The sequence below is a fragment of the Stenotrophomonas sp. TWI602 genome (genome assembly GCF_039674045.1).
In the GTDB taxonomy this organism is placed as follows: domain Bacteria; phylum Pseudomonadota; class Gammaproteobacteria; order Xanthomonadales; family Xanthomonadaceae; genus Stenotrophomonas.
The window spans coordinates 57,672-106,922 of sequence record NZ_JBDJMT010000012.1 but is presented as its reverse complement, the minus strand read 5'-3'; the positions used below and the strand labels follow the sequence as shown (position 1 = coordinate 106,922).

Genomic DNA, 49,251 nt, shown 5'->3' with positions numbered 1-49,251 from the left:
CGGATCTGGCGGCCGACCCGATGGCGACGGAGAAGCTGGCCAGCGGCATCGATGCGTTCGCCAAGGATCTGGACGCGTTGCGGCAGACGATCCGCGAGCGGCTGTAAGCGCTGGCGGTTGGCTGGCTGTACGACAAAAGGCCCCGCTCATGCGGGGCCTTTTGTTTTTGGCGCGTACGGCAACGGCAACGGCAACGGCTCACTTTCGTTGGGGTTGGCGCGGTGTGGGTGCGTTGGGAAGAGCACGGGCAAGGAGCGTCGAGCAATGGTGCGAAACGCAGGTGACGAATCTGGTAGAGCCGACCGTTGGTCGGCTTCCTCCGCTATCAGGCGTCCACGCCGATGGGGCAGCTGACGCCGGTGCCGCCGATGCCGCAGTAGCCGTTGGGGTTCTTGGCGAGGTACTGCTGGTGGTAGTCCTCGGCGTAGTAGTACGCGGGCGCGGGGAAGACGAGCTCGGTGGTGATGGCACCGTAGCCGCTGTCGTTGAGGCGCTGCTGATAGGCGTCGCGGCTGGCCAGGGCAGCGTCGTGCTGGGCCTGGGTGGTGGCGTGGATCGCGGAGCGGTACTGGGTGCCGGTGTCGTTGCCCTGGCGCATGCCCTGGGTGGGGTCGTGACTTTCCCAGAAGACCTGGAGGAGGCGCTCAAGCGGGACGATGGCGGGGTCGTAGACGACCTCGACGATTTCGGTGTGCCCGGTGAGGCCGGAGCAGACTTCTTCGTAGGTGGGGTTCGGGGTGACGCCGCCGGCGTAACCGACCGAGGTCGAGTAGACGCCGGGGATGGTCCAGAATTTGCGCTCCGCGCCCCAGAAACAACCCATGGCGAAGCGGATGCGCGCCAGGCCGGTGAAGCTGTCTTTCAGCGGGTGGCTGTTGACGTAATGCTGGTTGTGCAGCAGCGGCAGGGGCTGGTCGCGGCCCGGCAACGCTTCTTCCGGGCGCGGCAGGCGCTGCTTGAAGGCGCCGATGCCCAACAGACCGTTTCCAATACCCAACATGGCGTTCTCCTAGGCCGGCAACAGGCCGGCGCTTTCGTCTCCGTCGAATATGGGGTCGTCCGGGGCCGCGCCCAAGTCCAGTTGGGCAACGATGTCTTCCGCTTCGGGACGGGCCAGATCGGGGACGCACACGCGCAGGACGCCGAACAGCGGGAGCTCGCCCATGCCCCCCAGCAGCGATTCACCGAAGACGAAGGCGGGGATGCCGGCGTCCTCCAGGGCGTGTTTGACCAGATGGGCGTCGAACAGGTTGTCGGCCTGGTAGATCACGTGCATGGGTGGGCTCCGGAGGGCATGGGCCCAGCATACGCCCGGGGGCTGAAGGCGTCCCGACCCGCGGCGGTCATCTTCCAGGCGCCGGCGGATCCGGTCGTGCCGGCCGCTGGCCGGCTCCCGATATCGCCGGCACTGTGCAGCGCCGGCCAGCGGCCGGCACGACCGAATCTTTGCCAGGCCATGAGGAGCCGGCCAGCGGCCGGCACTACCGAATGCGTCTGGAGGGGAGCCCCCTGAGTCAGGGGGCGGCGCCGAAGGCGCGGGGGTCTGGGTGATGGTGAGAAGGGGCCCGCGGTTTGCGCAGCAAAACGTGGGGCGACAGCGCGAATGCGGTGGCGCGTCCCCCGACAGGCTAAACTGTTGGTCTTTCTGCCTTTTAACTGCGACCGCGCATCATGTCCGAGTCTACCGCCGCCTCCACCGACGCCCTTCCGGAAACCCAGGAAAAACGGGATTTCATCCGTCAGATCGTCCGCGAGGACCTGGCCGCCGGCAAGCATGCCGCGATCAAGACGCGCTTCCCGCCCGAGCCCAACGGCTACCTGCATATCGGCCACGCCAAGTCGATCTGCCTGAACTTCGGCATCGCCGGTGAGTTCAACGGCGTGTGCAACCTGCGCTTCGACGACACCAACCCGGCCAAGGAAGATCCGGAGTACGTGGCCGCGATCCAGGACGATGTGCGCTGGCTGGGCTTTGAGTGGAACGAGCTGCGCCATGCCTCGGATTACTTCGATGCCTATTACCTGGCCGCGCAGAAGCTGATCACCGATGGCAAGGCCTATGTGTGCGACCTGTCGGCCGAGGAAGTGCGCGCCTACCGCGGCACCCTGACCGAGCCGGGCCGCCCGTCGCCGTTCCGCGAGCGCAGCGTCGAAGAAAACCTGGATCTGTTCCGCCGCATGCGCGCGGGCGAGTTCCCGGATGGTGCACGTACCCTGCGCGCCAAGATCGACATGGCCAGCGGCAACATCAACCTGCGCGACCCGGCGCTGTACCGGATCAAGCACGTCGAACACCAGAACACCGGCACTGCGTGGCCGATCTACCCGATGTACGACTTCGCGCATGCGCTGGGCGATTCCATCGAAGGCATCACCCATTCGCTGTGCACGCTGGAGTTCGAAGACCACCGCCCGCTGTACGACTGGTGCGTGGACAACGTCGATTTCGCCCACCACGATGCGCTGACCCAGCCGCTGGTCGATCGCGGCCTGCCGCGTGAAGCCGCCAAGCCGCGCCAGATCGAATTCTCGCGGTTGAACATCAACTACACGGTGATGAGCAAGCGCAAGCTGATGGCGCTGGTCACCGAGCAGCTGGTGGATGGCTGGGAAGATCCGCGCATGCCGACCTTGCAGGGCCTGCGTCGTCGTGGCTATACCCCGGCCGCGATGCGCCTGTTCGCCGAGCGCGTGGGCATCAGCAAGCAGAACTCGCTGATCGATTTCAGCGTGCTCGAAGGCGCGCTGCGCGAAGACCTCGACAGTGCCGCCGCGCGCCGCATGGCGGTGGTGGATCCGGTCAAGCTGGTGCTGACCAACCTGCCCGACGGTCACGAAGAAACCCTGACTTTCTCCAATCACCCCAAGGACGAGGCGTTCGGGACCCGCGAGGTGCCGTTCGCACGCGAACTGTGGATCGAACGCGAGGACTTCGCCGAGATCCCGCCCAAGGGCTGGAAGCGCCTGGTGCCGGGCGGCGAAGTGCGCCTGCGCGGGGCCGGCATCATCCGCTGCGATGAGGTCATCAAGGACGCCGAGGGCACCATCACCGAGCTGCGTGGCTGGCTGGACCCGGAATCGCGCCCGGGCATGGAAGGCGCCAACCGCAAGGTCAAGGGCACCATCCATTGGGTCAGCGCCGTGCACGCGGTACCGGCCGAGATCCGCCTGTACGACCGCCTGTTCTCGGTGGCCAACCCGGACGATGAGTCCGAGGGCAAGACCTACCGCGATTACCTCAACCCGGACTCGCGCCGCACCGTAACCGGCTATGTCGAACCGGCCGCGGCCACCGCTGCGCCGGAACAGTCGTTCCAGTTCGAGCGGACCGGCTATTTCGTCGCCGATCGCCGCGATCACACCGCAGCCACGCCGGTGTTCAACCGCAGCGTGACCCTGCGCGATACCTGGTCGGCGTAAGCTGGCTGTGGCCGGTGCCGGGCACCGGCCGCCTGATGTCACCTGCGCGACCCTGCCATGGCAGGGCCTGCGCTCCAGCTCCCCTGCGACCGGCGCAGCCCTGCGCCGGCGTGCGCGTGGCCGCGTTCAGCGCGGGCACGGCGTCCCTACGCGCGGCCCGATACACTGCCGCTGCTCCATCTTTGAAGAGGTTCATGCCCCGATGCTGTACGCGCAAGTCCATCTCACCCTGCCCGCCTGGATCCACGACCAGATCGATCTGGGCCGTGTCTATCCCGAGGATGCCGACAAGGTCGCGCTGGCGATCGAACTGTCGCGCCTGAATGTCGAGGCGCAGACCGGTGGCCCCTTCGGCGCCGTGGTGTTTGGGCCGGACCATCGTGTGATCGCCGCCGGCGTGAACCGCGTGGTCCCGCATACGACCTCGCTGGCGCATGCCGAGAACATGGCCTACATGCTGGCCCAGCAGCGCCTGCAGACCCCGCGCCTGAACGATGTGCTGTCGCCGATCACCCTGGCGACCTCCTCCCAGCCGTGCTGCCAGTGCTACGGCGCCACCATCTGGGCCGGTATCGATCGGCTGCTGATCGGTGCCAGCGCACAGGACGTGGAAGAACTCACCCCGTTCGACGAGGGTCCGCTGCCGGCGGACTGGATCGGCGAACTCAACAAACGTGGCATCGAGGTCGTGCGCGACATCGAGCGCGACGCCGCGCGCGCGGTCCTGCGCCAGTACGGAGAGATCAACGGTGCCCATTACTGATATCCGCGCTTCAGGCGCGATGCGATGAGCGGCCTGCTGTGTCTGTGCCGCCAGGGCTTTGAACCGGAACTGGCCGCCGAGCTCTCCGAGCGGGCGGCGTATGCCAACGTGGCCGGCTATGCGCGCACCCAGCGCAATGACGGCTACGTGGTGTTCGTCACCGAGGAGGGCGCGGCGCTGTCCAAGGCCTTGTCCTGGCGTTCGCTGATCTTCGCCCGGCAGAAACTGCAGGTGCTGGCCGAGCTGCCGCAGCTCGATGCCGCCGACCGCATCACCCCGATCATTGCCGCGCTTCAGGGGCAGCAACGCTTCGGCGACATGTGGGTCGAGCATCCGGACTCGGACGAAGGCAAGCCGCTGGCTGGGCTGGCCCGCGCGTTCGGCAACGCACTGCGCCCGGCGCTGCGCAAGGCCGGCCTGCTGACCGACAAGCCGAACACCGGCCTGCCGCGCCTGCACATCGTGTTCGTCGATGGTCGTCATGCGTTTGTGTGCGTGGCCGATACCCGCGACAGCGCGCCGTGGCCGCTGGGCATCCCGCGCCTGAAGCTGCTGCCCGATGCGCCTTCGCGCTCGGCGCTGAAGCTGGATGAAGCCCTGCTCACCCTGATGACGCCGGACGAGCGCGAGCTGCTGGTCAAGCCGGGCATGCGCGCGGCCGATCTGGGCGCTGCACCGGGTGGCTGGACGTGGGTGTTGACCCGCCAGCACGTGAAGGTGATCAGCGTGGACAACGGCCCGTTGCGCGAGCACGTGCTGGAGACCGGCCTGGTGGAGCACCTGCGCGCCGACGGCTTCCACTGGCAGCCGGAGACCCCGCTGGACTGGATGGTCTGCGACATGGTCGAACAGCCGCGCCGCGTGGCCGAGCGCATGGCCACCTGGTTCCGCGAGGGCTGGTGCAAGCACGCGATCTTCAACCTCAAGCTGCCGATGAAAAAGCGCTGGGATGAAACCCGCCTGTGTCTGGAGCTGTTCCAGGAACAGGCCGGCAAACCGCTGCACCTGCGCGCCAAGCAGCTGTATCACGACCGCGAAGAAATCACGGTGCTGGCTTCGCCGCTGCGCTGACCCAGGCGCATCACCGGTAGCGCCGGGCCATGCCCGGCTGGCCGCGCAACGCGCGACAATGATCGAAGCACGCGTCGGGTACCCGGCGCCCCACGTCATGTACGGAGTTTCCATGCGACGCCGATCCCGCCTCACCCTGCTGCTGTCCCTGGTGTCCCTGCTGCCCACGCTCGCGCTGGCCCAGGTCCACACCCCATCGCCAGCCGTCAGCGAACCGCTGCGCGAGGTGCCGGCCAGCGTGCGCGCGCAGCCGCTCTCGCAGGGTGAGGTGACCCATCAGGTGACGCTGGCCGCACCGGCCGGCGAAGCCGCGGTGACGGTGCGTTCGGTGCAGCCGGTGAGCGTGGTGGGACAGTACCGCATCGCGTTCGCGGCGCTGGATGTCGACGGCGACGGCTTCATCAGCCGCGCCGAGGCGCAGGCCAACCCGACGCTGGCCGATGAATTCAACGCGCTGGACGTGAAGCGGCGCGGCACGCTGGACCGCGCCGATCTGGCCGGCTGGCTGATCGACTGAGCGCGCCGCTCACCCCCCCGCCGCGCGCTTCCAGAACATCGATACCAGCGGCGGCAGCTTGCCGGCGCAGCCCAGCGCGCGACCGCGCGCCAGGGTCAGGTGCATCTCATCATTGGAGAACACCGTGTTGATCGCATCGAAGCTGTACGCAGCGACGGTGTTCTCACTGCGGCGTTCGCGTGCCCAGCGCTGCAGGCGGTGCGGTGACATCCACTCCTGGCGGCGCTGCTGTGCCGCCAGCACCATCGTCCGCAGCGCGGCGACATCGCGCAGGCCGAGATTGACACCCTGCCCGGCCAACGGATGCACCACATGCGCCGCATCACCGAGCGCGAGCACGCGGCCGGCGACGTAGCCGGTCGCCAACTGGCGGCGCAGCGGGAAGGCCGCGCGCTTGGAGGCCAGGGTCATCGCCCCCAGCCGCCCGGCAAAGGCATGGGTGAGCTCACGGCCGAAGGCGGCCTCGTCGAGTGCCAGCACGCGCCCGGCCTCGGCCTCGGGCAGCGTCCACACGATCGAACTGCGCTGCGCGCTGATCGGCAGGACCGCCAGCGGGCCGGTCACCAGGAAGCGCTGCCACGCGGTGGCTTCATTGTTCTTTTCGGTATCCACGTAGGCAACCACGCCACGCTGGCCGTAATCCTGGCGGGTCACCTCCAGCCCGGCCAGACGGCGCAGGGTGGATTCGGCCCCGTCGGCGGCGACCGCGAGCGAGGCGTCGAGCCGACGGCCGTCGTCCAGGCGCAGGCGCACCCCGTTGGCGTCCTGCTCGAGTGCTTCCACCCGCGCCGGGCAGCACAGCTGCACGCCGGCCCCCGGCAGCGCCGCCCACAGGCGGTCCACCAGCAGATCGTTCTCGACGATCCAGCCCAGTTGTTCGCGGCCGAGCGTATCGGCGTCGAAGCGCAGTTCGCCGCCGCCGGCCGCATCCCAGACCCGCATGCGGCGGTAGGCACAGGCACGCGCGGCGGTCACCGCCGGCCACACGCCGAGCGCGGCCAGCAGCTGGGCGTTGTCCGGCGCGAACGCATACACGCGCAGATCCGGTTGCTGCGGTTGCCAGGCGGCGGGCTCGCGGCCTTCCACCAACGTCACCGACAACCCGGCATCGGCCAAGGCCAAGGCACAGGCCGCGCCGACCACACCGCCACCGACCACCACCACGTCCTGCGGACGCCGGCTCACAGGCCCGCTCCGCGGCACAGCGCCGGCACCTGGCCGCGGAAGCCCATCGCGCCACCGACCAGCATCGACTGCATCGGCGTGGCCTGTGCCGCCAGCAACCCGAGCGAACGCAGCGGCCGCATCAGCGGTGCCGGGTTGCTGGTCAGGCGTGCCAGCCCGCCGGAGAAGGCGATGGTCTGCTCGCGGTCTTCCAGACGTCGTGCCACGTGTTCGCGCAGCAGTGCATCGCTGCCGGCATCGTCGGCCTCGGCGACCAGTTCGGCCAGGGTCAGCGCATCGCGCAGGCCCAGGTTGAAGCCCTGTGCGCCCAGCGGATGGATGGTCTGCGCGGCATTGCCAAGCAGGACGGCACGCTCGCCGACCAACGCGCGCGACAGCACCTGGATCAACGGATATGCGCTGCGCGGCCCGCTCTCCAGCAACCGGCCGGCACGCCAGCCGATCGCACCCTGCAGGCGGCTCACCCACGCCGCATCGTCCAGCGCCATCACCGCCTCGGCCTGCTCGCGGGCAACGCCGTGCACCGCACCGAAGTGACGGTCGCCACGCGGCAGCAACGCGGTCGGGCCGCTGTCGGTGAAGCGCTCGTACGCGGTGCCATCCGGCGCACGTGCGGCACGCACCCGCGACACGAACAGGGTCTGTTGGAAATCGTGTTCGTCCACGCCGATGCCCAGCGCGTCGCGCACGCCACTGCGGGTCCCATCGGCACCCACGACCAGGCGGGCCAACAGGCAGCGCTCACCTCGGTCATCGGCAATGAACACCTCGCGGTACCCGTCCACCGTGGCGCCCAGGCGCACGAACCGGGCCGGACGATAGCGGGTCAGGCGGGTCAGCGTCTCCAGCCGCGCCTCCAGCGCCTGGCCAAAATCGCGGGCCACGACCACCTGGCCGAACCACGGGCGCTGGTACTGCGCGGCCTCCATCTGCACCCGGCCGAAATCGCCGGCACGGCTGACATGGATACGGGTGATCGCGCCCGGCGCAGCGGCCAGCTTCTGCATCACGCCCAGCGCGGTCAGCGCGTTGACGGTGGCCGCAGCAAAGCTGAGGTTGCGCTGGTCGAAGACCGCCGGCAGCGTGCCCGGCGGCGACGCCTCGACCAGGCCGACATCGCGGCCGGCACGGTCCAGGGCGATGGCCAGGCTGGCACCGACCAGCCCGCCACCTACGATCACTACATCATGTCGTTCACTCATGCCCGCCATGATAAGGGTTCGTCCGTTCCGGCGGCGTGCGGCGGCCTGCCGCAGCAGGCGCTAGAATGAATGCCTGCCCTCACCCGTCACCGCCATGACCTCCACTGCCCAACGCGCCTTTGTCCTGTCCGTGCTCGTGCTGCTGATGGCGGCCACGCGGGTCAACCATTTCGCGGCGATTCCGGATGCCTCCTGGGCGGTGTTCTTCATCGGCGGCTTCTACCTGCGCCAGTGGACCCGCTGGGCGTTCCCGCTGCTGATGGCGCTGGCGGTAGTGGTCGACTGGATCGTGATCCGCCGCAGCGGCCTGGATTTCTGGCAGCACTACTGCGTCTCGCCGGGCTACTGGATGCTGCTGCCGGCGTACTTCGCGATGTGGGGCGGCGGCATGCTGCTGCGCGGCGGCTATCACGGCGCCCACTGGGCCGCGCTGGGCAAGGGCGCGCTGTTGCTGGTCGCGGCGGTGGCGGTCTGTCATCTGTTCGCGCAGGGCGGCTTCTACTGGACCAGTGACAGCGTGGCCGCCCCCACCCTCGGTGGCTGGGCGAAGAACTACAGCGACTGGTTCCTGCCCTACCTGCGCACCGCCGCGGTCTACGTCGGCCTGGCCGCCGCCCTGCAGCTGGCGACCGAACAGGTCGGCAAGCTGCTGCAGGCGCGCCGCGACGTGCTGCACTGAGCGCGGCCGGGCTCGCCGATGGGTAACCGCCTTTCCCGTATCTATACGCGCACCGGTGACGATGGCAGTACCGGGCTGGGCGATGGCAGCCGCGTGGCCAAGGACGACGCCCGCGTCGCCGCCTACGGCACCGTCGATGAGGCCAACTCGGCGCTCGGGGTGCTGCTCGCGGCACCGCTGCCCGACGACATCCGCGCGCTGCTGACGGTGATCCAGCACCAGCTGTTCGATCTGGGCGGCGAGCTGTGCATCCCCGGCCATGCCGCCATCCACGCCGCCGACATCGAGGCGCTGGAGCTGCAGTTGGACCACTACAACGCCGATCTGCCGGTGTTGAAGGAGTTCATCCTGCCGGCCGGTGGCGAAGCGGCGGCGCGCTGCCATCTGGCCCGCACCATCGTGCGCCGCGCCGAGCGCGAGACGGTCACGCTGGCGCGCCGCGAGACGGTCCGCCCGGAAGCACTGCACTACCTCAACCGCCTGTCGGACCTGCTGTTCGTGCTCGCGCGCGTGCTGGCCCGCGCCGACGGCCACGGCGAGGTGCTCTGGCGCCACGAGCGCCGCCACGCCTGAGCGGCCCTGCCGCCCCACCCGGATATCCTGCCCGCATGCTGGTTTTCACCCACCCCGCCTGTCTGCAACACGATCCCGGCCGCGGCCACCCCGAATGCCCGGCGCGCCTGCAGGGAGTGCTCGATGCGCTCAAGACGGCCTATCCGGACCAGCTGGACTGGCGGGAGGCGCCGCCGGCCAAGCTCGGCGAGCTGGCCCGGGTCCATGACAGCGAACTGATCGATCTGGTCCTCAAGCCGCAGACCGAGCCGCTGCGCCTGATCGACATGGACACCATGACCTCGCCCGGCTCGGCCAGTGCGGCCCTGCATGCGGCCGGTGCCGGCGTGGCGGCGGTCGATGCGGTGATGCTCGGCCAGGACCCGGTCGCGTTCTGCGCGGTGCGCCCGCCGGGCCACCATGCCAGCGCCAACACGGCGATGGGCTTCTGCCTGTTCAACAACATCGCCATCGCCGCGGCCTACGCCCGCGACCGCTATGGACTGGAGCGGATCGCCATCGTCGATTTCGACGTGCACCACGGCAACGGCACCCAGGACATCTTCATCGCCGATCCCGGGGTGGCCTACTACAGCACCCACCAGGCCGGTCTGTTCCCCAATTCCGGCCTCCGCCGCGACCGCGGGGCCGGCAATCTGATGAACATCCTGCTGCCCCCGGGCAGTGGCGGCTTCCGCTTCCGCAACACCTGGGCCGACGAAATGCTGCCGGCCATCGATGATTTCCGCCCGCAGCTGCTGCTGATCTCGGCCGGCTTCGATGCGCACATGCGCGACCCGCAGGCCGACCTGATGCTGGAAACCGAGGATTTCGCCTGGATCACCGCCGAGCTGCGCGGGCTCGCCCGCCGCCACGGCGCCGGGCGGATCGTGTCGATGCTCGAGGGCGGATACGACCTGCAGGCCTTGGCCGAGTGCAGCGTGGCCCACGTCGGCCAGCTGCGCTGAACCGCGCGGACCGGGCCTTGGAATGAACCCGGCCCCCTGCGTGGGCGGGACCTTCATTGCCCCTATGCAAGGGATGGGGCAAGCTACGATCCGTTTTCGCCCGAATCCGATACCGCGTGCGCCGAGCCCTCCGCCTGCTGCCCCTCCCCCTCAGTATCGCCATCTGCCTGCCGGCCCTGGCCGACGACAAGCCGGTGAACTGGGGCCTGTGCCCGGTGACCGACGTGCTGCCCGTGTTCGACGATGCGCCCAAGGCTGACAAAGCCGCGGCCGCGACGCGTGACCAGCAGCCGACGGACATCGAAGGCGACCAACTGACCGGTACCTCCGTGGTACCCAACTACCAGGGCAATGTCGCGCTCAAGCGCGGCGACCAGTTCCTGGGCACCGACAACCTGAGCTTCGACACCGAAAGCGGCAACTACATCGCCGAGGGCAACGTCCGCTATCAGGACTCCTCGATCCGGATGAAGGCCAAGCGCGCCGAAGGCAATCAGGAAAGCGACACCCACAAAATCTCCGACATCCAGTACCAACTGGTGTCCCGCCGGGGCAACGGTGGCGCCGAGTCGATCGATCTGCAGGGCGCGGTGGGCCAGATGCACCGCTCCACCTACACCACCTGCGATCCCTCGCAGCCGGTGTGGAAGCTCTCGGCACCGCAGATCGAGGTCGATAACGACGCCGGCTTCGGTACCGCGCGCAATGCCGTGCTGCGCATCGGCAAGGTTCCGGTGCTGTGGGCGCCGTACTTCAAGTTCCCGATCGATGACCGCCGCCAGACCGGCCTGCTTTACCCGCAGGTGGGGCTGTCCGGCCGCAACGGCTTCGACTACACCCAGCCGATCTATCTGAACCTGGCGCCGAACTTCGACGACACCCTGATGCCGCGCTACATGAGCAAGCGCGGTTTCATGCTCGACAACGAATTCCGCTATCTCTACGACGGCGGCCGCGGCGAGCTGCTGACCGCCTACCTGCCCAACGACAAGCTGCGCGACAAGGATCGCGGCCGCGTGGAGTTCAGCGGGTACCACAACATCAACGCCAACTGGCAGGCCCGTGCGAGCCTGGCCTGGGTCAGCGACGAGCGCTATCTGGAGGATTTCTCCAACCGGCTGCTCGGCGTGACCACCTCCAACCTGCAGAGCCAGATCGGCATCTACGGCACCGGTGAGAACTGGACCGGCGGGCTGATGGCCGACTATTGGCAGCTCACCGATTACACCCTGACCGAAGCGTCCCTGCCGTACGCGCGCCAGCCGCGCCTGTTCGTCAACTGGGACAAGCCGCTGCTGCCGTGGCTGGAAACCGGCGTGTATGCCGAAGCGGTGAACTTCACGCACCTGGACGTGCACGAGAAGTTCGGCGCGGACCAGGAATACGAGCGCACCGGTGTGTCACGCAGCATGGACGGCGGCTCGCGACTGGATGTGAAACCGTATGTCTCGATGCCGTTCAGCGGCGCGGCCTGGTACGTCACCCCGACCCTGGCCTACCGCTACACCGGGTACGATTTGGAACGCGGGTTGGCCGATGACATCCGTCGGCAGAATCTGATCGCCGCCGGCATCGACCCGGCTACCGCGACCCCCGACCAATTGCGCGGCAACACCTCGCCGAGCCGCAGCCTGCCGATCGGCACCATCGACGCGGGCCTGTTCTTCGATCGGGAAACCACCATCGGCGACACGCGCTTCCTGCACACGCTGGAACCGCGCCTGTTCTATCTGCGTACGCCCTACCGCGACCAGAGCGACCTGCCGGTGTTCGATACGCGTGACTTCACCTTCAGCTGGGGCCAGCTGTTCCGCGACTCGCGCTACTCCGGCGCCGATCGCCAGAACGACGCCAACCAGCTGACCATGGCGGTGAGCACCCGCTTCATCGACCAGGACACCGGCAAGGAGCGCTTCTCGGGCAGCATCGGCCAGATCCTGTACTTCGATGATTCCCGGGTCACGCTCAACAGCAGTGAAACGCCGGTCGAGCAGGGCAAGTCGGCCTGGATCGCCGATACGAACTACATGATCAACGACCGCTGGACCTTGGGTGCCACCTATCAGTGGGATCCCAAGTACAAGCGTGAGGATCTGGCCAGCGTACGCGCGCGCTACCTCATGTCCAACGACGGCATCGTCAACCTGACCTACCGCAGCCGCTTGAATCCACAGGCCTCGACCACGGCGACCCGCCGCGACCGGACGCTGCTGGAGCAGGCCGACCTGTCCTTCCTCTACCCGCTCAACGAGCGCTGGAGCCTGGTCGGACGCTATTACTACTCCATCCAGGACCGCGCCCCGCTGGAAATCATCGGTGGCGTGCAGTGGGACAGCTGCTGTCTGGCCGTTCGCGCCATCGCCCGCCGCTACGTGCGCAATCGCGAGGGTGAACTGAACAACTCCTTCCAGATCGAGTTCGTGCTCAAGGGCCTGAGCTCCATCGGCCAGAACACGGACCGCACCTTGCGCCGTGCTATTCTCGGGTACTACCGAGACGACCTCTATCTGGTGCCGCCCAGCAACACCGGTGCAGCCCGCGACGACTACGATCCGAATCAGATCCCATGACCAAGACCCTTCCCGTACTCCTCGCCTCCCTGCTGGCGGTCTCGTCCGCGACGGCCCCGTTGCAGGTGCTGGCCCAGCAGAGTCAGCCGCTGGACCGCATCGCGGCGATCGTCGATGAGGACGTCGTGCTGCAGAGCGAACTGGACCGCGCCGTCCAGAACATCAAGGCCCAGTACGCCGGTCGTGAAAACCAGCTGCCGCCTGATGACGTGCTCAGCCGCCAGGTGCTCGAGCGTCTGGTGCTGGTGAAGCTGCAGGTGGCGCGTGCCGAGAGCAGCGGCATCAAGGTCAGCGATCAGGAACTGAACCAGGCCATCAACGCCATCGCCCAGCAGAACGGTTCCACCCTGGATGCCCTGCGCCAGCGTCTGGCCAGCGATGGCCTGGATTTCAACGATTTCCGCAATTCGGTGCGTGACGAGATCACCGTCCAGCGCCTGCGCCAGAGCTTCGCGCAGAGCCGCATCACCGTCAGCGAAGGCGAAGTGGATGGCGCGCTCAAGCAGCAGGCCACCGTGGGCACCCAGTACCACCTGGCCCACATCCTGATCGGCCTGCCGGAAGGCGCCACCGCCGAGCAGATCACCACCGGCCAGAAGAAGGCCGATGGCGTCAAGGCGCTGCTGGACAAGGGCGAGCTCGACTTCAACGCGGCCGCCGTCCGTTATTCGGACAGTCCCAACGCGCTGGAAGGCGGCGACCTGGGCTGGCGTTCGCTGGATGAAATCCCGAATGCCTTCGCGCAGATGATGAAAGAGATGAAGTCCGGCGACGTGGTCGGCCCGCTGCGTGGCCCCAGTGGTTTCCAGCTGCTGAAGCTGGTCGAGGTGCGTGATGCCAGCGCGGCCGCTGACGGCGGTCACACCATCACCGAATACCACGCCCGTCATATCCTGGTCCGCATCACCGACCAGCAGGACAATGCCGCGGCCAAGGCCAAGATCGACACGCTGCGTGCCCGCATCGCCGGCGGCGCCGAGTTCGATGCAGTGGCCAAGGAGTCCTCGGAAGACAACAACAGCAAGGGCCAGGGCGGCGATCTGGGCTGGTTCCCGGCCGATGCCTTCGGCCCGGACTTCGGCAAGCAGGTTGAAGGCATCACCGACGGCGGCGTGAGCCAGCCGTTCCGTACCGATGCCGGCTGGCACATCGTCCAGCGCGTCGCCACGCGCCAGACCGATGCCACCACCGACAACCAGCGCGCCCAGATCCGTGAAACGATCGGCCGCCGCAAGCTGGAGGAAGAGTACAACCGCTTCCTGCAGGAATTGCGTGGCGAAGCCTACGTGGATATGCGCGGTTATGCCCCGGGTGCCGCGGCGACCACGCCGCCGCAGTCCTGATCCATGCTCCCGCAGCTCGCGCTGGTACCGGGCGAGCCGGCGGGGATCGGCCCGGAGCTCTGCCTCCGTCTGATCCAGCAGCCGCGCACCGATTGCCGGCTGCTGGCCTTCGCCGACCCGGACACGCTGCAGGCTGCCGCCGCTGCGCTGTCGCTGCCGCTGCAGCTCCTGCCTGAAGACACCATCGCCCGCCAGCCGGGCGATCTGCCGTTGCGCGCGGTGCCCAATGCGGTGCCCTCCCGTTTCGGCACGCCGGATCCAGCCAACGCCGGGGCGGTGATCGGCGCGCTGCGACAGGCCGGGCAGGCCTGCCTGACCGGTGAACTGGCCGGCGTGGTCACCGGCCCGGTGCACAAGGCGGTCATCAACGAGGGCGGCATCGCCTACAGCGGCACGACCGAACTGCTGGCCGACCAGGCCCGCACCCCGGTGGTGATGATGCTCGCCAATGACATTGTCCGGGTCGCCCTGGCCACCACCCACCTGCCCTTGCGCGCCGTGGCCGATGCGATCACCCCTGACGGGCTGGCGCTGACCCTGCAGATCGTCCACGACACCCTGCAGCGCGATTTCGGCCTGGCCTCGCCGCGCATCGCCGTGCTCGGGCTGAACCCGCACGCTGGCGAAGACGGCCACCTGGGCCGCGAAGAGCTCGACCTGATCATCCCCCTGCTGGAGCGCCTGCGCACCCGGGGCATGGACCTGGTCGGCCCGCTGCCGGCCGACACCGCCTTCCTGCCGGCCAAGCTGGCCGGGTTCGACACGGTGCTGGCCATGTACCACGACCAGGGCCTGCCGGTGCTCAAGTACAGCGGCTTCGAGCAGGCCGTCAACATCACCCTGGGCCTGCCCTACCCGCGCGTCGCGGTCGACCATGGCACCGCCCTGGATCTGGCCGGCCGCGGCGTGGCCGACCCTTCCAGCCTCCTCGCTGCCACCGCGCTGTGTGCCCGGCTGGCGCGCCAACGTACACTGGTGTCATGACTTCTTCGTATTCCTCCTCCGGCGCGCCCGGTTTCTCCGGCCCCGCCAAGAAGCAGCTCGGCCAGCACTTCCTCGCCGACCGCAGCTACATCGACAAGATCGTGCTGGCGGTCAGCCCGAAAGACGGCGACCGCCTGGTCGAGATCGGCCCGGGCCAGGGCGCGATCACCCTGCCGCTGCTGCGCCGCCACCCGAAGCTGACCGTGATCGAGTTCGATCGGGATCTGGTCGGCCCGCTGGCCGCCGCCGCCGAACCGCTGGGCGAGATGACCATCATCCACCGCGACGTGCTGCAGGTGGACTTCACCGAGCTGGCCGCAGGCAGCCCGATCCGCCTGGTCGGCAACCTCCCCTACAACATCTCCTCGCCGATCCTGTTCCATGCGCTGGACCACGCGGCGGTGATCACCGACATGCACTTCATGCTGCAGAAGGAAGTGGTCGACCGCATGGCCGCCGATCCGGGCAGCAAGGTGTATGGCCGGCTGAGCGTGATGCTGCAGGCGTTCTGCAAGGTCACCTCGCTGTTCGTGGTGCCACCGGGTGCGTTCCGTCCGCCGCCGAAGGTCGATTCGGCGGTGGTGCGGCTGGTCCCGCGGGATCCGGCCACGGTCGGCATCCTGGACCGCAAGCGCTTCGCCCACGTGGTCAAGGCCGCCTTCGGGCAGCGTCGCAAGACCCTGCGCAATGCCCTGCAGAACGTGTGCACGCCCGAGCAGTTCGAAGCGGCTGGCGTGCGCAGCGACGCCCGCGCCGAGCAGCTGGACGTGGCGCAGTTCATCGCGCTGGCCAACGTCCCGTACGAGGCTGACGCGCCGCAGGGTTGAGCGCGCCACCTCGTGGCCAGCACCGGCCGCGCGCACGTAGAACCGCCTGACATCCATGACGGGGGCGCTGCCAGCTTGGGCAGCACTCATCTCATCGTGCACAACATTCACTAAACTGCCTGCATGAACGACGCTGCAAACTACGCGATCTCCGTCGAGGTCGCCCCCCGATTCCTCGATGACCAGTCCACCCCGGAGGACGGCCGCTACGCGTTCGCCTATACGATCCGCATCCTCAACCGGGGCCGCGTCGCGGCACGGCTGGTGGCCCGCCACTGGCGGATCACCGATGCCAATGGCCGCATCGAGCATGTCGACGGCGATGGGGTGATCGGCGAGCAGCCGCGGCTGCGCCCCGGTGAAGACTTCCGTTACACCTCCGGTGTCATGCTGGAGACCGAGCACGGCACGATGCAGGGGCACTACGACATGGTGGCCGATGACGGCACCGAGTTCGCCGCCCCCATCGCGCCGTTCGTCCTGACCGTTCCGCGCACACTGCACTGATGGAGGCGCACGCATGAGTGTCTGGGCCATCGGCGACCTGCAGGGCTGCTACGACGTCACCCAGCGGTTGCTGGAAAAAATCAAGTTCGACCCCGCGGTCGACAAACTGTGGTTCTGCGGCGACCTGGTCAACCGCGGTGGGCAATCGCTGGAAACCCTGCGCCTGGTCCATTCGCTGCGCGAGAGCAGCGTGATCGTGCTGGGCAACCATGACCTGTCCCTGCTTGCCGTCGGTGCCCGCACCGAGGAAGAGCAGCGCAAGGTCAACCCGGACCTGCTGCGGATCGTGCAGGCCGAGGACCGCGACGAACTGCTGGAGTGGCTGCGCCTGCAGAAGCTGGCCCACGTGGACCGTGAGCTGGGCTGGATGATGATCCACGCCGGGCTGGCCCCGAAGTGGACCACCCAGCTGGCCGAGAAGCACGCCCGCGAGGTCGAGCAGCAGCTGCACGGCAGCGGCTACCGCAAGCTGTTCCGCAACATGTACGGCGACAAGCCGAGCTGGTCACCCGGCCTGGCCGGCTACGACCGCTCGCGCGCGATCATCAACCTGTTCACCCGCATGCGTTACTGCACGCCGCGGGGCCGGATCGGGATCGAGGACAAGGGCACGCCGGGCACCCAGGAACAGGGGCTGTATCCCTGGTTCGAAGTGCCGGGCCGCGCCGAGCGCGATCTGAAGATCGTCTGCGGGCACTGGTCCGCCCTCGGCCTGACCATCACCCAGGGCGTGCACGCGATCGATACCGGCGCGGTCTGGGGAGGCAAGCTCACCGCACTGCAGTTGGATACCGAAGAACTGCGCGTGGTGCAGGTGCCGGGCCGCGATGTGCCCAAGCCGGTCTCCGCGCCGCGTCCGCCGGCACGCCGGCCGGCCGTCGAGGGGGCGCCGCCGAGCGGGCGTCCACCGCGTCAGGGTCAGGGTCAGGGTCAGGGTCAGGGGCGCGATCGTGGCCGCGGTGGCCAGGGCCGACAGGGCGGTGGTGCGAAGCCCGCGCAGAACGCCGAGCAGCAGCCGCGGCAACAGCAGCAGCCGCAGAGCAACGACATCACCAGCGACGCCGAATGAGCCGCAGGCCGGTCAGTGCGACCGGCCTGCCTGCAGCGCGTGCTCAGGCGCGGCGGTAATCCACGAAATCGAACGCGTACGCGTGCCGCTCGTCGGCCGCGTGGTGTTCGCGCGCCACTTCCACCCACAGCGCCGGATCGACCGGCGGGAAATGGGTATCGGCCGGTACCGTGGTCTGTACCCAGGTCAGGTGCAGATCGGTGGCCTGGGCCATGGCCAGGCGATAGATCTCACCGCCACCGATCACGCACAGTTCTTCCGCGTCGGTGTCCGCTGCGGCCTGCAGCGCCTGCTCGATCGAGGCCACCGCCTGCATGCCGTCGAACGGCACCTGCCCGCTGCGGGTCAGCACCAGGTTCAACCGGCCCGGCAAGGCACGGCCGAGCGACTGCGCGGTCCTGCGCCCCATCAGGATCGGCTTGCCGACGGTCAGCGCCTTGAAGCGCTTGAGATCATCGGGCAGCTTCCACGGCAGGTCGTTGTCACGGCCGATGCCGTGGTCGCGGTCAAGCGCGGCGATCAGCGAGAGCTTCATGCGCGTGCCGCTCACACCGCCACCGGGGCCTTGATCGCCGGATGCGGGTCGTAACCATCGATGCGGATGTCATCGAACTGGAAACCGAACAGATCGGTCACCTCGGGGTTCAACCACAGTGTCGGCAGCGCGCGCGGCTCACGCGCGAGCTGTTGCCGGGCCTGCTCGAAGTGGTTCGAGTACAGGTGCGCATCACCCAGGGTGTGCACGAAATCGCCGACACCCAGCCCCGTTGCCTGCGCCACCATGTGGGTCAGCAGCGCATAGCTGGCGATGTTGAACGGCACGCCGAGGAATATGTCGCCGCTGCGCTGGTAGAGCTGGCAGCTGAGCTTGCCGTCCACCACGTAGAACTGGAACAGGTTGTGGCACGGCATCAAGGCCATCTGCGACAGCTCGCCCACGTTCCAGGCGCTGACCACCAGCCGCCGCGAATCGGGGTTGCGCTTGATCTCGTCCACCAGCCACTGCATCTGGTCGATCGCGCCGCCATCGGCAGTGGCCCAGCTGCGCCATTGCTTGCCGTAGATCGGGCCGAGGTCGCCGTTGGCATCGGCCCACTCGTCCCAGATCCGCACCTGGTTGTCCTTGAGGTACCCGATGTTGGTATCGCCCTTCAGGAACCACAGCAGCTCGTGGATGATCGAGCGCAGGTGCAGCTTCTTGGTGGTGACCAGCGGGAAGCCGTCATTGAGGTTGAAGCGCATCTGCCAGCCGAACACGCTGCGCGTGCCGGTACCGGTGCGGTCGGATTTCTCCGTGCCGTGCTCCAGCACATGCTCAAGCAGTTCCAGATAGGCCTTCATGCCTTGGCTCCTTGGGCGGCGACCGGCAGCACCGGCTGCAGCACCGGCGCGCGGCGCGACAGCACCAGCAGCACCAGGCCGAACACCACCAGCGGCAAGCTCAGCAACTGGCCCCGGGTGAACCAGTCGAAGGCGAGGTAGACGCCGTTGTCGGGCATGCGCACGAACTCGACCGCGAAGCGGAAGATGCCATACATCAGCGCGAACAGGCCGGCGATGACGTAGCGGTGGCGCGGCTTGGCCGACACGGCCCACAGCACCACGAACATCACCAGGCCTTCCAGCAGCGCTTCATACAGCTGCGAGGGATGGCGGGCGTACGGGTTGAGCGCGCCGGTGGCGAACTCGGCCTTCAGCGTGGCCAGATCCAGCGCGTTCAACGGTGCCGGCAGGCCGCTCGGGAACACGACGCCCCAGCTGCCATCGGTGTACTTGCCCCACAGCTCGGCGCCGATGAAGTTGCCGATGCGGCCGAAGCCCAGGCCCAACGGGACCAGCGGTGCCATGAAATCGATCGTGTCGAACAGGTGCAGGCGATGCTTGCGCGACCACCACCACGCGGCGAACAGCACGCCGAGCAGGCCACCGTGGAAGCTCATGCCGCCGTCCCACACCTTGAACAGCAGCAGCGGGTTGTGCAGGAATTCGGAGGTGGCGTAGAACAGCATGTAGCCCACGCGGCCACCGACGACCACGCCGAGCATCGCGTAGAACAGCAGGTCGGAGAAGCCATTGGCATCGACCCCGGGCAGGCGCCCGGCCGCGATCCGCTTGCGCCCCAGCCACCAGGCCGCAGTGAAGCCGAGCAGGTACATGATGCCGTACCAATGCACCTTGATCGGCCCGAGCGAGATGGCGATGGGGTCGATGTCGTGGAAATAGATCATGAAGGGCGCCTTGCAGGGATGCCGATATTCTAGCGCCGCCCGGGAGCGGCCTCGCGGCGGCCCCCGACCGCGCGATTGCCGGGCTTCAGCCCAGGATCTGCGGCGTGTCCGGCAGGCCGTCATCCTGTGACCCCGGAACGGGCGGATAGTGCCCGGCCAGCAGGTCCGAAACCTCTTCGATCGCCAGCAGCACGGCCTCCTGCAGCGCACCCTCGCGCAGCCGCTGCTGCATGTGCGCGCAGATGGCCCGCCACTGCGCCTCACCGATCCGGCCGCGCAGGCCGCGATCGGCGACCAGCTCGATCGCATGGTCGGCCAGCAGCAGGTAGATCAGCACGCCATTGTTGTGTTCGGTATCCCAGGTGCGCAGCTGGGCGAAGGCCTGCCCGGCGCGTTGCTGTGCGGTGATGCCCTGCCACAACGCGGCCAGCGGCAGATCCGCTTCCACCGCGAACATGACCTGGCCACCGTGGCGGCGCTCGCCGGCGGTGATCGCCTCGGTGATCGCCTGCAGCTGTGCGGGTGGGAAGGCGCGCCGCACCGACGGGGAGAACACATGCCGGAGCCAGCGCATCACCAGCCTCCCGAGGCGCCACCGCCTCCCGAACGTCCACCCCCTCCGCCCCAGCCGCCTCCACCGCCGCCGAAGCCACCCCCGCCGCCACCGAACCCGCCACGGCCCCAGCCACCCCCACCCCAGCCGCCACTGCGCGCGAACACGCCGCCGCGACCGGCCGACGTCAGGCCGACCAGCAGGCCCACCACGGCGGCCGCGCCACTGGCGACCACCAGCGAGGTGAACAGGAACGCCGCCACCCCGGCCCCGGCACCGCTCGCCAGCGCGCGCAGCGGTCGCGGCAGCCAGCCCAGGATGCCGCGCAGGAACAGACCGGCAAACAGGCCGATGCCCAGCGCCATCGTCCAGTTGCCACCCGCCGGGGCGTCCTGGGCGCGATGCGTGCTGACCGGCGCGGGCAGCGCCTCGCCGTCGATCAGCTTGACCAGCGCGGCGCTGGCGTCGGTGAGGCCACCGGCGTAGTCGTTGCTGCGGAACCGCGGGGCCAGGTACTCCTGGATCACCCGGTTGGCGATCGCATCCGGGATCGCGCCTTCCAGGCCGTAGCCCGGCTCGATGCGGACCCGGCGATCGTCCTTGGCCACCACCAGCAGCACGCCGTCATCCACGCCCTTGCGGCCGATGGACCACTGCTCGAACACCCGCTGGGTGTACTGCTCGATGGTTTCCGGCGCGGTGGTCGGCACCATCAGGATCTGCAGCTGGCTGCCCTTGCGCTGCTGCAACGCCAACGCCTGCGCTTGCAGGGCCTGGATCTGCGCTGCGTCCAATGTGCCGGTGGTGTCCACCACCGGCGAGGACATCGGCGGGATGGCCGCCTGGGTCTGCGCCCAGGCCGGCAGCGCCAGCGCCAGGCAGAGCAGCAGCAGGCAACGCAGCAGGCGCGTGGTCACGGGCTCAGTTCGCCGGCTGTGGCTGCTGCTGCGGGGCGGGCGGCTGCGGCGCGGGCGCCGGCGCCGGTTCCTGCGAACCGAACTTGACCGCCGGCGGCTGCGAGATCTGCGCCTCGTTCTCCACCGTGAAGTTCGGCTTGGTCGCATAGCCGAACAGCTTGGCGGTGATCACCTGCGGGAACTGGCGGATGTAGGTGTTGTAGTCCTGCACCATCTGGATATAGCGGCCGCGCGCCACGGTGATGCGGTTCTCGGTGCCTTCCAGCTGCGCCTGCAGATCGCGGAAACCCTGGTCGGATTTCAGGTTCGGGTAGTTCTCGGTGACCACCAGCAGGCGTGACAGCGCACCGCTCAGTTCGCCCTGGGCCTGCTGGAACTGCTTCAGGGAGTCGGCGTCGTCGGCATTGACGTTGACCTGCCCCACGCGCGCACGGGCGTTGGTGACATCGGTCAGCACCTGGCGTTCCTGGTTGGCATAGCCTTCCACGGTCTGCACCAGGTTGGGGATCAGATCGGCGCGGCGCTTGTACTGGTTGAGCACCTCGGCCCAACCGGCCTTGACCTGCTCATCCTTCTGCTGGATGGCGTTGTAGCCACAGCCGGACAACAGGGAGGCCAGCACGGCCAGGCACAACAAACGGGAGAACGATCGCATGGCCGGCTCCGGATCTCGATGAACGGGATCCGGAGCATGCCACGTCTTGGGTAAAGCGGATGTGGTAACGGCGGTTGGTCGGTACCCACGGGTTGCCGACCCGGGTCGGCACCCACGGAATACCGACCAACGGTCGGTATCTACCAGTTGCCGGCACCCGGCACGTTGTGTGCCACGGCGCGACGGCGCATCAGCAGGTTCAGCCATTCCACCAGCACCGAGAAGCCCATCGCGGCGTAGATGTAGGGCTTGGGCACGTGCACGCTCAGGCCATCCAGGATGAGCACCACGCCGATCAGCAGGATGAAGGCCAGGGCCAGCATCTTCACGGTCGGGTTGGCATCGATGAAGCGGCCCAGCGGGTTGGCGGCCAGCAGCATCACGGCGACCGACAGCAGGATCGCGGCGACCATCACCGGGATGTGGTCGGCGATGCCCACGGCGGTGATCACCGAGTCCAGCGAGAACACGATGTCGATCACGGCGATCTGCGCGATCACCATGCCGAACACGGCCGAGGCCTTGGTGGTGGTCGGGTCTTCGTCTTCGCCGCCGGTGATCAGCTCGCGGATCTCCATGGTGCCCTTGATGATCAGGAACAGGCCACCGAGGATCAGCACCAGGTCGCGGATGGAGATGCCCATGCCGGCGATGGTGAACAGGTTGGCTTCCATGTGGGCCAGATAGGCCAGCGAGACCAGCAGCAGGATGCGGGTGATGCAGGCCACCGCGATGCCGAGCTTGCGCGCGAACGGACGGCGCGCCTCGGGCAGCTTGCTCACCGCGATCGAGATGAAGACCAGGTTGTCGATGCCCAGCACGATTTCCAGCGCGCTCAGCGTAAACAGGGTCAACCAGACATTGGGGTCGGACAACAACTCAAGGAACATGGACTTCCATCCTTACAGGGGGGATGACGCGCGTAACGCGTCAGAAGTGTTACGTCAGAGGATCTGCGGCAGCAGGATCAGGACCCAGCACACCAGTACGTTCATCATCAGCACGAAGACCGCGGCCGAGCCCATGTCCTTGGCACGTCCGGCGAGCTCGTGGAACTCCGCGCCGTAGCGCTCGATCACCGCCTCGATCGCCGAGTTGGCCAGTTCCATGGCCAGCACCAGCAGCACCGAGCCGATCATCAGCGCACGCTCCACCGGGGTCTGGCCGAGCCAGAGCGCCAACGGGGCGAGCACGATCAGCAGGTAGACCTCCAGCCGGAACGAGGACTCGTGCAGCCAGGCCGCACGCAGCCCCTGCCAGGACCAGACCGCGGCCTTGAAGATGCGCTTGGGGCTGCGCGGCAGGTGGCCGATTTCATCCGCCATGGGCAGGTGCCCCGGTCGGCAACGCAGGCCGGAACGGCAGGAACAGCACACGGCAGACAGTCATGGGCATCGCTGAATGGGGCAGGCAATCCCTCATTTTGCCATAAGCCGGCCAAGCCATTGTCGAAGGCGGCCAACGCCCGTCCGTGGTAAAGCGCGGCGTGGCGGCAGCTTTTATGATGGACGCCTGCCCGTCCGGGCACCCGAGCGGGTGCCCCACCCCAGGAGTTGCCCATGCTGCATCGCCGTGCCCGCCCCCTTCTGCTCGCCCTTGCCCTGGGAGCCGCCCTGCCCGCGTCGGCCCGTACCCCGGCCCCCGCTCCGCAGGTGCCCACCCAGGTCTCCAACGTGGCCTGGGCCGGCGACATGGCGCAGTTCGCGGCCCAGGACGCGACCAACCCGCCCCCGCGCGGGGGCATCGAGTTCATCGGCAGCTCCTCGATCCGCATGTGGGAGAGCCTGGCCACCGATTTTCCGGGCCAGCCGGTGTTCAACCGCGGCTTCGGCGGCTCGGAAGTGCGTGACAGCACCTGGTACGCCGACCGCATCGTGATCCCGTATGCGCCGTGCAAGGTGTTCTTCTATGCCGGCGACAACGACCTCAACAGCGGCCGCAGCCCGGCCCAGGTCCGCGACGACGTGGTGGCCTTCGTCAAGCGTGTGCACCGCGACCTGCCCAAGACCACGGTGGAAATCATCTCGATCAAGCCCAGCCCCTCGCGCGCGAACCTGCTGCCCGCTGTGGTGGAAGCCAACGGCTTGATCCAGACGGCGCTGGCCTCGCTGCCCAACACCGGCTACACCGATGTCTACACGCCGATGCTCGGTGCCGACGGCCAGCCGCGCGCCGCGCTGTTCCGCGAGGACATGCTGCACATGACGCCGGACGGCTATGCGATCTGGCGCAAGGCGCTGGCGCCCAAGGTGCAGTGCCACTGAGCCACGCGGGGAGGCGCAGCGCCTCCCCGACTCAGCGGTAGTGGATCGTGGCCTGGGTACCCTGCCCGGGCTCGCTGGTCAGGGCGATCTTCCAGCCGAAGCGGTCGCACAGCCGGCGCACGATCGACAGCCCCAGCCCGGTGCCCTGTGGACGGCTGGGCTCGGCACGATAGAACGGCTCGAACGCACGCCCGAGTGCTTCGGCGGACATCCCGATGCCGGTATCGCGCACGACCACGCGATCGTCTTCGACATCGACGTCGATCCGGCCTTCGTCGGTATAGCTGCAGGCATTGCGCAGCAGGTTGCTGACCACCACCTGCAGCACCCGCGGCGGCGCGTGCAGCATCACCGGGCCATGGCTGTGCAGGTGGATCTCCACGGGCCGCCCGGCAATCAGCTCGCGGGCGTTGTCGACCTCGTAGCGGACGATCTCGTTGACGTCGAACAGCTCGACCTGCGGCTCGACATCGGCCTCGCGGGCGAGGATCAGGAAGGCATCGATCACCGCTTCCATGTCACGCCCGGCGCGCTGGATGCGCTGCAGGCCGCGGCGCAGGCGCGGGGTCATGTCCTGGTCGCCCAGCGCCATGTCGCTGGCCACCCGGATCACGGTCAGCGGGGTGCGCAGCTCATGGCTGGCATCGCGGGTGAAGTTGCGCTCGCGCGCGACGTGCGCGGTGACCTTGGTGGCCAGCGAGTGCAGCGCCGCGGCCAGCTGGCGGGTCTCGCCCTGCATGTCGGCCGGCAGCTTGGCCGGGGCCAGATCGGCCGCTTCCGGATGCCCGGGGTCCCATCGCGAGACGCGCCGGGCCAGCCAGTTCACCGGGGATACCAGGCGTTTGGAGGCGCGATAGGTGATCCACGAGGCGCCGTAGACGGCCAGCAGGGTCAGCAGCACCGGCACGACGCCGAACCAGAACGCCAGCATCTCCGCGCGCGAACGCAGGAACACCAGGTACAGGCGGCCTTCCGGACGCGCATCGACCAGCACCAGCTGGTCGTCGTCCTTGAGCTCATGGAAGCCGGGGGTGAGCGTGCGCAGGTTGGCCGGCAGGCTCAGCGGCGACTGCCCGGTCTCGAGCAGGTAACCGCGGATGTTCTGGGTATTGGGCGGCGGCTGCACCGGCGAGGCCTCGTGCAGTTGCCAGTAGTAGCCGGCTTCTTCCTGCAGCGCGCTGCTGACCAGGCTGTGCTTGATCACCAACGACACCAGCCAGGCACCCAGCAGGATGCCCAGGCTGGCGAGCACGGCTTGGAGGATGAAGACGATGCGGATCTTGCGCGGCAGACCGTGCGGCATTACGGGGTCCAGGGCGGTTCGCGGCGATTATAGGAAAGCTTGCCGTGAGTCCATCGTGCAAACCATGACAACGGCCCGGCAGATGCCGGGCCGTCATGCTCCAGAGGGTACCGGAGGATCGGATCGCTCATGCCGCCCGCAGGCGGCCGAGCGGCGATCGACCGCCCATCAGCTCATCGGCTGGGCGATATCGGCAATACGGTAGCCGGCGCTCTGCACGGTGTGCAGCAGCGGGCGGTCGAACGGCTTGTCGATGATCTTGCGCAGGTTGTACAGATGGCTGCGCAGGGTGTCCGAGTCGGGCAGACCATTGCCCCAGATCTCGCGTTCGATTTCCTGGCGGGTCACCACACGCGGCGATTCGCGCATGAGGATCGTCAGCAGGCGCAGGCCGATCGGCGAGAGCTGCAGTTCGGTGCCGGCACGCGTCGCGCGCATACTGACCGGATCGAGCACGAGGTCGGCGACCTTGAGCACTTCCGAGCCGACCTGGCGACGCTCGCGACGGATCAGCGCGCGCAGACGGGCTTCCAGTTCCTGGATCGCGAACGGCTTGGTCAGGTAGTCATCGGCGCCGAACCCCAGGCCGGTGAGCTTGTCGTCCAGCGTGTCGCGCGCGGTCAGCATCAGCACCGGCGTGGACTTGCGCGCGTCGTTGCGAAGGCGGCGACAGACTTCGATGCCGTCCAGACGCGGCAGCATCAGGTCCAGCACGACCACGTCGTAGCTGTTCTCGGCCGCCAGACGATAACCGTCCAGCCCATCCTGGGCGTAGTCGACTTCGAAGCCGCGCCCTTCCAGGTACTCGCCGATCATCTCGGAAATATTACGGTTGTCTTCGACCACCAGCACCAGGCCGGAGGTCTCCTTTGTCTGACGCATGGGATTCCCTCTTTCTTCAGCTTTGTGAAACATGCCGCATCGCCAGTGGACGCGGTGTGAAGTTCCTCACACACCGATCAAAGCAGGGGTTTGAGCAGCGGCCAGACGTTGTCCAGCACCTGCGGCTGCGCAGCTGCGGTGGGGTGCAGCCCGTCGGCCTGCATCAGGTTCGGCTTCAAGGCCACCCCTTCGAGCAGGAACGGCAGCAGCGGCACGTCGTACTGCTTGGCCAGCGCCGCGTAGGTCTGGCGCAGGCGCTGGCGGTAGGCCGGGCCGTAGTTGGGCGGCACATCGATACCCAGCAGCAGCACCTTGGCGCCCGCCTTCTGGCTGGCCACGATCATCTTTTCCAGGTTGCCCTGCAGTTGCGCCGGGGTCAGCCCGCGCAGCGCATCGTTGCCGCCCAGTTCGATCACTACCACGGACGGCCGATGCTTCTCCAGCAGCCCTGGCAGGCGGGTCAGCGCGCCGGCGGTCGTCTCGCCGCTGATGCTGGCGTTGATGATCGCCGGCGGCGCCTTGATCTGTTGTTTGACCCGCTGCTGAAGCAGGTTTACCCAGCCCGACGCGGCCGGGATATTGTGGGCGGCACTGAGGCTGTCGCCGACCACCAGCACCGCCGCACGGGTGTCCGGAGCTTTGGCACAGGCCAGCATCGGCATCAGCAGCAACCCTGCCAGCAGCCAGCCCATCGAGGCCACGCGGCCCATTCCACTTGCTTGGTTCATTGGAGAATCCTCATCGACAGCCTGTCCCCCCGCAGCGCGCCCGTCGCCATCGCCGCCCACAACGTGGGCAAGTCCGCACGTGGCCCGGAGGGTGAAGTCCACATACTGGACAACATTGACATGACCGTCCATGAAGGCGAGAGCGTGGCGATCGTCGGCGCTTCAGGTTCGGGCAAGACCACCCTGCTCGGCCTGCTCGCCGGCCTGGACCTGCCCAGCCACGGCACCATCGCGCTGGCCGGCGCCGCGCTCAACACGCTCGATGAGGAAGCCCGCGCGCAGCTGCGCGCACGCGAGGTCGGCTTCGTGTTCCAGAGCTTCCACCTGCTGCCGGCACTGACCGCCGAAGAGAACATCGCGCTGCCGCTGGAACTGGCCGGCCGCGAAGATCCCGCGCGGGTGCGCGAGGTCTTGGAACAGGTCGGCCTGGGCCATCGTGCGCGTCACTACCCGCGCCAGCTTTCCGGTGGCGAACAGCAGCGGGTGGCGCTGGCCCGTGCGTTCGTGGCGCGGCCGCGCATCCTGTTCGCCGATGAGCCGACCGGCAGCCTGGACCAGGCCACCGGGCAGCAGATCAGCGACCTGCTGTTCGCGCTCAACGCCACCAGCGATACCACCCTGGTGCTGGTCACCCATGACCTGCGCCTGGCGCAGCGCTGCGAGCGCATCTACCAGCTCGACGGTGGCCGCCTGGCCGACACCGTTGCCGGCGCAGGCGCATGAATGTCGTGCGCCATGCGGCGCGTGCGCTGCGCCGCGAATTCCTGGCCGGCGATCTGCTGACCGTGTTCGCCGCACTGGTGTTGGGCGTGGCGGTGATGACCGCCGTCGGGACATTGGTCAACCGCGTGACCCTGGCACTGACCGGCAGCGCGGCGGAGATGCTTGGCGGTGATCTGGGCCTGAGCGGCCGTGAGGACATCCCGCAGACCTTCGCCGACGCGGCGCGCGAGCGCGGCTTGGCCAACACGCGCATGGTCAGCTTCCCCAGCGTGCTGTTCCATGGCGATGACAGCCAGATGGCCAACATCAAGGCGGTCGCCGATGGCTACCCGCTGCGCGGTGAACTGCGGGTCAGCCGCACGCTGCATGACAGCGCCAGCGAAACGGCAGGAACGCCGCCACCGGGCCAAGCGTATGCCGATCCCCGCCTGATGCAGGCGCTTGGCCTGCAGGTGGGCGATGCACTGGAATTCGGCGCGGGCACGTTGACCGTGACCCGCGTGCTGCAGGCCGAGCCGGATACCTCCGGTGAGCTGATGCAACTGTCGCCGCCGCTGCTGGTGAACCGCATCGATGTGGATCGCGCCGGCCTGCTGGGGCCGGGCAGCCGCGCGTCGTACCGGATGATGTTCGCCGGTGCGCCGGGGCAGATCGAGGCGTTCCGCGAATGGCTCACGCCGCAGGCCAAGGGCTACCGCATTGTCGGCATCGCCGATGCCCAGCGCGGTGTACGCGGCGCGTTCGATCTGGCCGGGCGCTTCCTGTCGCTGGCCGCGTTGCTGGCGGTGTTGCTGGCCGGTGTCGCCACCGCACTGGCGGCCAACCGCTTCGCGATGCGACGCATCGACCAGGTCGCGATCCTGCGCTGCCTGGGGGCGCGCCAGCGCGACATCCTCACCGCGATGGCGCTGCAGCTGGTGATGCTGGCGATACCGGCCTGCCTGGTCGGTATCGGGCTGGGCATGGCTGCACAGGCCGGGCTGGTGCAGGCACTGGGCGGGTTGATTCCGAACCGCCTGCCCCTGCCGCAGGCCACGCCGGCACTGAGTGGAGCCGGCATCGGGCTGGTGCTGCTGCTGGGCTTTGGTCTGCCGCCGCTGCTGCGCCTGCGCAGCGTGCCGCCGATGCGCGTGCTCAACCGCAGCTTCGCCGCGCTGCCGCCGAGTTCGGTGCTGGTCTATGCCGCCGCATTGGCGGCCACCGTGGCGCTCACCATGCAGGCCACCGGCGATGTGAAACTGGCGACGTGGGTGCTCGGCGGGCTGGCCGCGCTGGCGGCACTGGCCGGTGCGCTCGGCGCGCTGCTGCTGTGGCTGCTGCGTGGGCTGCAGCCGCGCCTGCGCGGGCGCTGGAAGCTGGGCCTGGCTTCGTTGACGCGACGCCGCGGGCTGGCGGTGATGCAGCTGGTCGGCCTGTCGCTGTCGCTGTGTTCGCTGCTGCTGCTGTCGGTGATCGGTCCGGGGCTGTTGGCGCAGTGGCGCGATCGCCTGCCGACCGATACACCGAACTACTTCCTGATGAACATCCAGCCCGAGCAGCGCGATGCGGTGCTGGCCACGTTGGGTGGGCTCGGGGTGGTCGCGCCGGGCATCGAGCCGTTCAGTACCGGCCGCCTGCTCGCGGTCAACGACCGGCCGCCGCAGCGGCAGGCGCGCGAGGACAACAGCAACGAGGAAGACGATGCCAACCGGCCGGTCAATTTTTCGTGGCGGCATGATTTCCCGCCGGCCAATACGCTGCTCAGCGGGACGTTCTGGAAGGCGGGCAGCACCGCGGCCGAGGCCTCGATCGAGCAGGGCTGGGCCGAGCGTTACGGGATGACGCTGGGCGACACGGTGACGCTGCAGATGGGCGATCAGGAGCGCAGTTTCACGATCACCAGCATCCGCAAGGCGGACTGGGATTCGTTCCGGGTCAACTTCTTCCTGCTGCTCAACGAAGGCGCGGTTGCCGATGCGCCGTACAACCTGATCACCGCCTTCCATCTGCCACGCGCGCAGGCACCGGCGCTGGCCGGGCTGACCCGGGCGTACCCGAACATTTCACTGCTGGATATCGACGGCATCCTGGAGCGGGTGCGCGAGGTGGTGGATCGGGTGAGCCAGGCGGTGCAGCTGGTGATGGGCTTCAGTCTGCTGGCCGGGCTGCTGGTGTTGCTGGCGGCGTTGCAGGCGACGGCTGGTGAGCGGCGCTACGACAGTGCGGTGCTGCGTACGCTGGGGGCAACGCGCCGTCAGCTGCGCGGTGCGGTGCTGGTGGAGTTTGGTGCGCTGGGGCTGTTGTCGGCGTTGTTGGCGGTGGGCGCGGCGGCGCTGCTGGGCACGGTGGTGGCGCGGCAGGTGTTCGAGTTGACGCTGAGCCCGCCGTGGGGGCCGTTGTTGGTGGGCGGTGGGTTGGGTGTGCTGTTGAGCATGCTGGCCGGCTGGTGGGGCACGCGGCGGATTCTGCATACGCCGCCGGCGTTGGCGCTTCGGGAGGCGTGAGTTGGGGCGCCGTTGCATTGAAAGCGAAAGCAAAAGCGACGGCGTCTTGGTGTTCATGGCCTGAAGGCTGGCGGGCAGCCCTGCCCAGGACGCGCCGTAAACCCGTCCCTGGGGGCTCGTGGGCGCCATCCTTGGCGCCCTGACGGTCCTGGGCAGGGCTACCCGCCATCCTTCTCGAGGGATGGCCTTGGGCGGATGGGAGAGCAGCGCATCTGCAGTTGGCACTACCGTCGATGAGGCAATGTGCTGCTTCGACGTTCGGCGATGGACGCGAGCGCCGCCGGTTGCGGCTGTATCAGCGCGCGCTTTCTGGCGGTGCTTTTTCCACCCACTGCTGGAAGACGGCATCGATCTCGGTGTCCGCCACGGTCTTGCCGTCCTGGATGTCCTGGGCCTGGGTGAACAGCGGGATGATCATGGCCATGCCGTCGGGTTTGGTTTTCAGGTGCACGCCCGGTGCGTTGCCGAGGAAGCTGTTCCAACGCTGGCGCACCTTCGCCCAGTAACCCGCGGTGGCGGTCCAGTAGGCGTAGGCGGGGGTGAAGTCCACCTCGGTGGTCTTGTTGTAATCGTTGAAGCCGAACTCACGTGCAATCGGTGTCTGCGTTCCGTCGGCGCGCCGCAGGATCTTGGTGTTGAACTGCTCGTGGGTCCACCCGTTCGGCGTGCGCGTGTGCCGGTTGATCACCGCGAGCGCGTTGTAGTCGCTGCGGCGGGTGTATTCGCGGCGCGGCAGGGGGCGCCAGCTGAGGTCGCTGGTCCACGCGGCGATGCCGTTGTCGTAGCGCCAGGCGCCGGTGCCGCAGTAGCGCGGTGCGTCGCTGACTTCGTAGACGCATTGGGTCCAGGCACCGGTGGTGAGCGCCGTGGGAATGGGGCGCACCTGCCAGGTCTGGTCGGCAGTGAACTCGAACCGGGTCGGTGCCTGGTAGACCCAGTCCTGGCGCCAGTGCTTGGTGACGTGGCCGCTCTTGGCGTCGACCAGCAGGTGCTGCAGCACCACCCGCGTTGGGGTGTCTTCGACCACGATCACCACTTCGTTGCCGCCGGTGCGCACGGCCGGCGCGCGTTCGTAGCCGGGCTGGAGCAGCACGGTTTCGTCGAAGGCGAAGTCGACGGTGTATTCGCCCTGCATGGCCAGGATGCTGGCGCGGTCGCGTGCGGGGTCGGCCGGTGTGGCATGCGCGCTGGCGGTGAGCGCGAGCAGCGGCCCTGCCAGGGCGAGCGCGGGCGTCATTACAGCTGGATCACCGGCATGCCGCCGGCCGTCCATGGTCCGCTGCGGCGGGCCGCGCTGGCGCAGCAGCCGTCGTCGACCCAGAGCTCGCCTTCGGCGCCTTCCACGGTGCCGATCCGGCGCGCGGTGCTAGCGCCCAGCGCGGACAAGGAGGCCAGGCTGGCGGCGAGTTCGCGGCCTTCGCCGACCTGCAGGCGCAGCGCGCACATGCGCCACGCGTCGTTGCCCAGGCGCACGGCGAGGCGTCGCCACAGGCGCTCGGCGACACCGGCGTCGTTGACCGGTTCGGGCCGTGCGGGAAACGCGGACACGAGGCGATCCCACGCGAGGAAATCGCTGTCGGGCAGCAGATACAGGCGCCAGCAGCAGCGGCCGCGGGCGTCGACGAAGCAGAGGCTTTCGCGGATGCCTTCGCTGTCCATGCCCTGGCAGGCATGCGCGGAGACAGCGTGTTTCCAGCCACCGAGTTCACTGCTGTCCGGGCGGTACAGGCACAGCACGGTACCCAGCGAGGCCAGTTGCGCGGCCGATGGCAGGCCAGCGATGGGATGGCGGCCCGGTGGGCGGCCGACGGAAAGGGCACGGCTCATGGCGGTCTACCTGCAATCGACGGTTGCGAGGGGAGACCCTCGACCCACGCCGTGGACCGGAGTCGACGGCGGAGTGTCGAGGGGGAGAGAGCTGGGGGAGGAACGGCCGTTACTTGGTCAGGATCAGCTTGTCGTTGCTGGTATGACGCAGGCGATAGAAACGATCGCCGTGCTGGATCAGGATTTCGCGGCGCCCCTTGAGCAGGGCTTCGCTGTCGATCACTTCTTCCGGCGGGACCACGCGGACCGGACGGTCGCGGAGGGTCAGCGTTTCGGGGCGCAGCAGTACAGCAGCTTGAGTGTTCATCGTCTGGACTCGTTGCGAGGGGCGAGTCAAATGATAATGATTCTCAGTTGACAATCAACAACCATTCTCACTTTGATAGATGGCATTAATGATCGACTACCAAAATTCGATAGCCTTTATCAATCGCCATCTGTGCGTGGTCGCCCGTCGGGTGAACTGCAGAGCCGGCCAGCGGCCTGCACTACCCTGGAGGGACGGCGCCTGTTGCAGACGCCCTGCTCCGCTCCGCGCAGCGACCCCGCTTCTGTCTGCCGCCGCCGCAGCAGCGGTAGTGCCGGCCGCTGGCCGGCTCTCCGGATCCCGACAGACGCAATCAGGCAAAGACCGCTTCCACCTGCTGCCAGATTCCTTCATCGAGCTGCTCGAACAGCGCCAGGGCGCCCAGGTTCTCTTCCAGCTGGCTGACCCGGCTGGCGCCGAGGATCACGCTGGAAACATTCGGATTGCGCAGGCACCAGGCGATCGCCAGCTGCGCCGGCGAGACGCCCAGCTGCGCGGCCAGTGCGGTGTAGCGCCGCACCCGCTCCATGCGGTCGCTGCCATCGTCGAGCACCTGCGCCTTCAGCCAGCCCAGCTGTTCCTGGCCCAGCCGCGACTGCGGGTCCACGCCGGCGTTGTACTTGCCGGTCAGCAGGCCCGAGGCCAGCGGCGACCAGATGGTGGTGCCCAGGCCAGCCTCGGCATACAGCGGCGCGTATTCGCGCTCCACCCGCTCGCGGTGCAGCAGGTTGTACTGCGGCTGTTCCATCGAGGGCGCATGCAGGTTGCGCGCGCGGGCGATGTCCACCGCCTCCTGGATCTGCGCGGCCGACCATTCCGACGTGCCCCAGTACAGCACCTTGCCCTGGCGGATCAGGGTATCCATGGCCTGCACGGTCTCGGCGATCGGGGTATCCGGATCCGGGCGATGGCAATAGTAAAGGTCCAGGTACTCCACCCGCAGGCGCTTGAGCGCGGCGTGGCAGGCGTCGGTGACATGCTTTCGCGACAGCCCGTGCTGGGTCGGGCGCGGGTCGTCGACGGCGCCGAAGAACACCTTGCTGGAGACGCAGAAGCCATCGCGCGGCAGGCGCAGGTCGGCGATCACATCGCCCATCACCTGCTCGGCGCGGCCGCGGGCATAGCCTTCGGCGTTGTCGAAGAAATTGACCCCGGCATCCCAGGCGGTGGCGATCAGCTTGCGGGCCTCATCGCGGCCGATCTGGTCGCCGAAGGTCACCCAGGCCCCGAAGGACAGGGCCGAGAGCTTCAGGCCGGTGGAGCCAAGACGGCGATAGAGCATGTGGTTCTCCTGCTGCGGGCCCGCGACCGGGCCGGATCGATGCCGGTAAGTGTAGAGCGGGGCGGCGCAGTTCCGCGCGCCTTACCGCGGCGGCGGTCTCACGCCCCGTGACACGCCGCACGGAAACCGGGCCATGCCTTGCCGATACAGGCCCGATCACGACCGATCGGCTCGCGGACGCTGCTTTTCCTTGCCCCGCCCCTGCCGCTGCTCTAGGCTTCCCGTTTTTCGCGGCGCCCCAAGGGAAGTCTCATGGTCGAAGGTTTGGGCAGGATTGGCTTCGGCCTGTTCGGGTTGGCAGTGCTGATCGGCATTGCCTGGTTGTTCTCGAACAACAAGCGGGCTGTCGACTGGCGCCTGGTCGTCACCGGTATCGCACTGCAGATCGCCTTCGCGGCGGTGGTGCTGCTGGTCCCGGGTGGCCGTGATGTGTTCGACGCGCTGGGCAAGGGCTTCGTCAAGATCCTGGAGTTCGTCAACGCCGGCTCGGGCTTCATCTTCGGCAGCCTGATGGACACCAGCCAGTTCGGTTTCATCTTCGCCTTCCAGGTGCTGCCGACCATCATCTTCTTCTCGGCGCTGATGGGGGTCATGTACCACCTCAACGTGATGCAGATGATCGTGCGCGGCATGGCCTGGGCGATCACCAAGATCATGCGTGTGTCCGGTGCGGAAACCACCAGCGTCTGCGCCAGCGTGTTCATCGGCCAGACCGAAGCGCCGCTGACGGTACGCCCGTACATCGCCAAGATGACCCAGTCCGAGCTGATCACCATGATGATCGGCGGCATGGCGCACATTGCCGGCGGCGTGCTGGCCGCGTATGTGGGCATGCTCGGTGCCGGCGATCCGGTCGAACAGGCCTTCTACGCCAAGCATCTGCTGGCCGCGAGCATCATGGCGGCCCCGGCGACCCTGGTGGTGGCCAAGCTGCTGGTGCCCGAGACCGGTACCCCGCTGACCCGCGGCACGGTCAAGATGGAAGTGGAGAAGACCTCCAGCAACATCATCGACGCGGCTGCCGCCGGCGCCGGCGACGGCCTCAAGCTGGCGCTGAACATCGGTGCGATGCTGCTGGCCTTCATCGCCCTGATCGCCCTGATCAACGCGCCCCTGACCTGGCTGGGTGACATCACCGGCCTGGCCGCGCTCATCGGCCGCCCGACCGACCTGTCCACGCTGTTCGGCTTCCTGCTGGCCCCGATCGCCTGGGTGATCGGCACCCCGTGGGCCGATGCCACCACGGTGGGCTCGCTGATCGGCCAGAAGGTGGTGATCAACGAGTTCGTGGCGTATTCGGAGCTGGCCAAGATCATCCGAGGCGAGGTGCCGGGCACGGTGCTGTCGGCCGAGGGTCGCCTGGTCGCCACCTACGCGCTGTGCGGTTTTGCCAACTTCAGCTCCATCGCGATCCAGATCGGTGGTATTGGTGGGCTGGCGCCAGAGCGTCGCCACGATCTGGCCAAGTTCGGCCTGCGTGCCGTGCTCGGCGGTACCATTGCCACCTTCATGACGGCGACCATCGCCGGCGTGCTGACGCATTTCAGCTGATATCCGTTCCCTGAGAAACAGTCTTTATGAGTAGCAGTGTCGTCGTAATCGGTTCCTTCAATGTGGATCATGTCTGGCGTTGTGAGTCGCTCCCGGCCCCGGGTGCGACCATCGCCGGCCGCTACAGCACCGGTCCCGGCGGCAAGGGCTTCAACCAGGCCGTGGCCGCCCGCCGTGCCGGCGCGCCGACCACGTTCCTGTGCGCGCTGGGCGATGACGCCGGCGGTGCGATGGCGCGCGGCCTGGCCGAGCAGGATGGCTTTGCGCTGACCGCCGAAGCCAGCAGCGAGCCGACCGGCACCGGCGGTATCTATGTCGACAGCCGGGGCCGCAACACCATCGTGATCGGCCCGGGGGCCAACGCCGCGCTGAGCCTGGACTTCGTCGAACAGCAGCGCGCGCTGCTGGCCGGTGCCAAGGTGGTGCTGGCGCAGCTGGAATCGCCGGTGGAAACCATCGAGGCCGCCCTGGCGATCGCGCGTGAAGCCGGTGCCACCACCGTGCTCAACGTGGCGCCTGCCGATGCACCCTCCAGCATCGGCCTGCTCAAGCTGGCCGATGTGCTGACCCCGAACGAGACCGAGTTCGCTGCCCTGCTCGGCCGTCATGTCGGCGAGCGCGTGGATGCCAACGACGTCGCCGCGCTGGATGGCGCCAGCCTGCATGCGCTGTGCCGCAAGCTGGTCGGCAACGGCACCGTGGTGGTGACGTTGGGTTCGGTCGGTGTATTCGTGTCGCACGCCGAAGAAAACCTGCGTGGCGACACGCAGCCGTACTACCGCGTGGGCGCCGAGCAGGTGCAGGTGCTGGACACCACCGGTGCAGGCGATGCGTTCAACGGCGCCCTGGTCGCCTCGATCGCGCAGGACCCGGAGGCGGCGTTTGCCCGCCACGTGCGTTTCGCCAATCAGTTCGCCGGTCGTTCGACCGAGAAGGAAGGCGCCGCCGCGGCGATGCCGCACTTCACCCCGGCCGACGCCGAAAACAAGTAAGCGTCACCGGTGTGGATACCAAGAGGCCAGCGTTCGCGCTGGCCTTTTTTTTTGGAAGCGGCAGTCCCCACCGTTGGTGGGTACGATGCGCCAGGCCTACCGCAAGCGTCGGGGCCGCGTGATCCACAGCGCCAGCGCGCCCACCAGGAGTCCGGCAAGCACGTCCAGCAGATCGTGCTGCCAGGTGGTGAGCGTCGAGAGCAGAATCAGCCCACAGGCGCCGTGCCACAGCCAGCGCAGTGCCGTCGCATCGGCCTGCAGCCACTGCCGCCATGCCTGCCAGACCACCACCAATACCGCGGCGTGCAGCGACGGCGCCATGTTGAACGGCGCCTCGAACGCGCGCAGCTGTGCGAACAACAGCCCGCTCACGCCATCCGGCTGGGGCAAAACACGCACGTTGCCGGTCGGCCAGCACACGAAGGCGAGCATGCAGGCGGCCTGCACCAGCGCGATGGCCAGCGCATGGCGGCGCAGGGCCGATCGGGTCGGGCAGAGGAAGAACGTCAGCGGGTACAGCAGGTTCAGGGCCAGGTACGGCCAGATCGTCCACGCCCAGAACGGAATCGCCTCGTCCCAGCGACCGTGCAGGCTATAGGTCTGGGCTTGGCTGGCGGCCCAGTGGTTGGTCCAGCTGTAGCCGTGGATGAACATGGCGCCGAGCAGCAGCATCCACAGCATCGCCTCGCGCCAGGGCGGCTGGAGGACGGACGCGGTGGCAACAGGCGGCGTGGGCACGCGCGCACCCTAGCAGAACGTGGCCCGCCTGTTTGCCGCTATCCTTGCGTTTTCGCGGATACACGGACTGTACGCAGTGGCAGCAGCAGGCAGTCAGGAACACGCCGGCCCGCACGTGGGCGAACCGCGCTGGACGCGCAATCCGGCCTGGGCGCTGTTTTCGCAGACCCATGCGCAGCGCCCGCTGCTGCTGGTGTCCGGTGGCGCCGACGAACTGTATGTCGTCGATGAGGCCGACACCCCGACGGTCATCGAGCGGATCCTCGGCCACTGGGAAAACGACACCCTGGCGATCCTGCAGGACGATGCCGAGTGCGGCCCGGCGGCCCGCCAGTTGATACGTCTCGGTGTGCTGGTGCCGCGGCGCGCCGCGCGCAGAGTGAAGCGCTACGCAATCGACTGGCTCGGCGAACCGCTGCCCGGGTTGGCCGACGCCTTCGACCGGCATGCCAGCGCGGATCTGCAGCGCGTCGATGCCATCGCGGATGCCGACCTCCTCGTGCTGGTCCGGCACGGGCTGGGCTGGGAACAGGCCTTGGCCCGCTACCGCACACAGATGCCGGTACAACCGCATCTGCTGCTCGACCTCAGCTATCACCACACGCTCGCGCTGGGCCCCTATGTAGTGCCCGGCCAGAGCGCCTGCGTGTATTGCCTGGGCAACCGGGTGCTGCGCCGCTGGGGCGAAGCACCCGTGCCGGCAATGCCGGCGGTCGCAGCGCAACCGGCCCGGATCGCGGCGCTGGTCGCCCCCTTGCTGGATCAGCCGCCGCTGTTGCTGGGCTATCTCGAACGCAGCGTCTGGCTCGACCTGCAGCGCCTGCACGGCGAACGCGACCGGGTGCTGCGGCTGCCGTGGTGCCCCGCCTGCCAGGGTGGCGAAGCCTCACTGCCACCACCGCTGTCCTTGCCTTGGGACACCGGGCGCCCGTGATAATGTGCGCCACGCGCCGGGCGTTTCCGCCCCGGTCAATGGAGTGACCTCATGTATCGCCTGCCGACCCAGTTCGATGCCAGTGCCTCACGCCAGGACCTTGCCGCGGCAGGCGGCGGCTCGACGTCGACCACCTGCAGTTCCTGCATCGTCACCCTGCTCGGCACCTCGGTGCTGTCGGCGGTGGTGCTTGGCAAGCTGGACCCCGTAACGACTGCGGCCGTCAGCAGCGACGCACACGCCACGGTCGCCAGCGTCGACACCGGTACGGACCTCCCCCCCCAGCCACCTGCGTTGCCGCAGACACCGATCAGCGCTGCGACGCCGGACCGTCCGGACACCCCCGTCGCTGTCGTGCCGGTGGCCGGATTGAGCCGCACCAGTCGGGTGTTGCTCGGGCTGTTCGCCTTGCCGCTGGCCGCGATCGGCGGTGGCATTTTCATGAGCACCGCCAACCCGATATTCGGGCTGTTCGTCGCCGTGGGGCTGTATCTGGGCATCTATGCCCTCGTCTACGAACGCGCGGGGCGTTCGCTCGGGCGCGGCATCGGTATCGCCACCGGGCTGCTGCTGGGCCTGTTCGCCGTCGGCGCGCTCGAGATGATGCTCTGGCTGAGCGTGTTGAAATGAGCCGCGCCGCCGTGCAGGCGGCGCTGGAAACGCCCACGCTGTCGTCGCACCTGCTGCATGGCGCGGCGCGTCCGCGCTGCGGTCTGGTGCGCCCGGCACAGCCGATCGAGGCCACCCCCTGCGATGCCACCGGGCCCTTGTTCGAGGGACGGCGCGTACACAATGCCGCCACCCCGGCCGATCCGGCCAATCCCTGGCAGGGCGTCTCTGGCGCGGTCGCGCTGGAGGCCGATGCGGCCGCCGATGGCGCGGTTGCCGAAGCCCTGGAGCGACTGGCGGCGGCGCAGGCGGGCCTGGAGGTGCGGCGCCGCGATGCGCTGACGCCCGCACAACGCCTGGACGAATCGGCCTTCGCGCTGTTCTCGGCCCGACAACGTGCAACGCCGGGTTTTCCATGGCCGATGCCCGAACGCGACGACGATCTGTTCGCCGCGGTGCATGCACTGGATGACAACCGGGTGGCCTGGGTGCCGCAGGAACTGGTCGGACTGGGGCCGCGCAGCGGCCAGGCGCGATTGCCGTCGACGTCCAGTGGCCTGGCGGCCTGGCGGGATGGCCGCGATGGGGCCTGGCTGGCGCTGCTGCGCGCGGCCCAGGAGCTGCTGGAGCGCGATGCGCTGGCGGTGACCTGGCTCAATGGCGTGGCCGGCCGGCGGATCGCCCTGCCGACCCAATGGCAGGCATTCGCGGACGCGCGCGGGGGCGAACTGCAGGCCTTCGACCTGACCCAGCACTGGAACCCGCACCCGGTGATCGCGGTCGCCGGCGGCATTCCGTTCGAAGGCCGCCCCCGCTACGTCCTCGGCATCGCCTGCCGCGCCGATCCGGGCGAGGCGCTGCACAAGGCGCTGCTGGAATGGCAGCAGGCGCTGACCTTTGCCGCGCATCTGTGTGGCCGCGAAAGCGCCCGGCTGCCGCGCGATCCCGCCGCCCTGCGCAGCTTCGACGAACATGCCGCCTTCTACACCCTGCGCCCGGCGCTGTGGCCGCAGCTGCCGCTGCTGCGGGCGGCGGAGGACAGCACCTTGACGCTGCCCCCGCCGGGCGCCGCGGTCCGCCCCGCCGCGCCGCGCGCGATTGCCGAGCTGGACATGCTGCGGCGTCGGCTCGGCCGTGCCGGCATCGCGCTGTACTACCGCGAGTTGACCACCACCGATGTGGCCGCGGCCGGCCTGCGGGTGATGCGCGTGCTGTCGCCGCAGCTCAGTGGCCTGCATGCCGACGAGCGTGCACCGTTCCTTGGTGGCCGCTGCCAGGACGTGGCGTGGCGGTATCCCGGCGTGCCGCACAGCGGCGCGTTTCCCAATCCCTTCCCGCATCCATTGGGCTGATGCACGAGGACCGCATGCCGTCACCGCCCTCCCCCTGGCACGATGCCCCGCTGTTCCATCTGTTCTGGCACAACGGCGAGCTCAATCCCGCGCGCGCCGAGGTGATGCGCACGCGTATCGCCGAAGATGCCGCACGCCCCGGGTCGCCACCCCGCCCGGTGCATGCGGCCGCCGGCATCGCCCTGCCGGACCCGGTACAGCCGGGTGACGCCCTGGCGCAGCGCCACAGTGGCCGCCGCTTCGGTGACGCACGCTGGGGCGCGCAGGAACTGGGGCGCGTGCTGGCCCCGCTGCGGGCCCGGCCCGGCGACAGTGACACGCGACGCCTGCCGTCCGGCGGTGCCAAATACCCGATCCAGGCGTATGCCGCGCTGTACGGCACCGATGACGCGATCGCCGCAGAGCCGGGCATCCATTGGTACGACCCGATCGGGCATGCACTGGTGCCGGTGGGGCCCTGCCCGGCATGGTCGGCGCTGTCCAGGCTGCTCGGCGTGGATTGGCCGGAGCGGCCCGCCGCCGTGCTGTTCCTGATCGCCGAACCGGCCGGCACGCTGGCCAAGTACGGCGAGCGTGGTGGCCGCTTCGTATTGATCGAGGCCGGGGTCTGGCTGGGCGCACTGGGGGAGCAAGTGGCGGCGATGAACGCCGCCGGCTGCGCGATCGGCGCGTTCGAGGACGCCGCCGTGCTGGCCCTGCTCGGGCTCGACCCGCAGCGGCATCTGGCGGTGCTGGCCTATGCGTGTGGTCCGGCGCCCTGAGCGCGACCGTTGGTCGGTACATTTTCGCGCGTAACCGGTAACCGGTAACCGGCCAGCATCAGCCGCCACTGGGGGCGGCGGAAGCAATCGTCAAGCATATGCTCATGACCGGAGCGCATCAGGCCCTTCCGGATCGGCCTGAACAGGTACCGGTCCCTGCGTGGTTGCCGGCCAGCGGCCGGCACTACAATGCGCACATGCAGATTGGCCCCTACAACATCCAGCCCAACGTGGTGCTGGCGCCGATGGCCGGTGTCACCGACAAGCCCTTCCGCCTGCTGTGCAAACAGCTGGGTGCGGGCTTGGCTGCCTCGGAGATGACCATCTCCGATCCGCGCTTCTGGAACACCCGCAAATCGCTCCACCGCATGGACCATGCCGGCGAGCCGGACCCGATCAGCGTGCAGATCGCCGGGACCGAGCCGCAGCAGCTGGCCGAGGCGGCGCGCTACAACGTGGACCACGGCGCGCAGATCATCGACATCAACATGGGCTGCCCGGCCAAGAAGGTGTGCAACGCCTGGGCCGGTTCGGCGCTGATGCGCGATGAGGATCTGGTCGCGCGCATCCTGACCGCAGTGGTCAACGCGGTGGACGTGCCGGTCACCCTGAAGATCCGCACCGGCTGGGACTGCGACCATCGCAATGGCCCGCTGATCGCGCGCATCGCCGAAGACAGCGGCATCGCCGCGCTGGCCGTGCACGGGCGTACCCGCGACCAGCACTACACCGGCACCGCCGAGTACGAGACCATCGCCGCGATCAAGGCCGCGCTGCGCATTCCGGTGATCGCCAACGGCGACATCGATTCACCGCAGAAGGCCGCGCAGGTGCTCAAGCAGACCGGCGTGGACGCGGTGATGATCGGTCGCGCCGCCCAGGGCCGCCCGTGGATCTTCCGCGAGGTGGCGCATTACCTGGCCACCGGCGCGCTGCTGGCGCCGCCGTCGGTCGCCGAGGTACGCGACCTGCTGCTGGGCCACCTGCATGCGTTGCATGATTTCTATGGCGAGCAGCAGGGCGTGCGCATCGCGCGCAAGCACCTGGGCTGGTACGCCAAGGACCGGCCGGAAAACGCCGCCTTCCGTGCGGTGGTCAACCGCGCCGAGGATGCGGCCAGCCAGGTCGCCCTGACCACCGAATATTTCGACGCCCTCGCCGCCGGCGAGTCGTTGTCGTCCGCTGCCTGAGCCTTCGCCATGACCCCGCCCATCACTGCACCGACCTATCTCCACGGCTTCTCCGATACCGAGCAGCACCGCCTGGTCACCCAGTCGCGCCTGTTCGAATCAAGCATCTTCAGCGGCATCGATTACGGCGGCGCCACGCGCCTGCTGGAAGTCGGCAGCGGCGTCGGGGCACAGACGGACATCCTGCTGCGGCGGTTCCCGGAACTGCATGTCACCGGCGTGGACCTGAGCGAGGCGCAGCTGGCCACCGCCGCCACCAACCTGGCCAGGACGCCGTGGTGCCGCGAGCGCTACACGCTGCTGCAGGCCGATGCCGGCAACCTGCCGTTCGGCGCGCGTGAGTTCGATTCGGCCTTCCTGTGCTGGGTGCTGGAGCATGTGCCGTCACCGGCGCGGGTGCTCAACGAGGTGCGCCGTGTGCTGGTGCCGGGTTCGCCGGTGTATGTCACCGAAGTGATGAACGCCTCGTTCCTGCTCGATCCGTACTCGCCGCATATCTGGCGCTACTGGATGGCCTTCAACGATTTCCAGTACGACCACGGGGGCGATCCGTTCGTCGGTGCCAAGCTCGGCAACCTGCTGCTGGCCGGTGGCTTCCGCGATGTGCACACCGAGATCAAGACCATCCACCTGGACAACCGCGAACCGGCCCGTCGCAAGACCATGATCGCGTTCTGGGAGCAGCTGCTGTTGTCGGCCGCCGATCCGCTGCTGGAGGCCGGGCTGGTCGACCAGGAAACGGTGGATGGCATGCGCCGCGAGTTCAGCCTGGTCCAGAACGACCCCAACGCGGTGTTCTTCTTCTCCTTCGTGCAGGCCCGCGCGACCGTGTACTGACCGCGTCGCGGACCTACCGCGTCGCCCAGGCGATCACGGTCACCACGACCGCGGCGGCCAGCAGCAACCAGATGCCCAGTCCGCCCCGGTCCCCCGGGGCCACCGTGCTGCCACCGGCGGTGTTGCGGGCCCCTTCGCGCGGGCGTGCGGTGGGCGTGCTGCCCACTTCCAGGGTACCGGTGGCCGGCCGCTGGCTGCGCTCGGTGAGCTTGTTCTGCATGCGTCGCGCGCGCTCGGGATCGACCTTGCGCAGCTCGTCCAGCAGCACCTGCTGCTGGCGCGCGCGGTCCGGCTGCGCCTTGGCCTTGTGCAGGATCTCGCGCAACGGCACCGCCGGCTGCTCGGCCGAGCGGCCCGGGGTCACATCCAGCAACAGCGCGCGGTATTCCGGCGGCACATCGGCCAGCCGCGTGTAGCGCGTGCCATTGATCTCCATTTCAAACCGTTCGGTCACGGTGCCTCCGTCCAACCTGCCTTCGGTGCGATCACGTCGGTGCTCGGCGGCGCATGCCAGATGCGCTGCCACAGGGCCGCGAACCGGCGCTTCAGCATCGTCCTGCCCTGCTCCCCTTCATACGCCGGGCGCAGCTGTCGCGGTGTGATCCCGGCCCAGCCATCGCCTTCCGCCCGCGCAACCGCGAAGGTGAAGGTGTAGTCCGGCTCCAGGCCCATGCGCAGATCGCTGAGCCGCAGTTCGCCATCGACCACCTGGGCACGCATGAAGCCGCGGTTGAACCAGTTCAGCCGCTGCACGGCCGGCAGCTCGGCTGCCTGGCGCAGGGCCTGCACGTTGGAGGGATGGCCCTCGAAGGTCATCGGGCCGCGGTCGGCGATCAGCGAGCGTTCGCCGATCACGTAGCCGTTGGGCGTCATCGCCACCACCTGCCAGAGCAGCGTGTTGAACGGCATCGCCACCGAGAAGCGCGGCGCATCCCCCAGCCCCATCGCCGCCAGCGCGCGATCGGCGTCGCGATCGACGGTGTGCTTGGCCAGCAACGACCAGCCCAGGTAACCACTGCTGAGCACCAGCCCGGCCACCAGCGCTTTCTGCGCCAGCGGACGCGCCCGCGCGAACCATGCCACTGCGCAGGCGAGCAGCAGCCACACGGTGTACAGCGGGTCGATGATGAAGACGCTGGCCCACATCGTCGGGTGCGGGGTGAACGGCCACCACAGCTGGGTGCCGTAGACGGTGAAGGCATCCAGCAGCGGATGGGTGATCAGCGCCAGCAGGATCGCCCAGAACCAGCGCCCCGGCGCCTGCGCCACGCGGCCGTGACCGAACCGTTTGAACAGCCACCAGATCAGCGCAGCCACCCACGGCAGCACCAGCAGCGAGTGACTGTAGCTGCGGTGCTCGACCATCAGCGCCACGGGATCGGCAGCAGTGAAGGCCAGTACCAGCGCATCCAGGTCCGGCAGGGTGCCGAGTGCGGCACCGGCCAACAGGGCCGCGCGGCGATGGCCGGCCGGGGCGATGGCGGCGGCCACCGCGCCGCCGAGAACGATCTGGGTAAAGGAGTCCATCGGCCGATGCTAGCAGCCGGGACTGGCCATGCGCCTCTGCCGTTCTGCTCAGGCCGCTCTGGCCAATTCGGCGCTGCCGGGCAGCGCCACCAGGGTCTGCCCGGTGTGATCCAGCAGCCGCAGGCTCCCATCCGGGTCTTCGGCCAACGCGGTCAGGCTTTCCACCCAGTCACCGTCGTTGGCATAGATCAGCCCGTCGCGCTCGACCAGCGCGGCACGGTGGATATGCCCGCAGACGATGCCATCCAGACCGCGCCGCCGCACATCCTCAAGCCCGGCCTGGACGAAGCGCTCGATGTAACGCTCGGCCGCGCCGCTGCGCTTCTTGAGGAATTCGGAGAGCGACCAGTAGCGCTGGCCGAGCCGTCGTCGCGCGGCATTGAGCAGGTGGTTGCCGGTGAGGATGCGGTAGTACAGCCAGTCCCCGAACTTTTCCTGCAGGCCGCCGAAGTGGGTGACACCGTCGTAGTCATCGCCGTGCACGACCAGCAGCCGGCGCCCGTCCGCGGTCACATGGATTGCCCGGCGCCGCACCTGCATGGCCGGCAGCATCAGCCCGCAGACCTTGCGCAGCGAGGCATCGTGGTTGCCCGGGATGTAGATGATCTCGGTGCCGGTGCGCTGCAGCGCGTGCAGCGCCTGGATCACCTCGCTGTGGGCCGGCCGCCAGGCGGCCCGGCGGTGCGCCATCCACCACAGGTCGATGATGTCGCCCACCAGGTACAGCCGTTCGCAGCGCAGCTCGGCCAGGAACCGGGCCAGTTCGGCGGCATGGCAGTGGCGTGAGCCCAGGTGCACGTCAGACAGGAAGACGGCCCGCCGATGGGGCGCCAGGGTCGTCACGGGCCGCGTGGCGGCCTCCCGCGCGTCGCGCTGCTCGAATGCGTGCATGGCGTGCTCCTCAGGTCCGGCGGCCGGATGCGCCGAAGCCTGCACGGCCCCGGCGACAGCCCGATGGCGGTTTGACGACGGGCGGGTGACACGCCCCAGCCTCGGGAGCATCCGGGCGCCCACCCATCGGCACGGGCGGCAGGCCATTTGTCACGCTCGTGGAACACTGGGCGGCGACGCTGGGCCCCAATCCCGTCACACCGGGCCCTGCGACGGGCACGCGGGCTTAACCACGGGCAACCCGTGCTGACGCACAATGCAAGTGCGCGACTTGCCGTGTATCATTCGCGGCCATCTTTCCATCCGAATCAAAGGATATTACGCCTGATGTCCAGCTACCTGTTCACCTCCGAATCGGTCTCCGAAGGCCATCCGGACAAGATTGCCGACCAGATCTCCGATGCGGTGCTGGACGCGATCCTGACCCAGGACAAGCGTGCGCGCGTGGCCTGCGAAACCATGGTCAAGACTGGCGTGGCCATCGTCGCCGGTGAAATCACCACCAGCGCCTGGATCGACCTGGAAGCCTTGACCCGCAAGGTGATCCTGGACATCGGCTACGACAGCTCCGACGTCGGCTTCGACGGCGCGACCTGCGGCGTGCTGAACCTGATCGGCAAGCAGTCGCCGCACATCGCCCAGGGCGTGGACCGCAAGAAGCCCGAAGAAATGGGCGCTGGCGACCAGGGCCTGATGTTCGGCTATGCCACCAACGAGACCGACAGCTACATGCCGGCCGCGATCCACCTGTCGCACCGCCTGGTCGAGCAGCAGGCCAAGATCCGCAAGAAGAAGAATTCGCCGCTGTCCTGGCTGCGCCCGGATGCCAAGAGCCAGGTCACCCTGCGCTATGAAAACGGTGCCGTCTCGGCCATCGACGCGGTGGTGCTGTCGACCCAGCACGCCCCGGGCGTGAAGCAGAAGGACCTCATCGAGGCCGTCCGCGAAGAGATCATCAAGCCGGTGCTGCCGGCCAAGTGGCTGCACAAGGGCACCAAGTTCCACATCAACCCGACCGGCAAGTTCGAGATCGGCGGCCCGGTGGGCGACTGCGGCCTGACCGGCCGCAAGATCATCGTCGACACCTACGGCGGCTGGGCCCGTCACGGGGGTGGTGCGTTCTCGGGCAAGGATCCGTCCAAGGTCGACCGTTCGGCGGCTTACGCGGCCCGTTACGTCGCCAAGAACGTCGTGGCCGCCGGCCTGGCCGACCGTTGCGAAGTGCAGGTCTCCTACGCCATCGGCGTGGCCGAGCCGACCTCGATCTCGGTCACCACCTTCGGCACCGGCAAGATCAGCGATGACAAGATCGAAAAGCTGATCCGCAAGCATTTCGACCTGCGCCCGTACGGCATCATCCAGATGCTGGACCTGATCCACCCGATGTACCAGCAGACCGCGGCCTACGGTCACTTCGGCCGCAAGCCGAAGGACTTCAGCTACCTCAACGCTGCTGGCGAAACCGTCAACGCGACCGCCTTCTCCTGGGAGAAGACCGATCGCGCCGCCGCCCTGCGCGCGGATGCGAAGTTGAAGTAAGAAATGGGCCGCGAAAGCGGCCCTTTTCTTACGGGTAGAGCCGACCGTTGGTCGGCTGGCCGCGCGCAGCGGGGCAATGATCGAAACAAACGACGGGTCGCGAAAGCGGCCCGTCGTCGTTCGGGCACCCCGCCCAGCCGACCAACGGTCGGCTCTACCGGGCGGGCAACCGGGCGGGCAACCGGCGCTACACTCTGTCCATGCCCGAATTCAAATCCAACCAGCTGTCCATGACGGTGCTGATGTCACCGGACATGGCCAATTTCTCCGGCAAGGTGCACGGCGGTGCCGTGCTGCGCCTGCTCGACCAGGTCGCCTATGCCTGCGCCAGCCGCTATGCCGGCAGCTACGTGGTCACCCTGTCGGTGGACCAGGTGATGTTCCGCCAGCCGATCGCGGTCGGCGAGCTGGTCACCTTCCTGGCCTCGGTGAACTACACCGGCACCTCCTCGATGGAGATCGGGGTCAAGGTGGTGGCCGAGGACATCCTCAAGCGCAGCGTGCGCCACGCCAACAGCTGCTTCTTCACCATGGTCGCGGTGGACGACGACGGCAAGCCGACCCCGGTGCCGCCGCTGGTGCTGGAGACCGCCGACGAACGCCGCCGGCATGCCGCCGCGTTGATCCGCCGCCAGCTGCGCGAAGAGATGGAGCAGCGCCACCTGGAGCTGCTGGCATCCAATCCGCCTGCACCGGGCGATCTGGTCGAGCGGGTCTGAGCCCTGGGCCATGACCAACGGTCATGGCCTACCGGCCAGGTATCGACCGTTGGTCGATACCTGCCATATGGCGCGCGCTGCCGGCCAGCGGCCGGCACTACCCGGCGTGGCCTATCCGGTGTTCTGTACGCCCTGCGAAACACCGTTCACGCACGCCACCAGCGCGCGCAGCACATCGTCGTCTTCGCCCCCGCTCTCCCGCCAGCGGCGCAGCAGGTCGACCTGCAGCACGCTGATCGGATCGATGTAGGGATTACGCAGGCGGATCGACAGCGCCAGACGCTGGTCGTGCTGCAGCAGTGCGTCCTGCCCGGTCAATGCCAGGATCCACTGTGAGGTGAGCTCAAGCTCGCCCTGGATCTGCGGGAAGAAGCGGCCATGCAACGCACCGGACAACTGCGAGAACTGTTCGGCGATGGTCAGGTCGCCCTTGGACAGCACCATCGCGATGTCGTCCAGGAACGTGCTGAAGAACGGCCAGTCGCGCGCCATCTCTTTCAGGAGGCCTTCGTGACCGGCATCGATCGCCGCCTGCAGGCCACTGCCGACGCCATACCAGCCCGGGATCACGGCACGCGCCTGGCTCCACGCAAACACCCATGGAATCGCGCGCAGGTTGGTCAGTGCGGCATCCTCGCCCAGCCGGCGCGAAGGGCGTGAGCCCAAGGTCATCCGCTCGATCACGTCGATCGGCGTGGCCAGGCGGAAGTACTGCATGAAGTCTTTCTGTCCGACGAAGGCGCGGTATGCCTCCGCACTCTTCTGCGCGATCAGGTCCATCACCGGGCGCCACTGTTCCTCGCGCGGTTCCGCTGCGCGCGGGCGCAGGCTGGAGCGCAGCACCGCACCGGTGGACTGCTCCAGCGAGCGCAGCGCCAGTGCACGGATGCCGTACTTGCGATGGATCACTTCGCCCTGCTCGGTCACGCGCAGACGGCCGTCGATGCTGCCGCGCGGCGAGGCATCCACGGCGTGCGTGGTCTTGCCACCCCCGCGGCTGATCGAGCCGCCACGGCCGTGGAAGAAGGTCAGCCGGATGTCGTTCTCGGCGGCGACGTCCAGCAGTTCCACCTGGGCGCGCTGCAGCCCCCAGCGCGAGGCCGCGATACCACCGTCCTTGCCACTGTCCGAATAGCCGAGCATCACCATCTGCACATCACCGCGCGAGGCCAGGTGCGTGCGGTAGACCGGGTCGGCCAGCAGATCGCGCAGGGTGTCGGTACCGCGCTTGAGGTCATCCACGGTTTCGAACAACGGCGCGATGTCCAGCGGCACCGCGCCGGCGTCATCCACCAGGCCGCCGCGGCGCGCCAGCGCGAGTACGGCGAGCACATCGCTGCGGTCGTGCGCCATCGAGATGATGTAGCTGCCCAGCGCATCGGCACCGTGTCGCCGGCGTGCATCGGCCAGTGCCGCGAACACTGCATCCAGCCGCTCACCGCCCTCCTCATCGCTCGCCGGCAGCGCCTGCTCGCCACTGGCGAACGGGGCCAGGCGCGCGGCGCGGGTGACCGCGTCGGCGGCGTCCCAGGTGTCCTGCCCATCCAGCACACTGGCGAGCGCGCGGCCGTGCACGCTGGACTCCTGGCGCACGTCCAACCGTGCCAGATGGAAGCCAAAGGTACGCACCCGCCACAGCAGGCGGCGCACCGCGAAACCGCCCGCGTGGTCGCCCTTGTTGTCGTGCAGGCTGCGCAGGATCAGCTCGATGTCGTCGGTGAGTTCCTGCGGCGACGCGTAGGCGCCTTCCGCATCGTCCATCGTCGCCTGCACGCGTGCGCGCATGCGGTCGTTGAGCAGGC

50 protein-coding genes and 1 pseudogene (1 of these 51 cut by a window edge) are annotated in these 49,251 nt (G+C 68.3%); 27 read left to right on the top strand and 24 right to left on the bottom strand.

Features of this window, described 5'->3' with window-relative positions:
* Nucleotides 1-107, top strand: a pseudogene (locus ABE483_RS12750) (transaldolase); the annotation flags it as partial.
* Nucleotides 108-325: 218 nt separating this feature from the next.
* On the opposite strand, the gene msrA reads toward ABE483_RS12750, so the two are convergent.
* The gene (msrA, locus tag ABE483_RS12745) at nucleotides 326-979 is read right to left on the bottom strand and encodes a peptide-methionine (S)-S-oxide reductase MsrA (RefSeq protein WP_313210261.1); all 654 of its coding nucleotides are present in this window, start codon (nucleotides 977-979) and stop codon (nucleotides 326-328) included.
* A gap of 30 nt (nucleotides 980-1,009) precedes the next feature.
* Nucleotides 1,010-1,276, bottom strand: a complete 267-nt coding sequence (locus ABE483_RS12740) for a DUF2007 domain-containing protein (RefSeq protein ID WP_102789560.1) — start codon at nucleotides 1,274-1,276, stop codon at nucleotides 1,010-1,012.
* A 395-nt stretch (nucleotides 1,277-1,671) separates the two neighbouring features.
* Here ABE483_RS12740 and ABE483_RS12735 point away from each other — a divergent pair, with 395 nt between their 5' ends.
* The 4 genes from ABE483_RS12735 to ABE483_RS12720 all read left to right on the top strand — a co-directional run bounded on the left by ABE483_RS12735 (nucleotide 1,672) and on the right by ABE483_RS12720 (nucleotide 5,771).
* Nucleotides 1,672-3,420: a glutamine--tRNA ligase/YqeY domain fusion protein gene (locus ABE483_RS12735; RefSeq protein ID WP_313219950.1), complete on the top strand. Its 1,749-nt coding sequence runs from the start codon at nucleotides 1,672-1,674 to the stop codon at nucleotides 3,418-3,420.
* Nucleotides 3,421-3,622: 202 nt separating this feature from the next.
* The gene (locus tag ABE483_RS12730) at nucleotides 3,623-4,183 is read left to right on the top strand and encodes a nucleoside deaminase (RefSeq protein WP_123728403.1); all 561 of its coding nucleotides are present in this window, start codon (nucleotides 3,623-3,625) and stop codon (nucleotides 4,181-4,183) included.
* Between the two features lie 24 nt (nucleotides 4,184-4,207).
* A complete protein-coding gene (gene rlmM / locus ABE483_RS12725; protein ID WP_313210104.1) occupies nucleotides 4,208-5,254 on the top strand; it encodes a 23S rRNA (cytidine(2498)-2'-O)-methyltransferase RlmM in 1,047 nt (348 codons plus the stop codon).
* 112 nt (nucleotides 5,255-5,366) lie between these two features.
* On the top strand, nucleotides 5,367-5,771 hold the full coding sequence (locus ABE483_RS12720; protein ID WP_313219951.1) for an EF-hand domain-containing protein: 405 nt from the start codon (nucleotides 5,367-5,369) through the stop codon (nucleotides 5,769-5,771).
* A 9-nt stretch (nucleotides 5,772-5,780) separates the two neighbouring features.
* Here ABE483_RS12720 and ABE483_RS12715 read toward each other — a convergent pair whose 3' ends face one another.
* Both ABE483_RS12715 and ubiH read right to left on the bottom strand, forming a co-directional pair.
* On the bottom strand, nucleotides 5,781-6,956 hold the full coding sequence (locus ABE483_RS12715) for a UbiH/UbiF family hydroxylase (protein ID WP_313210108.1): 1,176 nt from the start codon (nucleotides 6,954-6,956) through the stop codon (nucleotides 5,781-5,783).
* A complete protein-coding gene (ubiH, locus tag ABE483_RS12710) occupies nucleotides 6,953-8,158 on the bottom strand; it encodes a 2-octaprenyl-6-methoxyphenyl hydroxylase (RefSeq protein WP_346481813.1) in 1,206 nt (401 codons plus the stop codon). The genes ABE483_RS12715 and ubiH overlap by 4 nt, the downstream gene beginning before the upstream one ends.
* Before the next feature lie 94 nt (nucleotides 8,159-8,252).
* Between ubiH and ABE483_RS12705 the strand changes: the two genes are divergently transcribed.
* From ABE483_RS12705 to ABE483_RS12665, 9 genes are all read left to right on the top strand, one after another.
* Nucleotides 8,253-8,837, top strand: coding sequence for a hypothetical protein (locus ABE483_RS12705; RefSeq protein ID WP_313210112.1), 585 nt, complete (start codon nucleotides 8,253-8,255; stop codon nucleotides 8,835-8,837).
* An 18-nt stretch (nucleotides 8,838-8,855) separates the two neighbouring features.
* Complete coding sequence (locus tag ABE483_RS12700; RefSeq protein ID WP_313210114.1) at nucleotides 8,856-9,410, top strand: cob(I)yrinic acid a,c-diamide adenosyltransferase; 555 nt, start codon at nucleotides 8,856-8,858, stop codon at nucleotides 9,408-9,410.
* 35 nt (nucleotides 9,411-9,445) lie between these two features.
* Nucleotides 9,446-10,357, top strand: a complete 912-nt coding sequence (locus tag ABE483_RS12695) for a histone deacetylase family protein (RefSeq protein WP_313219954.1) — start codon at nucleotides 9,446-9,448, stop codon at nucleotides 10,355-10,357.
* Nucleotides 10,358-10,473: 116 nt separating this feature from the next.
* On the top strand, nucleotides 10,474-12,927 hold the full coding sequence (gene lptD / locus ABE483_RS12690) for an LPS-assembly protein LptD (protein ID WP_313219955.1): 2,454 nt from the start codon (nucleotides 10,474-10,476) through the stop codon (nucleotides 12,925-12,927).
* Nucleotides 12,924-14,270 (top strand): peptidylprolyl isomerase, encoded by a 1,347-nt coding sequence (locus tag ABE483_RS12685; RefSeq protein ID WP_313210120.1) that lies wholly within the window; start codon nucleotides 12,924-12,926, stop codon nucleotides 14,268-14,270. The genes lptD and ABE483_RS12685 overlap by 4 nt, the downstream gene beginning before the upstream one ends.
* A 3-nt stretch (nucleotides 14,271-14,273) precedes the next feature.
* The gene (gene pdxA, locus ABE483_RS12680) at nucleotides 14,274-15,254 is read left to right on the top strand and encodes a 4-hydroxythreonine-4-phosphate dehydrogenase PdxA (protein ID WP_346481812.1); all 981 of its coding nucleotides are present in this window, start codon (nucleotides 14,274-14,276) and stop codon (nucleotides 15,252-15,254) included.
* A complete protein-coding gene (gene rsmA, locus ABE483_RS12675; protein ID WP_152154483.1) occupies nucleotides 15,251-16,081 on the top strand; it encodes a 16S rRNA (adenine(1518)-N(6)/adenine(1519)-N(6))-dimethyltransferase RsmA in 831 nt (276 codons plus the stop codon). Before pdxA ends, rsmA begins: the two co-directional genes overlap by 4 nt.
* A 123-nt stretch (nucleotides 16,082-16,204) precedes the next feature.
* Complete coding sequence (gene apaG, locus ABE483_RS12670) at nucleotides 16,205-16,588, top strand: Co2+/Mg2+ efflux protein ApaG (protein ID WP_121042792.1); 384 nt, start codon at nucleotides 16,205-16,207, stop codon at nucleotides 16,586-16,588.
* A 13-nt stretch (nucleotides 16,589-16,601) separates the two neighbouring features.
* A complete protein-coding gene (locus ABE483_RS12665) occupies nucleotides 16,602-17,657 on the top strand; it encodes a symmetrical bis(5'-nucleosyl)-tetraphosphatase (RefSeq protein WP_346481811.1) in 1,056 nt (351 codons plus the stop codon).
* A gap of 43 nt (nucleotides 17,658-17,700) precedes the next feature.
* Here the strand turns inward: ABE483_RS12665 and ABE483_RS12660 are convergent, their stop codons facing one another.
* The 8 genes from ABE483_RS12660 to ABE483_RS12625 form a co-directional block, all read right to left on the bottom strand.
* Nucleotides 17,701-18,192 (bottom strand): dihydrofolate reductase, encoded by a 492-nt coding sequence (locus ABE483_RS12660; protein WP_313210132.1) that lies wholly within the window; start codon nucleotides 18,190-18,192, stop codon nucleotides 17,701-17,703.
* Between the two features lie 11 nt (nucleotides 18,193-18,203).
* Nucleotides 18,204-18,998, bottom strand: coding sequence for a thymidylate synthase (locus ABE483_RS12655; RefSeq protein ID WP_313219958.1), 795 nt, complete (start codon nucleotides 18,996-18,998; stop codon nucleotides 18,204-18,206).
* Complete coding sequence (gene lgt, locus ABE483_RS12650; RefSeq protein ID WP_313210136.1) at nucleotides 18,995-19,885, bottom strand: prolipoprotein diacylglyceryl transferase; 891 nt, start codon at nucleotides 19,883-19,885, stop codon at nucleotides 18,995-18,997. Before lgt ends, ABE483_RS12655 begins: the two co-directional genes overlap by 4 nt.
* An 85-nt stretch (nucleotides 19,886-19,970) precedes the next feature.
* Complete coding sequence (locus ABE483_RS12645) at nucleotides 19,971-20,459, bottom strand: TPM domain-containing protein (RefSeq protein WP_346462829.1); 489 nt, start codon at nucleotides 20,457-20,459, stop codon at nucleotides 19,971-19,973.
* Nucleotides 20,459-21,355, bottom strand: a complete 897-nt coding sequence (locus ABE483_RS12640) for a TPM domain-containing protein (protein WP_346481810.1) — start codon at nucleotides 21,353-21,355, stop codon at nucleotides 20,459-20,461. The genes ABE483_RS12645 and ABE483_RS12640 overlap by 1 nt, the downstream gene beginning before the upstream one ends.
* A gap of 4 nt (nucleotides 21,356-21,359) precedes the next feature.
* Complete coding sequence (locus ABE483_RS12635) at nucleotides 21,360-22,010, bottom strand: LemA family protein (RefSeq protein ID WP_346481809.1); 651 nt, start codon at nucleotides 22,008-22,010, stop codon at nucleotides 21,360-21,362.
* 140 nt (nucleotides 22,011-22,150) lie between these two features.
* On the bottom strand, nucleotides 22,151-22,900 hold the full coding sequence (locus ABE483_RS12630) for a TerC family protein (protein WP_088433998.1): 750 nt from the start codon (nucleotides 22,898-22,900) through the stop codon (nucleotides 22,151-22,153).
* Nucleotides 22,901-22,954: 54 nt separating this feature from the next.
* Complete coding sequence (locus ABE483_RS12625) at nucleotides 22,955-23,335, bottom strand: diacylglycerol kinase (protein ID WP_346481808.1); 381 nt, start codon at nucleotides 23,333-23,335, stop codon at nucleotides 22,955-22,957.
* A gap of 234 nt (nucleotides 23,336-23,569) precedes the next feature.
* Here ABE483_RS12625 and ABE483_RS12620 point away from each other — a divergent pair, with 234 nt between their 5' ends.
* Nucleotides 23,570-24,274 carry an SGNH/GDSL hydrolase family protein gene (locus tag ABE483_RS12620; protein WP_346481807.1) on the top strand — a complete coding sequence of 235 codons (705 nt, stop codon included), beginning with the start codon at nucleotides 23,570-23,572 and terminating at the stop codon, nucleotides 24,272-24,274.
* A 31-nt stretch (nucleotides 24,275-24,305) separates the two neighbouring features.
* On the opposite strand, the gene ABE483_RS12615 is transcribed toward ABE483_RS12620, so the two are convergent.
* From ABE483_RS12615 to ABE483_RS12605, 3 genes are all read right to left on the bottom strand, one after another.
* Nucleotides 24,306-25,577 carry a HAMP domain-containing sensor histidine kinase gene (locus ABE483_RS12615; protein WP_313210148.1) on the bottom strand — a complete coding sequence of 424 codons (1,272 nt, stop codon included), beginning with the start codon at nucleotides 25,575-25,577 and terminating at the stop codon, nucleotides 24,306-24,308.
* Between the two features lie 168 nt (nucleotides 25,578-25,745).
* A complete protein-coding gene (locus tag ABE483_RS12610) occupies nucleotides 25,746-26,459 on the bottom strand; it encodes a response regulator transcription factor (RefSeq protein ID WP_019182442.1) in 714 nt (237 codons plus the stop codon).
* Between the two features lie 77 nt (nucleotides 26,460-26,536).
* Complete coding sequence (locus ABE483_RS12605) at nucleotides 26,537-27,187, bottom strand: arylesterase (protein WP_313210151.1); 651 nt, start codon at nucleotides 27,185-27,187, stop codon at nucleotides 26,537-26,539.
* Between the two features lie 120 nt (nucleotides 27,188-27,307).
* Between ABE483_RS12605 and ABE483_RS12600 the strand changes: the two genes are divergently transcribed.
* Together ABE483_RS12600 and ABE483_RS12595 are read left to right on the top strand one after the other, a co-directional pair.
* Nucleotides 27,308-27,910, top strand: coding sequence for an ATP-binding cassette domain-containing protein (locus ABE483_RS12600; protein ID WP_313210153.1), 603 nt, complete (start codon nucleotides 27,308-27,310; stop codon nucleotides 27,908-27,910).
* Nucleotides 27,907-30,393, top strand: coding sequence for an FtsX-like permease family protein (locus ABE483_RS12595; protein ID WP_346481806.1), 2,487 nt, complete (start codon nucleotides 27,907-27,909; stop codon nucleotides 30,391-30,393). The genes ABE483_RS12600 and ABE483_RS12595 overlap by 4 nt, the downstream gene beginning before the upstream one ends.
* A 295-nt stretch (nucleotides 30,394-30,688) precedes the next feature.
* Here ABE483_RS12595 and ABE483_RS12590 read toward each other — a convergent pair whose 3' ends face one another.
* The 4 genes from ABE483_RS12590 to ABE483_RS12575 all read right to left on the bottom strand — a co-directional run bounded on the left by ABE483_RS12590 (nucleotide 30,689) and on the right by ABE483_RS12575 (nucleotide 33,809).
* Nucleotides 30,689-31,630 (bottom strand): DUF6607 family protein, encoded by a 942-nt coding sequence (locus ABE483_RS12590; protein WP_346481805.1) that lies wholly within the window; start codon nucleotides 31,628-31,630, stop codon nucleotides 30,689-30,691.
* Entirely contained in the window at nucleotides 31,630-32,220 is a 591-nt protein-coding gene (locus tag ABE483_RS12585) for a Hemin transport protein (RefSeq protein ID WP_346481804.1), read from the bottom strand. Before ABE483_RS12585 ends, ABE483_RS12590 begins: the two co-directional genes overlap by 1 nt.
* A gap of 109 nt (nucleotides 32,221-32,329) precedes the next feature.
* Complete coding sequence (locus tag ABE483_RS12580; protein ID WP_019182448.1) at nucleotides 32,330-32,527, bottom strand: hemin uptake protein HemP; 198 nt, start codon at nucleotides 32,525-32,527, stop codon at nucleotides 32,330-32,332.
* Between the two features lie 313 nt (nucleotides 32,528-32,840).
* The gene (locus ABE483_RS12575) at nucleotides 32,841-33,809 is read right to left on the bottom strand and encodes an aldo/keto reductase (protein ID WP_313219964.1); all 969 of its coding nucleotides are present in this window, start codon (nucleotides 33,807-33,809) and stop codon (nucleotides 32,841-32,843) included.
* A gap of 252 nt (nucleotides 33,810-34,061) precedes the next feature.
* On the opposite strand from ABE483_RS12575, the gene ABE483_RS12570 reads away from it, so the two are divergent.
* Together ABE483_RS12570 and ABE483_RS12565 are read left to right on the top strand one after the other, a co-directional pair.
* Nucleotides 34,062-35,360, top strand: a complete 1,299-nt coding sequence (locus ABE483_RS12570) for a nucleoside transporter C-terminal domain-containing protein (protein WP_121042760.1) — start codon at nucleotides 34,062-34,064, stop codon at nucleotides 35,358-35,360.
* Between the two features lie 26 nt (nucleotides 35,361-35,386).
* Nucleotides 35,387-36,352 carry a ribokinase gene (locus ABE483_RS12565; protein WP_313210164.1) on the top strand — a complete coding sequence of 322 codons (966 nt, stop codon included), beginning with the start codon at nucleotides 35,387-35,389 and terminating at the stop codon, nucleotides 36,350-36,352.
* Nucleotides 36,353-36,448: 96 nt separating this feature from the next.
* Here the strand turns inward: ABE483_RS12565 and ABE483_RS12560 are convergent, their stop codons facing one another.
* Complete coding sequence (locus tag ABE483_RS12560) at nucleotides 36,449-37,090, bottom strand: hypothetical protein (protein ID WP_346481803.1); 642 nt, start codon at nucleotides 37,088-37,090, stop codon at nucleotides 36,449-36,451.
* A 76-nt stretch (nucleotides 37,091-37,166) separates the two neighbouring features.
* Between ABE483_RS12560 and ABE483_RS12555 the strand changes: the two genes are divergently transcribed.
* From ABE483_RS12555 to ABE483_RS12530, 6 genes are all read left to right on the top strand, one after another.
* Nucleotides 37,167-38,024, top strand: coding sequence for a hypothetical protein (locus tag ABE483_RS12555; RefSeq protein WP_346481802.1), 858 nt, complete (start codon nucleotides 37,167-37,169; stop codon nucleotides 38,022-38,024).
* Between the two features lie 51 nt (nucleotides 38,025-38,075).
* The gene (locus ABE483_RS12550; protein WP_346481801.1) at nucleotides 38,076-38,654 is read left to right on the top strand and encodes a hypothetical protein; all 579 of its coding nucleotides are present in this window, start codon (nucleotides 38,076-38,078) and stop codon (nucleotides 38,652-38,654) included.
* Nucleotides 38,651-39,985 carry a YcaO-like family protein gene (locus ABE483_RS12545; protein WP_346462837.1) on the top strand — a complete coding sequence of 445 codons (1,335 nt, stop codon included), beginning with the start codon at nucleotides 38,651-38,653 and terminating at the stop codon, nucleotides 39,983-39,985. Before ABE483_RS12550 ends, ABE483_RS12545 begins: the two co-directional genes overlap by 4 nt.
* 14 nt (nucleotides 39,986-39,999) lie before the next feature.
* The gene (locus ABE483_RS12540; protein WP_346481800.1) at nucleotides 40,000-40,746 is read left to right on the top strand and encodes a SagB/ThcOx family dehydrogenase; all 747 of its coding nucleotides are present in this window, start codon (nucleotides 40,000-40,002) and stop codon (nucleotides 40,744-40,746) included.
* Between the two features lie 197 nt (nucleotides 40,747-40,943).
* Nucleotides 40,944-41,936, top strand: coding sequence for a tRNA dihydrouridine synthase DusB (gene dusB / locus ABE483_RS12535; RefSeq protein ID WP_313210176.1), 993 nt, complete (start codon nucleotides 40,944-40,946; stop codon nucleotides 41,934-41,936).
* A 9-nt stretch (nucleotides 41,937-41,945) separates the two neighbouring features.
* Nucleotides 41,946-42,773, top strand: a complete 828-nt coding sequence (locus tag ABE483_RS12530) for a methyltransferase domain-containing protein (protein WP_121042748.1) — start codon at nucleotides 41,946-41,948, stop codon at nucleotides 42,771-42,773.
* A 13-nt stretch (nucleotides 42,774-42,786) separates the two neighbouring features.
* Here the strand turns inward: ABE483_RS12530 and ABE483_RS12525 are convergent, their stop codons facing one another.
* From ABE483_RS12525 to ABE483_RS12515, 3 genes are read right to left on the bottom strand one after another with little or no spacing between them, the layout of a single operon-like run.
* Complete coding sequence (locus tag ABE483_RS12525) at nucleotides 42,787-43,227, bottom strand: hypothetical protein (RefSeq protein ID WP_313210179.1); 441 nt, start codon at nucleotides 43,225-43,227, stop codon at nucleotides 42,787-42,789.
* Nucleotides 43,224-44,300, bottom strand: a complete 1,077-nt coding sequence (locus tag ABE483_RS12520; RefSeq protein WP_313210181.1) for a metal-dependent hydrolase — start codon at nucleotides 44,298-44,300, stop codon at nucleotides 43,224-43,226. The genes ABE483_RS12525 and ABE483_RS12520 overlap by 4 nt, the downstream gene beginning before the upstream one ends.
* Before the next feature lie 48 nt (nucleotides 44,301-44,348).
* The gene (locus tag ABE483_RS12515; RefSeq protein ID WP_346481799.1) at nucleotides 44,349-45,191 is read right to left on the bottom strand and encodes a UDP-2,3-diacylglucosamine diphosphatase; all 843 of its coding nucleotides are present in this window, start codon (nucleotides 45,189-45,191) and stop codon (nucleotides 44,349-44,351) included.
* A 327-nt stretch (nucleotides 45,192-45,518) separates the two neighbouring features.
* Between ABE483_RS12515 and metK the strand changes: the two genes are divergently transcribed.
* Both metK and ABE483_RS12505 read left to right on the top strand, forming a co-directional pair.
* Nucleotides 45,519-46,730 carry a methionine adenosyltransferase gene (gene metK, locus ABE483_RS12510; RefSeq protein ID WP_313210185.1) on the top strand — a complete coding sequence of 404 codons (1,212 nt, stop codon included), beginning with the start codon at nucleotides 45,519-45,521 and terminating at the stop codon, nucleotides 46,728-46,730.
* Between the two features lie 200 nt (nucleotides 46,731-46,930).
* Nucleotides 46,931-47,449: an acyl-CoA thioesterase gene (locus ABE483_RS12505; protein WP_070471768.1), complete on the top strand. Its 519-nt coding sequence runs from the start codon at nucleotides 46,931-46,933 to the stop codon at nucleotides 47,447-47,449.
* A gap of 111 nt (nucleotides 47,450-47,560) precedes the next feature.
* On the opposite strand, the gene ppc is transcribed toward ABE483_RS12505, so the two are convergent.
* Nucleotides 47,561-49,251, bottom strand: the 3' portion of a protein-coding gene (gene ppc / locus ABE483_RS12500; RefSeq protein ID WP_346481798.1) for a phosphoenolpyruvate carboxylase. 1,021 nt of this gene lie beyond the right edge of the window; the window shows 1,691 of its 2,712 coding nt (coding positions 1,022-2,712); the start codon falls outside the window, past its right edge; it ends in the stop codon at nucleotides 47,561-47,563.

Excerpts from the sequence above, each read along its gene's own strand:
- rlmM (WP_313210104.1), top strand. The coding sequence starts at position 4,208 with ATGAGCGGCCTGCTGTGTCTGTGCCGCCAGGGCTTTGAACCGGAACTG.
- ABE483_RS12590 (WP_346481805.1), bottom strand. The coding sequence starts at position 31,630 with ATGACGCCCGCGCTCGCCCTGGCAGGGCCGCTGCTCGCGCTCACCGCC.
- lgt (WP_313210136.1), bottom strand. The coding sequence starts at position 19,885 with ATGATCTATTTCCACGACATCGACCCCATCGCCATCTCGCTCGGGCCG.
- ABE483_RS12605 (WP_313210151.1), bottom strand. The coding sequence starts at position 27,187 with ATGAACCAAGCAAGTGGAATGGGCCGCGTGGCCTCGATGGGCTGGCTG.
- ABE483_RS12705 (WP_313210112.1), top strand. The coding sequence starts at position 8,253 with ATGACCTCCACTGCCCAACGCGCCTTTGTCCTGTCCGTGCTCGTGCTG.
- ABE483_RS12625 (WP_346481808.1), bottom strand. The coding sequence starts at position 23,335 with ATGGCGGATGAAATCGGCCACCTGCCGCGCAGCCCCAAGCGCATCTTC.
- ABE483_RS12685 (WP_313210120.1), top strand. The coding sequence starts at position 12,924 with ATGACCAAGACCCTTCCCGTACTCCTCGCCTCCCTGCTGGCGGTCTCG.
- ABE483_RS12730 (WP_123728403.1), top strand. The coding sequence starts at position 3,623 with ATGCTGTACGCGCAAGTCCATCTCACCCTGCCCGCCTGGATCCACGAC.
- ABE483_RS12545 (WP_346462837.1), top strand. The coding sequence starts at position 38,651 with ATGAGCCGCGCCGCCGTGCAGGCGGCGCTGGAAACGCCCACGCTGTCG.
- ABE483_RS12540 (WP_346481800.1), top strand. The coding sequence starts at position 40,000 with ATGCCGTCACCGCCCTCCCCCTGGCACGATGCCCCGCTGTTCCATCTG.
- ubiH (WP_346481813.1), bottom strand. The coding sequence starts at position 8,158 with ATGAGTGAACGACATGATGTAGTGATCGTAGGTGGCGGGCTGGTCGGT.
- ABE483_RS12520 (WP_313210181.1), bottom strand. The coding sequence starts at position 44,300 with ATGGACTCCTTTACCCAGATCGTTCTCGGCGGCGCGGTGGCCGCCGCC.
- ABE483_RS12505 (WP_070471768.1), top strand. The coding sequence starts at position 46,931 with ATGCCCGAATTCAAATCCAACCAGCTGTCCATGACGGTGCTGATGTCA.
- ABE483_RS12550 (WP_346481801.1), top strand. The coding sequence starts at position 38,076 with ATGTATCGCCTGCCGACCCAGTTCGATGCCAGTGCCTCACGCCAGGAC.
- ABE483_RS12530 (WP_121042748.1), top strand. The coding sequence starts at position 41,946 with ATGACCCCGCCCATCACTGCACCGACCTATCTCCACGGCTTCTCCGAT.
- ABE483_RS12575 (WP_313219964.1), bottom strand. The coding sequence starts at position 33,809 with ATGCTCTATCGCCGTCTTGGCTCCACCGGCCTGAAGCTCTCGGCCCTG.
- ABE483_RS12610 (WP_019182442.1), bottom strand. The coding sequence starts at position 26,459 with ATGCGTCAGACAAAGGAGACCTCCGGCCTGGTGCTGGTGGTCGAAGAC.
- ABE483_RS12515 (WP_346481799.1), bottom strand. The coding sequence starts at position 45,191 with ATGCACGCATTCGAGCAGCGCGACGCGCGGGAGGCCGCCACGCGGCCC.
- ABE483_RS12630 (WP_088433998.1), bottom strand. The coding sequence starts at position 22,900 with ATGTTCCTTGAGTTGTTGTCCGACCCCAATGTCTGGTTGACCCTGTTT.
- ABE483_RS12615 (WP_313210148.1), bottom strand. The coding sequence starts at position 25,577 with ATGCCGCACGGTCTGCCGCGCAAGATCCGCATCGTCTTCATCCTCCAA.
- dusB (WP_313210176.1), top strand. The coding sequence starts at position 40,944 with ATGCAGATTGGCCCCTACAACATCCAGCCCAACGTGGTGCTGGCGCCG.
- rsmA (WP_152154483.1), top strand. The coding sequence starts at position 15,251 with ATGACTTCTTCGTATTCCTCCTCCGGCGCGCCCGGTTTCTCCGGCCCC.
- ABE483_RS12570 (WP_121042760.1), top strand. The coding sequence starts at position 34,062 with ATGGTCGAAGGTTTGGGCAGGATTGGCTTCGGCCTGTTCGGGTTGGCA.
- ABE483_RS12740 (WP_102789560.1), bottom strand. The coding sequence starts at position 1,276 with ATGCACGTGATCTACCAGGCCGACAACCTGTTCGACGCCCATCTGGTC.
- ABE483_RS12720 (WP_313219951.1), top strand. The coding sequence starts at position 5,367 with ATGCGACGCCGATCCCGCCTCACCCTGCTGCTGTCCCTGGTGTCCCTG.
- apaG (WP_121042792.1), top strand. The coding sequence starts at position 16,205 with ATGAACGACGCTGCAAACTACGCGATCTCCGTCGAGGTCGCCCCCCGA.
- pdxA (WP_346481812.1), top strand. The coding sequence starts at position 14,274 with ATGCTCCCGCAGCTCGCGCTGGTACCGGGCGAGCCGGCGGGGATCGGC.
- ABE483_RS12660 (WP_313210132.1), bottom strand. The coding sequence starts at position 18,192 with ATGAAGCTCTCGCTGATCGCCGCGCTTGACCGCGACCACGGCATCGGC.
- ABE483_RS12620 (WP_346481807.1), top strand. The coding sequence starts at position 23,570 with ATGCTGCATCGCCGTGCCCGCCCCCTTCTGCTCGCCCTTGCCCTGGGA.
- ABE483_RS12635 (WP_346481809.1), bottom strand. The coding sequence starts at position 22,010 with ATGCGATCGTTCTCCCGTTTGTTGTGCCTGGCCGTGCTGGCCTCCCTG.
- ABE483_RS12665 (WP_346481811.1), top strand. The coding sequence starts at position 16,602 with ATGAGTGTCTGGGCCATCGGCGACCTGCAGGGCTGCTACGACGTCACC.
- metK (WP_313210185.1), top strand. The coding sequence starts at position 45,519 with ATGTCCAGCTACCTGTTCACCTCCGAATCGGTCTCCGAAGGCCATCCG.
- ABE483_RS12645 (WP_346462829.1), bottom strand. The coding sequence starts at position 20,459 with ATGCGCTGGCTCCGGCATGTGTTCTCCCCGTCGGTGCGGCGCGCCTTC.
- ABE483_RS12695 (WP_313219954.1), top strand. The coding sequence starts at position 9,446 with ATGCTGGTTTTCACCCACCCCGCCTGTCTGCAACACGATCCCGGCCGC.
- ABE483_RS12585 (WP_346481804.1), bottom strand. The coding sequence starts at position 32,220 with ATGAGCCGTGCCCTTTCCGTCGGCCGCCCACCGGGCCGCCATCCCATC.
- ABE483_RS12580 (WP_019182448.1), bottom strand. The coding sequence starts at position 32,527 with ATGAACACTCAAGCTGCTGTACTGCTGCGCCCCGAAACGCTGACCCTC.
- ABE483_RS12735 (WP_313219950.1), top strand. The coding sequence starts at position 1,672 with ATGTCCGAGTCTACCGCCGCCTCCACCGACGCCCTTCCGGAAACCCAG.
- ABE483_RS12565 (WP_313210164.1), top strand. The coding sequence starts at position 35,387 with ATGAGTAGCAGTGTCGTCGTAATCGGTTCCTTCAATGTGGATCATGTC.
- ABE483_RS12655 (WP_313219958.1), bottom strand. The coding sequence starts at position 18,998 with ATGAAGGCCTATCTGGAACTGCTTGAGCATGTGCTGGAGCACGGCACG.
- ABE483_RS12600 (WP_313210153.1), top strand. The coding sequence starts at position 27,308 with ATGACCGTCCATGAAGGCGAGAGCGTGGCGATCGTCGGCGCTTCAGGT.
- ABE483_RS12595 (WP_346481806.1), top strand. The coding sequence starts at position 27,907 with ATGAATGTCGTGCGCCATGCGGCGCGTGCGCTGCGCCGCGAATTCCTG.
- ABE483_RS12700 (WP_313210114.1), top strand. The coding sequence starts at position 8,856 with ATGGGTAACCGCCTTTCCCGTATCTATACGCGCACCGGTGACGATGGC.